The sequence below is a fragment of the Microcoleus sp. D3_18_C4 genome (assembly GCF_036702355.1).
In the GTDB taxonomy this organism is placed as follows: Bacteria; Cyanobacteriota; Cyanobacteriia; order Cyanobacteriales; family Microcoleaceae; genus Microcoleus.
The window spans coordinates 1-57,671 of sequence record NZ_JAUBTF010000035.1 but is presented as its reverse complement, the minus strand read 5'-3'; the positions used below and the strand labels follow the sequence as shown (position 1 = coordinate 57,671).

Genomic DNA, 57,671 nt, shown 5'->3' with positions numbered 1-57,671 from the left:
AGCGTCGAGGCAAACGTCGCGCTCTCCGACTTTAAAGCTATATTCAACATTAATGCTTTGCTGAGTTTTTAGAGCTTGTTGGATGGCATTTAATACTAAATCTGCTACAGGTTTAGGCAAGACTTCATGAGCGGTTGTGTTAATCATTTCGCTGGGAGGTTTCACCAAATTTGTTGATGCTGTCGGGGCAATTTTGATGCAGCGCCCTTCTGCATTTCTCACTAAAACTGTGTCAGTCATGGCGGCAAAAATCGCCCGCAATTCTGTTTCCGATTCTTGCAGAGCTTGCTCGGCGCGGACACGGGTGCGAATTTCTGCTTGCAGCACTTTATTTTGCCGATCGAGCTGCTGAATTCGGTTTTTTTCTCGTTCGATCAGTTTAGTTTGAGCGATAGCGAGCCCTACTTGAGCCGCCACAGCTTCTAATAAGTCGATTTCCTCGGAAGTCCATTCCCGGTAGCGATCGCACTGGTGCAAACAGATAGCACCGTTTGCCCTGCCTTGGTAAGAAGTGCGAATTGCCAGCATCGATTTTAACCCAACCTTCTGGCAAATCGGTTGAGCAGCTTGCAACAGAGGGTCTGAATAAACATTGTTGGAGGCGATCGCCACATCTTGTATCATCATTTGTATGACGTGAGGATTGCCCCAAATTGGAACAGGTACGTTCCGAATAGATTCACACTCCGGTTCAAGATACTCGGCCGCCAGAGGAATATCGACTTGGGGGGTAGTAACGTAAGTATGAATCAAACAGCGATTGGCGCAGAATGCCAGACCGATTTGAGTGGCAGCTATTTGAAATATTTGTTCTGGCTGCAAGCTTGAGCGAATTTCTTTAGTTATTTTTGCGATCAGCAATTCTCGCTGAACTTGCCGTTCTAAAGCAGCTTTAGCTCCAGCCATTTCTATTTCTGCGTGCTTGCGATCGGTGATATCAAAAAGTACGCCATACCAAACAATATCGCCATTATCACGCATTTCTGGCCGAGAATTAGATTGCAGCCATTTGAGTTTACCCGACGGTGTAACAATCCGCCATTCACAGGCAAAAGGTTCTAAATTTTGGGCGCTAGTAGCAATTTGTTTCACCAGATATTCTTGGTCATCTGGATGATTTTGATCGAAGCAAAACTCGGGATTTTTTAAAATTTCTTCACTCTCTAATTCGTAAATTTCTCGACAAGCATAACTAATATATTCAAACTTAAAACTTCCATCTGGCTTCTTTATGAATTGATAAAGAACTCCCGGTATATTGACCGCCAATTTCTGCAAACGCGCTTTGCTTTCCCGGAGTGATTGTTCTGTTCGCTTGCGGAATTCTACCTCTTTTTGCAGTTGGGCATTCTGCTGTTTTAATTGTTTTGATAGCTGTTGTATAGTCAGTTGACTTTCGATCCGCACTAAAACTTCTTCCACTTGAAAAGGCTTAGTAATGTAGTCAACACCGCCGACTTCAAAAGCTTTAACTTTGTGAAAAGTTTCCTCAAACACACTCAAAAAAATAACCGGAATTTCCCTCATCTTTTCGTTGGATTTAAGTCGAGCACATACTTCATATCCGTTCATTTTTGGCATAGCAATATCTAGCAAAATCAAGTCGGGGAGAACGGTTAAATTAGCATTGACCGCCATTTCTCCCGAAATCGCCCGCTGAACTTTATACCCTTCTTTCGTCAATATGTTTGATATAAAGCGCAGGTTTTGGGGCTGATCATCAATAATTAAAATGTGAATACTTTCTTTGTCAAATATCATTTTTTGTCTGGTCATGGTAATTTTTTTAGTGCTAGCAGCAGATTGATGATTTAATAAATTTTGCGATTCCTTCCGATCCTAATTATTTATTAAACCTTTTCAAACTCAGCAAATAGAAGATTAACTTTAGATAGTAGCCATCAACTAACGCACCTTCTATTTTTTAAACTTATTGGTTGCTTGTCTTAAGTTTGCTACTCAAACTAACCGTACTTAACCACATTTTATTGTCCCCAAAAATCGCCTTATTTGCTGTCCAAATTAAGTCTGCCGAAAAACCATCATCGCTTAGGCACTCCAGAGCAAAGCAACCGGATTTTTTAACTTTGTTCAATGGCTGCGACAAAGTATTTTCGTATAACCCGGTTGATGCGCTCAGGACAGTTTTTTGCTTGACTTTAGGATTAAAACTCCCAGGAGGATAACGCAAGTTTCTGGACATTCTGCTGCCACATTCAAAGGGTTTTAGCCGAGATACACACCTGGACATACCACGAGGCGAAGAAACCGTTTTTTTTACTCTTGTCGCTGCAACAAAGTATGGCTGTGAAAAACCTCGGTTTTGACCCACCCGCCCATCAGTCTTAAGATATTTATAGGTAACTAAGAGTATAGGTGCGATCCATCCAGTGGCACCCACAGCCTACCATATAAACTATTTTCTCTGTCTTTTCTATGCCAGCAATTCCTTAAGTTTAGCAATATTTTCATTGCTTAAGTAAATTTTAATTTCTAGTTCTTGGTCAGATTCCCACAGCAGCAGCAGATTATCTTCGCCCAAGGCGATTTCGGGATTGTTTAATTCAAGTGTTTGATATTTAACTTCGGGAATTCCTACGCGAATTACCAGTTCCGCTTCCAACTGAGGATAGATGTACAATTGCTGTTGCAAGTTGTCAAGTTCTAATTTGTCAACAGTGTTGTTACGTTGGACAGGAGAATCGGGTATGTACCAATAGAGAGTTTCCTCCCGAATTTCAGGATTGACTATCACAAATGTTTCGTCAAAACGCTGGGGGTGCCAGTGAATTTCGCTCAGACCGCCGATTTGCGGAATCAGTCGCTGTACCCAGCTAATTTCTTTGCCGTTCAGGTTTGCCCACCACTGACTAATATTATTGAGATTGTCAGCATTTTCGGGGTCGGTGCTGCCGGACTGCCAGACTGTTTTTAGTTGTTGCATATACAAGTTCTCCAGCGAATTTAAATTTGAGATTGCAGGCGTTCAATTGGAGATTCATTCGTTATACAATAATTTTAATGGACTTACCAATTATTTACCACGAAGATTACGTTGCACCTCTGCCACCGGCTCACCGCTTCCCGATGGCAAAGTTTCGGATGCTTTACGAGATGCTGCTCGCGGACGGGGTAGCAGATAAATCGCAATTTCACGCTCCCGAACTTCCCCCTCAAGAATGGATTGAATTAGTCCACGACCACTCCTATGTTCAAGCTTACTGCAACGGGACGCTCGATAACAAAGCGACTCGGCGAATTGGTCTGCCTTGGAGTCGGGCTCTTGCTAATCGCACTTGCACTGCGGTTGCAGGAACTGTACTAACTGCCAAGCTCGCTTTAGACTATGGTTTGGCTTGCAATACTGCGGGCGGAACTCATCACGCCTTCCCTGCTTTTGGGTCTGGTTTTTGTATTTTTAATGATTTGGCGATCGCCTCTCGCGTCTTACAAAAAAATGGTTTAGTTCGCAAAGTTTTAATTGTCGATTTAGATGTCCACCAAGGAGACGGAACCGCCGTAATTTTCCAAGATGACAGTAGCGTTTTTACTTTCTCGATGCACTGCGAAGTCAATTTTCCCGGCACCAAACAAAAAGGCGATTTAGATGTACCTTTGCCTGTAGGTATGGAGGACGACGAATATTTACAAACCTTGGATAAATTCCTACCAGATTTGCTGTCAAATGTCAAGCCAGATTTAGTTTTGTACGATGCTGGAGTAGACCCTCATCACGGTGACAAACTGGGAAAATTAGCTTTAACTGATACGGGCTTATTTCGCCGGGAAATGCAAGTTTTGATGGCGTGTTTGGCTGGTGGCTATCCCGTTGCCTGCGTGATTGGCGGGGGCTATTGCGATGACGCTAAAGGGTTAGTTTATCGGCATTCGCTGCTGCACCGAGCTGCCAGTCAAGCCTATAGGCAGTATCGACTTTGATCCAGAGCGGCGAGATTTAAAATTGACTTCAGTATTGTTTGGCGATATGATTGCGTGTTGAGGGTGTCAATTAATACTAAAAACTGGCTAAGCTGTTGTGCATTTAATTTGTATGTTGAGGGCGGGCTTTCGCGCCCAACCCTACTCCCCAAAAGAGGAAAAATTTATTTAACTATGCAATTTAAATGCGAATTAGCTTAAAGTGGTATTAAAATAGATATATCGCATTTAATCGTAGTGTATTTTATGGACTCCAACTCGTTAAATATCACAGAAGATGGGGCTAAAGAACCGACTTTGATGCCCATAGACAAGCGCTACCTGCTAGTCCTCAACATCCCATTTTTCTGCGACTCCAAAGGCAGCAGGTATCTCGATTTAATGTGGGCTAAAGACCTAACCCAACACTTCAAGTATTTGAAAAACTTCACGCTAGCATGTCCGTGCGTGCGAGAAACCCCCCCTGAAGATACAATAGAGGTGGATTCGGAAACATCATTTGCTGATGCTAAATTTATTGACCTTCCCTCCCCAAATAGCTGGGCCCAAGCAATATTGCTGCTGCCGGCAACGGTTGCCCAGCTTTGGGGCGCGATCGCATCTTCAGATCTCGTACATAGTGGTGTAGCAGGCTGGCCGATTCCGATGGCATGGTTAGTGACGCCAATAGTCCTGATACAGCGGAAACCATACGTGCTCATAGTCGAGTCCGCACCGTGGCGGCTGCTGCCGGGCACCCCTGCCAGCATTAAAGCCAAAATTCAAGCTTACATATACGAAACATTTAATCGCTGGTGTATCAACAGCGCCGACTTGACAATCTTTACACAGGCAGAATATCAGCAAAGTTTATTAAAAAAACGACACCAACAAAGTCAGATAATTCATGCTTCGTGGATAGATGAAGAAAATATTATTTCGGAAGCAGAGGCGACTAAAATATGGCACGAAAAACTGTCAGCCTCGCCCAAACAACTAAAAATTCTATTTGCGGGCAGATTGGTTCCAGAGAAAGGCCTGTTAGTTCTCCTAGAAGCAATGAAAATCTTGGAGGAGGGAAACATTCCCGTCAAGCTGGACATACTAGGTGAAGGCGAACTGTTAAGCAACTGCCAAGCAGCCAGCAAGGCAATGCAAAAATCGGTACAGATAGAAATTTTGGGAACTATTCCTTACGGCAAAGAATTCTTCGGGCGGCTGCAACAATATCATGCTGTTGTGGTTCCCAGTACCTCAGACGAACAGCCCAGAATAGTATACGATGCTTATTCCCAGGCCGTATCGGTACTGGCAAACAACACCGCCGGACTCCGCGACTGTATCGAAAACGGCATCACAGGCTTGATCGGTAATTGCAATGACCCAGTTGATTTAGCAAACTTGCTCAAACAGTCGGGAGAAAACTTGAACCTACTTCAAAATATGGGCATGGCAGGTCTGAAATATGCTCGCCGCCTGACTCACGAAGAAATGCACCGGCAGCGGTGGCAGCTTTTGTCAATTATGTTGGAGCAATCAAAAAAGTAAGTAGGTAGGCGCAAATAAACCGGGCTGTGTAACCGAATGTAAAGCTGCCAGAACCTTTGGGATTGCTTCGTTTCACGGAGTGACCCTCGCTTTTGACTACTTGTGTATTTTCCCACTCATCTACTTAGGCGATACCTGCACTCCGGGCGATCGCTCCAGCTTGCCAGATGGGTACAACTTGAGCTAAAAAGTTGTTAAACCAACAACGGTACTTATGTCGAAGGCCAGCGAGTCCAATCACCCCTATCCACTGCTGGTTGTCATTGTTAACTACCGAACCTCTAGTTTGACAATAGACTGCTTGCGCTCTCTAGTTAGCGAAGTTCAATCGCTGCCCGGTATGCGAGTTGTAGTTGGCGACAATGCTTCAGGCGATCGCTCCGTCGAAGAAATTAGTAGTGCGATCGCCTCAGAAGGCTGGAATGAATGGGCATCCTTCGTTCCCCTAAACCGCAACGGCGGATTTGCCTTCGGCAACAACGCCCTGATCCGTCCCGCCCTCCAATCCACCAATCCTCCCCCTTACTTCCTGCTGCTCAACCCAGACACCATAGTTCGCCCCGGTGCCTTAAAAGCCCTCGTCGATTTCATGGACTCCCACCCCGAAGCCGGCATCGCCGGCAGCCGCTTGGAAGACCCCGACGGCACGCCCCAAGAGTCAGCTTTTCGGTTTCACAACCTCTTTACCGAACTCGATTTTGGTTGGCGGACAGGCTTTATATCCAAGTTATTAGCCAACTGGGCCGCAGCGCCTCCCATTTCTCAAAAAACCTGTCAAACTGATTGGGTAGCTGGAGCCAGCATGATCGTCCGTCGCGAAGTATTTGAAAAGATTGGCCTGATGGATGAAGCTTATTTCATGTACTGCGAAGAAATGGACTTTTGTCTGCAAGCGAACAAAGCTGGCTGGAGTTGCTGGTACGTACCCGAAAGTCGTGTTGTCCACTTAGTCGGCCAAAGCTCAGGCGTCACTGACACCAAAAAGCCCGCCAAGCGGCTGCCCACCTATTGGTTTGATTCCCGACGTAGGTACTTTATCAAAAACTACGGCTTGGTTTACACAGCATTAACTGATATATCCTGGGCTTCCGGTTTTGCAGCGTGGAGGGTTCGCCGCGTACTTCAAGGCAAACCCGATGGCGATCCACCACAATTGTTGAGGGATTTTGTATTAAATAGTGTATTTTTTAAGGGGGGTAAGATTGAAAAATCCAAAAACTTTTAAAGGGAGTTGGTAAATCGGTAAAAGCCAACTAAACCAGGTTAACCTAGGCAAGCAAAATATTTTATGGTGCAGCCGAGAAATTAGTATTCTCGATCGATAAAACCGGATTGCTCCTTCCTCAAAAACCTGACAGACCCATTAATATCGTCGGCATCTAGCAATAGAGTAAACAAGAAATAGCGTGAATTAGAGCTTATGGTAACTGAGCAAAACTTAATCACCAGTGAAAATCAAGTAGAAAGCCCCGGCTTGGGACTGTGGCAGCAAATTAAAGAAGACTGGATTGCTCATGGTCGAGATTGGACAAAACCGGGATTTCGCGCCGTAGCAGTGCAGCGTTTTGGCGTCTGGAGAATGCAGGTAGAACCGAAATTACTGCGAGCTCCTTTGAGCATTATTTATCGAGCACTCTACCGAAAAGTCCGCAATAGTTACGGGATAGACTTGCCTTACACTGTGAAGCTCGGTCGTCGCGTGGTGATTGAACATCAAAACGCTATTATTATTCACGGATATTGTACGATCGGCGACGACTGCATTATCCGCCAAGGTGTAACCTTGGGAAACCGCTATTTGGACAAACCGCTAGAATCCCCTCAATTGGGCGATCGGGTTAACGTCGGCGCTGGTGCAAAAATCCTCGGCAAGGTTAACCTAGGAGACGACGTAAATATCGGTGCCAATGCTGTAGTTTTATCAGATATTCCAGCCGGTCAAACTGCCGTTGGTATCCCTGCCAAAATTATCAAATCCCGGCCTGCTGAAAACAATGCTTAAATCATTTTCTTCCTTATGGCTTCTGCTATAACTCTGCGGAGATTAAATAAATCTCCCTAGTCAAGTTAGAAATTACTCTTAAGGTAAACTGCACAAATAGGCACAATTGTCTACATTATCAAAAATTTGGACAAACAATGGTTGAGTCAATCGCTAAGTCAATCATTTCTGCTACAGAACCAGACTGGAGCCGCGAAAAACTTAGCAAGTGGTGGGAACCCAGTCGCCAACTGCTCAAATCTATCCGCAACTATCAAAAGTGGCAGCAGCAGGGTGGAATTGGAGGATATATTTTATGCCGTTGGAACGTGATCCAGCATCGATTTTGGAGCGTGGTCACTGCAACAGACATCCCTTTGAACTGCCAAATACAAGGAGGACTGCTGCTGACTCATCCTAATGGCGTTGTCATTCATCCCAGTGCTTCCATTGGCCCTAACTGTCTGATTCTTCAGCAGGTGACAATTGTTGCTGATGTCAAAATCGGCGGTCATGTCGATATTGGTGCAGGAGCTAAAATTATTCGCTCCGTAACGATCGGCGATCATGCTTTGATTGGTGCCAATGCTGTGGTGATTTGTGACGTGCCACCCGGTGCAACCGCAGTGGGAATACCGGCAAAAATAATCGAAAAAAAACCCAGGAAGTCTGACAAATAATTTCTAAAAGTCGCAGAAAAATCATGAAATTAGCTGGACTTTTATTAAAATATAAAAGGAACTGCTCATTAGTCGCATTCAAAAGGTAAAACTTGAAACAAATTGGATTAGTGGCGATCGGACGAAATGAAGGGCAGCGCCTCCGCCAGTGCCTAGTCTCAGCCACAGACAAAGTTGCGCGCGTCGTCTACGTCGATTCCGGCTCAACAGACGGTAGCCTAGAGTTAGCCCGATCGCTCGGAGCCGATACAGTAGAACTAGACTTATCTATACCGTTTACCGCAGCCCGCGCCAGAAATGAAGGCTTTGCCCGCTTGCTGGAAATAGCACCAGAAATCGAATTTGTCCAATTTGTGGACGGTGACTGCGAAGTAGTTGATGGATGGATCGATCGAGCCTACAGCGAACTCGCAGCCAAACCCGACTTAGCAGCAGTATGCGGGCGGAGGCGCGAACGATACCCCAAAGCAAGCATCTACAACCAATTGTGCGACATCGAGTGGGATACCCCCATTGGCGAAACCAAAGCCTGCGGTGGCGACTCCATGATGCGCGCCACAGCATTTCAGCAAGTGGAAGGTTTCAATCTCGCACTCATAGCCGGCGAAGAACCCGAACTGTGCTTGCGGCTGCGCCAAAAAGATTGGAAAATCCTTCGCTTAGACGCAGAAATGACCCTGCACGACGCGCAAATGACCAGTTTTGTTCAGTGGTGGAAGCGCGCCCAAAGAGCTGGTTACGCCTACGCCGAGGGCTCCTGGATGCACGGAAGCGAACCAGAGCGCCATTGGGTCAAAGAAACCCGCAGCACCTGGTTTTGGGGCTTAGTCTTGCCAGCCCTAGCCTTGGCAATGATATGGCCGACAAAAGGCTGGAGCTTGTTACTATTGAGTGGCTACCCCTTAGCAACCTATCGCACCTATAACTATTATCTAAAGCATCGGGCTCTCACAACTAAAGACTCAGCCATCTACGCTTTGTCTTGCGTATTAGCCAAATTTCCCCAGCTACAAGGTCAAATCCAGTTTCACCAGCGCCGATTGCTGGGGCAGCAGAGCAAGCTGATCGAATACAAAACAACCAACTCTATTCATTCAGCCAGCTAGAATTAGAGCTAACGTCCCAGAAAGTCCACCCGTGAGTAGCAAACAAATGAGCGATCAACAATTAAAAGTTTTACTAATTGTAGAGCAGTGCAATCCTGACTGGGCATCAGTACCTTTGGTGGGGTACAATTTTTTCCAAAAAATCAATAATTTAGCTGATGTAACCCTCGTCACCCATATTAGAAATAAACCAGCTCTCGAAAAACACCCAGAATACGAAAAAGTTGTCTACCTTGAAGAAGGAAAGTTAACCAAACAATATTATAAAATAGTCGAAAAACTCACCGCAAACGGGCGAGTCAATTGGCCTCTTTATAATACCTTGAGCTACCCAATTTATGAAGAATTTAATCAGCAAGTATATGAAAAATTCAAAGGAAAAATCCTCAACGGAGATTATGACATAGTTCATGCAATTACCCCGATGATGCCGCGGTATCCGTTTAAGGTAGTCAGTGTTTGCCAGCAGACTCCTTTTATTCTAGGCCCTGTGAATGGGGGCATTCCCTTTCCACCAGGTTTTCAAGAAACGGCAAAACAAGAATTTGCTCAATTCAACTTTTTGAGAGCAGTTGGTCGAGCATTAATTCCAGGTTATGTAGAAACTTACAAAAAAGCCGACAAAATTTTAGCAGGTTCAACATATACTTTAAATATGCTAAAAGATTTGTTTGCAATACCGGACCAAAAAATTGATTTGTTTTACGAAAATGGCATTTCGGACGATTTTTTAAACCAGACCAGTATCCCAATTAAAGATGTTAGCCATATCAATCTGCTTTTTGTGGGTCGATTAGTGCCTTACAAATGTGCCGATATTGTCATGGAGTCTATTGGGAAATTAGAGCAGGGAATTAAAAGTAAAATCCGCTTAACTATAGTAGGAGACGGGCCAGAAAAAAATAAGTTGGAAAACCGAGTAAAGGAGCTTAATCTAGGGGAAATAGTTAGCTTTGCCGGATGGGTGAATCAACACGAAACTCTGGATTATTACAGGAAAGCAGATATTTTTTGCTTCCCTTCAATCCGAGAGTTCGGGGGCGCAGTGGTAATGGAAGCTATGGCTTGCGGACTCCCCTGCATAGTTGCCAATAACGGCGGTATTGGTGAATACGTGAATGAAGAAACTGGTTTTAAGATCGAGCCGATTTCTAGAGAGTATCTAACACAGGAGTTGACAAGTAAAATTAAGCTGTTAGTCGAAGATGATCGGCTGCGGGAAAGTATGTCAGCTAAGGCGATCGAAAAAGCCAGAGAATTTGCCTGGGAGAACAAGGGCATAAAAATCGTCGAGATTTACGAAAAAATGCTCGGTGAGAAAGGTGTTCGTGCATCGGCATAGTAGATAAATATCCTTGAACTAAAAATTAGAAAGTAGGTAAGAAATGAAGGCAAAAATCGGATACTTTATTCCCCAATTTCCCGGACAAACACACATCTTTTTGTGGCGGGAGCGACAATTTCTTGCAGAACTTGGAATTGAAACAGATTTAGTATCAACTCAACCGCCACCCAGAGCGATCGCTTCTCACGTATGGGCAGAAGAAGCTCAAAAAAATACTGTTTATCTATTTCCCTTTGCTGCGAAAGATTTTATTAACTCATTCCTAGAGGTTCTCAAAGCAGGTCCCGCTGCATGGTGGCAGTGCCTAGCAGTTATTGCCAAAGCGAGAGATACATCGTTATTTGGAAAAGTTAAACTCTTAGCACTGGTTTTGGTTGCTGGGAAACTAGCCGGGTTAACAAAAACAAAAGGTTGGTCTCACATCCACGTTCATTCCTGTGCCAATTCCGCCAATATAGCCTTATTTAACTCAATTATTACAGGCTGTACTTACAGTATAACTCTTCACGGGCCTACTCTAGAAGTGTACGGGTCAAATCAGGAACAAAAGTGGAAAAATGCTGCTTTTGCGATCGTCATATCTCAACTGCTTCTCAATGATGTCAAAAATAAATTAGCGAACTTTCTTCCCAAACAATTAGCTGTTGCTCCCATGGGAGTTAATATTGCAGAAATTAAACGCAGCAGCCCTTACAAGCCTTGGCAAGAAGGAAGTCCGTGCAATATTTTTGCTTGCGGCCGCCTCAACCCGGTGAAAGGTCATAAATACTTGATTGAGACTGTAGAATTGCTGCGAAATCGGGGATTTGACGTGAGGCTGCAAATTGCAGGCGAGGATGAACAAGGGGGCAGCGGATATCACCAAGAGCTACAAAAAATCATTGAAGATAAATCGATGTCCGAATGCGTGGAGCTACTTGGGGCTGTTTCGGAACAGCGAATTCGCCAAGGTCTAGAAGCAGCTCACATTTTCGCTTTGGCAAGTTTGAATGAAGGAGTTCCGGTTGCTGTGATGGAAGCAATGGCGATGGAAGTGCCGTCTGTTGTTACTAATGTAGGCGGAACTTCTGAGCTAGTAGATGACGGCGTGGATGCTCTATTAGTCCAATCAGAAAAACCCCAAGAAATGGTCGATGCGATCGTCAATATACTGCAAAATCCCGAACTTGCTTTGAGCCTCAGTCAGGAATCCCGGAAAAAAATCATGGCTAAATTTAGCCACGGCCGCAGTGCAGAAACTTTAGCTCAGTGTTTGGAAAAACTTGGAAAAACTAACCCGTCTTAGTTATGCCAAAGAACAAATTTAATCTCAGATTACATAAATCCAGTTGAGTCCAAACAAGTTATGCGAATTTTAATTGTTGCTCAGAACGCTTCAACTAAATTCGGTGGCGAGTCATTGCTGCCGGTCAACTATTTCCGGATACTTCGATCGCGCCAAATAGAGACATGGTTAGTGGCGCACGCCCGCACCCAGACAGAACTCACAGGGCTGTTTCCAGAAGACTGCGATCGAATGCACTTTGTACCGGACACTTGGCTGCACCGACTGCTTCACAATTGCGGGCGATTTATCCCTGAAAGAGTGAATGAGTTTACTTTTGGGCTGCTATCTCACCTGTACACCCAAGTGCTACAGCGTCGTATTGTCCGGTGGCTGGTGAGCAAACACCAGATTGATATTGTACACGAACCGACACCAGTCTCGGCAACAGTTCCTTCATTGATGTTCGGATTGGGAGTTCCGGTAGTTATCGGGCCGATGAACACGTCGGTTAAATTTCCTCTGGCTTTTCGATCGCGCCAAAGTCCTATCATTGATATTTTAATCGAGATCGGTTACCAGTGCGTCGATTTCTTCAATCGTCTTTTTCCCGGTAAAATCAAAGCGGAGACGCTGTTAGTGGCAAACGCTCGGACGAAGCACGCACTGGCATCTGGAGTGCAGGGTAAAGTTATTGAACTTGTGGAAAACGGCGTGGATTTCTCGGTGTGGCGATCGGACTCTAGCTTATCAAGAGCAGCGACCGGGCAGGTTCATTTTATATTTTTAGGCAGGCTGATCGGCTGGAAAGCTGTAGATTTACTGCTGGAAGCCTTCGCACCCGTCGTCGCTCAAACGGATGCAGTCTTGGAAATCATCGGTGATGGGCACATCCGAGGGGAACTCGAAGCTCAAACAGTTCGTTTAGGCATCGACAGCAACGTTGTATTTAGTCGCTGGCTGTCTCAGGAAGACTGCGCTCTCAAAATGCAACAAGCTGATGCAATGGTTTTTCCCAGTTTGCGGGAATGCGGGGGGGCAGTGGTGATGGAGGCAATGGCAGTGGGCTTGCCTGTCATAGCAACGAACTGGGGTGGCCCGGCAGATTATCTGAATTCCACTTGCGGTATTTTAGTAGAACCGACTTCTAAAGAAGGATTTGTCCAGGGACTGACAGATGCGATGCTCAAGCTGGCTCATTCACCAGAATTGCGGCAGAGTATGGGTTCTGCGGGACGGGAACGAGTTCGGCAGCATTTTGATTGGGAACGCAAAGTCGATCGAATACTTGAAATTTATCAACAAACGATCGACGATTGCCCCAAGCATTAGGTAGCCGACCATTAAAGCATAAAGCAGCAGCTTTCAGGTTGAAAGCTGCTGCTTGGGGGTGCTAAAAAAGTATGTGGCGGCCTAAAGACCCCCCTCTACATCCTAGCGATCTAAAAACGGGTTAACCCGTTTGTTTGGTTAACCCGCGAGCTTGGAAATTTGCAGATCAATTAGTTTTGCACTACCAGCTTAACGTTGGCATTTTGCAAACCGCGCTGCTTGACTGCTGCCAAGGTCTTGTTAACTGCGTACTTCTGGTTGATGGAGTTGATTAACTCAGTTTGATTGTGCTTTTTGGCGACGCCCCAGAGGTCGGCAATCAGGTCAAAAGAACCATCGCTATTGCGAGACCAACCCAGGTCATATTCGCCTTCGAGAATCGCCACGATGTCGGAGCGAACGCGCTGACCGTTATAGCCACGAACATCAGCTTCTGACTTGACTGAAATGCCCAAGTCGCGCAGGGAAGCTTTCAGGATTTCGGCATCGGTGATTTTGGTACGCAGTGTGCTAAAGTGAGACATTGGATTTCCTCCTAATACAACTGAGAGAGAAACAACAACGGTCTGGATTTAACGGTGCCGCTGGGCGGCTCTTGAATCGAACTGCTAGCTGTTGCTAGCCTTTGCTCCTGTTTGGACCAGGAGAAAGCTTTTAGAATTCCATTCGCTGGTATTCAGCGACGGAAGACGCAGCGGGCCGTGCACGCTGTCTAGCCCAATCTCGAAGGGCGGTGACCTGTTCGGTCATTGTTTTAGACAGTGGCATTGTAGATTTAATGGCCGCGATGATGTCTAGCTGCGTAAACTCTCGATCTTGAGCGAAGGCTTCGTACATGGCGGCTACTAGCGCTTGCTCAATCTCTGCACCTGAAAAGCCCTCGGAAACATTAGAAAGTTGCTCTAAATCGAAGCGAGTAATTTCCCGACGGCGCTTTGACAGGTGAATCTTAAATATATCTTGGCGTTCTTCTTTGGTAGGCAGATCAACAAAGAAGAGTTCGTCAAATCGACCTTTCCTCAAGAATTCTCCCGGCAACCGCTCGATTCGGTTGGCTGTTGCCATTACGAAGACTGGGGAAGTCTTTTCTTGCATCCAAGTGAGGAATGAACCGAAAATCCGGCTGGAGGTGCCTCCGTCTGAGTCGGCCGAACCAGTGCCTCCTGCAAAGGCTTTGTCTAGTTCGTCGATGAAGAGGAGGGCTGGAGAGATGGATTCTGCTGTTTTGAGGGCATTGCGGAGGTTGGCTTCCGAGCGACCCACCATCGAGCCGTCGTAGACTCTACCCATATCTAGCCTCAGCAGGGGCAGTCCCCAGAGGCGGGAGGTGGTCTTGGCAATCAGCGATTTTCCGCATCCCGGTACGCCGAGAATTAACATCCCTTTTGGTTGGGGCAGGCCGTATTCTCTCGCCCTTTCTGTAAAGGCGTTGGAACGCTGTCTCAGCCACCGCTTCAGCTCTTCTAAACCGCCGACTGCATCCAGGGTTTCGTCTTCTTCAATAAACTCTAGAATGCCGTTGCGCCGAATTAATTGCTTTTTCTCCGAAAGAACTATGTCTACTTCTTCTTCTGTGAGGCGCCCAGTCGAAACTTGGGCTTTGCGATAAACTTTTTCAGCTTCGTCCTTAGTCAATCCCAAGGCTGCTTTTAAAAGTTTTTCTCGCGCTTCTGTGGTAATGCGTCGCGATTGCGTTTGCTCCAACTGACCAGACAATACTTGGTTTAGTTCCTTCATGTCTGGCAACGCGAAGTCTAATACCACTACTTCCTTTTCTAGCTCGATCGGAATTTGCTGCAAAGGAGACATCAGTATAATTGTCTTTTGCGTTCCTTTGAAGTTGGCGATCGCATCGCGCAACCACCTCGTTACCGGAGGAGAATCTATAAAAGGATGCAAATCTTTGAAAATGTAGATGCTAGCGTTACTGTTGGGTTCTCGCTGCCTGATCACCCATTCAATGGCTGCCTCTGGCGAGACGGTGTTGTGTTGGGTGGTGGTGCGGGGTTGACCATACTCCACAATGCCGTGAGTTACAGTCCAGATAAATACTCGTCGCTGTGGTTTGGCTTGAGCTATTGTCGAAATTGCTTGCTCACACCGCTCTTCCTCGGATGTCACGAGGTAGATCAGAGGATATTGAGCTTGGATTAGAATACTGATCTCTTCTTGCATAGTCCTCGACCCACTAGAGACGGTGCTATCTTTGCTGAATCTCAATGCTGCCCTTAGCCCTCTTACTGAAAATTTCAGTTTTAGCTTTTTGGCGAAGCAAGGCATTCTTAGCAGGGAACCAATTCTTCCTCTCCCGGTTTGGCCGTGCTGGCACTGACGCCCGACACCTGCTTTACTGGAAGATCCTGTTCAGCCAATACGCTCGGCTGACTTGTTACGGATGCCAGTTCTCCATCTCGCATTACTACTGAACCCGTGCATTCTGGACAGTTGTACACCCGATGGGTTTGTCCGTAGGAGGCTTCTACTTCGTCAACCAGTTCGGGATTTCCTAGGTAGAAGACAATTGCCCTTTCTGCAATTGATGACATCGGTTCAGTTTCGACTGCGGCTCGGATTTTGAGCTGGCGATGCAGTTCTGGTGGAAGATACAATGTAACTTTTTGCTTTTCTTGCATATGACAGTGAATTGACTTACCCGGGTATGTATATCAGATTAGCCGCTTAATTCTTTGCTGTCAAGCCTCTATGCAGCTTTAGCGTCATCTTGTAATATTTCGTTACACTTGAGGTAAATCTGGGGCAGTTAACAACGAAAAAGTTAGGGCTGTAACTGATGAGTCCGAGGTGCAGCGGCAGGTATGGGTAGCGTCAAGGACGATCGACCAACTATAAATATGAACAATAGATATATAGGAGTGGGGCCAACAAATTCTTTGAGTCGCCATCTGGGGTAAGGTGCGCCATCAGCACCCAGCCCGCTCATGAGTGCGCCGTAAGCGCCGGGGGACTCAGTACACAACGAAGTTACTAACTTTGGGCGTTTTGATTTTGAAACCAAACTCCTCCAAGCAGTTTTTATTGCTTTAAGTTTGAAAAATCCGAACGTGAAATAGCAGTTTTCGGCTTTTGATCGGGCTCAGATTTAACACCCCTGGACAGCGCTAGCGCTCAGCACCCTATGGTTAGACTTTTTGGATGACATTGTGTAAGGTGTTAGCCACTTAATTTTTTGGCCCAAATGCTCGCTACAAGGACTCTAGGCTGCAAAATCTTCAATTTAGAGGGGTGTCAGCTTATCTTTAATAGGGCAGTGCTGGGTAATATATACTTGGATGCGGACCTGCTAACCTGAAATTTTTAATTTTAGATATCAAAGAACTGACTGATGGATTTAGACCAACAGATTCAAGCATTAATCGAAAAAGCTCCGCCCGACGGTTCGACGCCACAAATCTTAAAGGCGATCGCCCCGGCCCTGGTGTTAATTGCCCAACAGCTACAGCACCTCGAATACTCGATCCTGCAAGCGGTAGACCAAAGTTGGGCGATCGTGGTTTTGAGCAATCTCAAGCAACCGGGACGGGAGAAGAAGGTGATTTATGCTTGGACAAGTATTAAAGATGCGTCGCAGGCTGCGGCTGCTGGGGGCGATCGCCTCAGACCGGTGCTTTTGCCTGTTACTCACCTTTTATTTCAGATGATAGCTCTGGAAGGTCTTGACAGCATTGTTTTTTTTGAAAGTCCCGGAAATCAGGAAGTCGGGACGGAAATCCCTCGCGAGCAAGTACAGAGTTTAATTAACGTTTACTTGCAACAGTATCGATCGGCTCCACCGCCAGATATTGCCTAAACAATTCAATTTTCTATTAATTGGTAACAGGGCATTAGGCATTGGGCATTCCCCATTACCAATTCCCCATTACCAATAAAATGTAACTTTTTAACCTCTAATAAAGTCTACTCAAAACGTATTCAGCCAAATCAATCAAAGCTTGACGGGACTCGGAATGGGGCAGCGCAGCTAAGTATTCGACGGCTTTCTGTGCGTGGTTTGTGGCTAGTTCTCGGGATCTCTCTATGCCTCTAGAATCTTCTACCAGTGCCAGGGCCTGCTCTAGATCTCCTTCTTGGGCAAATTCGCGTTCTATGAGAACTTCCAAGTAAGGTTTTTCTTCTAGGGCAAATAGTGCGGGTGCTGTCAGATTACCGCTTCTGAGATCCGAGCCTGCCGGTTTCCCCAAAGTTTCCGTTGAAGCGGTGAAATCTAATATATCATCTACTATTTGGAATGCCAAACCAATGTTCCGACCGTAGTTGTACAAATCGTCTGCTATTTCCGCTGAAACCTCGCTCAAACAGCCCGCTGCTTTGGAACTGTTGGCAATTAAAGACGCTGTTTTGTAATAACTTTTTTCGAGGTACGCTTCGATCGACAAGCTGGTGTCAAATCCATTGAGTCCCTGTTGAATTTCCCCCTCAGCTAAATCCATAATCACTTCTGAAAGCAGTTTGACTACTGGCAGGTTGTCGAGATTTGCCAAATGCCAGGAAGATTGAGCAAACAGAAAGTCTCCCGCCAATACTGCCACTCGGTTGTTAAACCGACTGTGAACCGTCGGCACTCCCCGCCGCAGATCCGACTCGTCCACCACGTCGTCGTGGACTAGACTAGCTGTGTGGATCATTTCCGTAATTTCAGCGAGGCGGCGGTGTTTTTCCGTGATTTCCCGATCGGGCATAGTCGCCTTGGCCATCAACAGAACGATCGCGGGTCTCACTCGTTTTCCCTTTGTGCCGAATAAGTATTCTGCAGCCGCGTACAAGATGGGATGACGGGCACCCACTAACTGTTTTAAGTTTTCTGTCAACAGTCGCAGGTCTTCTTCAACCGAGGAAAATAGGAGAGTGCTAGAGATCATGGATACGCCGACTCAAGCGGTAAAGTAACAAAATTTTACATATCATATCTTTATTTTAAGGTAATTCTCTGCAATAGAAAAGAAAAATCTAGGCGATCGGCAGTTATTTGTCATCTGCCGCCCGATGGGAGTCACCCGACTGCCATCGGCGAGTTGCCGACTCTCAGAGGGGTTGCCCCTATTGTATCGAATTGTTAAGGACACTGCCAAAAAATCTCTAAATCCCAAAAACCCTGTGTTATTATGGGTATTAAGGATTTAAACAATTCTATACATTAAGTACAGCCAGACTGGCAGGTAGCTTTTAGGTGCCTGTAAAAGTTTCGTAGAGCCAGCCTTGTTAGTCGATCGCAGCCAAAATTTCTGGGACAGATTTTTAGTTCCTCGCGGCTAAAAGTTATCAGAAGTTAAGAGTAGCGCATCTTATGTGCACGGTAGCTCAAAGCAGCTAAAGTGGATGGTTTTAGGCTGTTTAAGCATCTGTAAAGCAGTAAATCATTATTGATGACCGGGAACGCCTAAATGTTCCCGCAGGCTTGATATGGAAAAACAGCCTTCAGAACCAAGGCATGGTCTTGCGTGCTGACTTAATGTAGTAGGTCTTGAACTTGTCCTGCTCCTCCTCGTCCTTGACTTTTGGTTCTAATTATGATTTATCGCGATATTCCTCTAATTATTCCCATTCTGGCCGCCGGCTATGTAATGACTATTTATGTAGTGCTGATGTTGGCCGAACGCAGCGCTAAAATAACTCGATTGGGCGAGTAGTGCACTGCTGGGCAGCCGAAGTCGGCAGCAGCGTCCTCGCTTCACCCTTGAGAATTCGGAATACTCAATAATAACCCTGCCTTGAATGCTTGCGCGCAAAGGCAGGGTTATTATTTATAATTGCGGGCACCGTGATTTTTTTGGCTGCTAGTTACTGCAACACATAGCTAAAGTTATCGATGTTCAATGCCAACAGCCTCTGAGGCAGGATATGCTACTTAGTAGCAGCTTGTATCGCTCACAGCAAGTTTCATCTCAGGGAAAGTCGCCCAATGTTCCTAGAAAGCTATTAAAGTGTTCTCCAAAACGCTGAGTTTGAAGTTGTCGGTTATTGTGCCAAAACTCGCAATATTCCTATTTTTCAGGACAATAACTTACAAAAATAAAACGCGAAATTTCTGAATCGAGCATCCTGCTTGCTCAACATAAGGAATCCATAAATTTGCACTGCAATCACATATTTCATCAAAGGGTGCTTAACTTGCTGAGTCAGTCAGATAGTCTCTGCCATTTATTCACAGCTTGCCAAGAAGAGCATCTGGTACACAGAGAGCCACAAAAGTAATTTTTAGTTTCAAAAATATTCTCGATCTAACTGTATGGTAGAAAAGTAATTGCCATTATTAATGACCCATTGAAACTCGATTAAATTTTGATTAAAAAACTACAACACCGAGTAGAAATTGTCAGAGAATCTCAAGCTACACTGCCTAAATTGTTGTGTAATCCAGACGAACTCAAACAAGTTTCCCTAAATAGGATGCACAATGGTTTACAAGCGATAGAGAATTGCGGAGTTTTAAAAGTAAAGGTCAGAGCAGAAAATCCTAGCCTGCTCGTCAGTGGCAACTGAATTACCTGGGAATTTTACCACGAATATGTAATCCGTTCTTTACCACAAAACCCGCCGACGAAGGCAGCGGGTGGGGACGGGAGATTATTAAAAAAAGTGTGGAAAAACATTCGGGTAACATAGAAGTAACATCAGTTATCGGTCAAAGGACGTGTATGGTGTCAATTCCGATCGCCGCTTAGCGCGATCGCACTAAAAATTATACCAATGCGCGACTAAAAATGCACCTCTAGACCGATGTCAAACCAGGATTGCGGTTAGCCTACCGCGACTTTAAAATCGGAAATCTAAAATGGTATGAAGTGCCGGTTCGGCCTGCATCTATCCCCCTTGATTTGCCCATGTCAACAACAGTTTCTGATACCCAAAGCTTGCTAGAACAGGCGATCGACCCCAAACCGCTGGTGCTGCCTCCAGACACACCCTTGAAAGTCGCCATTGCTGCCATGACTGAGGCGAGTGCCAGTTGTATTTTAATCGCGTTTGAGCAGCAATTGCTCGGAATTTTTACAGAACGCGATGTTGTGAAAATAACTGCTAGCGGTATTTCGCTAGCAGGGGTAGCAATTTCTGAGGTGATGACTGAAAACCCGCTCGCCATTTCCGTCGATAAAGCCGGGAATATCTTCAAGGTATTGAGCATATTGCGATCGAAAAGAATCCGTCATTTACCCCTCCTAGACGAAGGTGGGAACTTACTAGGCGCTATCACCTGCGAAAGCATCCGTAAAATCCTCAAACCGGCAGACTTGCTGAAAATGTGGCGTGCCGAAGAAATTATGACTAGACAATTAATAGTTACCTCAAGCAGCGCCTCAGTTTTAGAAGTCGCAAAACAGATGAGAACCCAGCGAAAAAGCTGCATAGTCATTTGCACTGACAGCGACAACAAAAATCAGAAACCTGTGGGCATAATTACAGAACGCGACATTGTTAAATTCCAAGCTTCTGGACTAGATTTCGCAGGTACTCCCGTCACCGCCGCGATGAGTTTTCCGCTGATACCGTTGCAGGTAAAAGCCACCTTGTGGCAGGCTCACCAGTTAATGCAGCAGCACCGCATCCGGCGCTTGGTGGTGGTGGACGAGGAAGGATATTTAGCTGGAATTGTGACTGAAATTAGCCTGCTGCAGGCCTTAGATCCGGTAGAAATGCACGCAAATGTCGAGCTTTTGCAGGAAACAGTTGCCGACAAAATTCAGGAGTTGAACAAAATGAACGAAGAATTGCAAAAAGAAGCGTTGCGAAGAACAGAAATAGAAGAAAAATTGCGAATATTAAATGATAATTTGGAAGAACAAATCAAACAGCGAACTTTAGAATTAATTAATGCCAACAGTCAGTTAAAAAAGGAAATACAAGACCGCACTACCGCTGAAGCTGAAGTTCGCCGCCTGAACACCGAACTCGAACAGCGAGTTCTAGACCGCACGGTTCAACTAGCAGCCAGTAACGAAGAATTGCAGCAACAAATTAGTGGTAGAAAATTGCTAGAAGAAAAATTGCACTTTTCTGAAAGGAAAGTGCGCGCCGTTTTTGAAGCGATGACCGACATCGTTCTCGTGCTAGACATTCAGCGGAACATAGAAGTTTTGCCAACGAATGTGGCAGCGGCTTCTGAGCCAGATTGTGATATAGTCAGCTTGACCATAGAACATTTTTTTGACGACGACAACCCGGATGATTGGTGGGTGTTAGTTCAGCAAGTGTTAGAAACACAACAAACTCTCAATTTTGACTACAGCTTAACAGTTTGTGACCGCGAAATTTGGTTTTCCGCCTGCATTTCTCTGTTCTCAAAAGATGCAGTCATTTGGGTGGCCCGCAACATCAACGCCCGCAAAATAGCCGAGTCAGCGCTGTGCAAAAAAAATGCAGAGTTATCTCATACCTTAGAAGAACTGAAGCGGACTCAAAAAGAACTCATTCAATCAGAAAAAATGGCAGCCCTCGGACAGTTAATTGCCGGAGTTGCTCATGAAATAAATTCTCCTTTAGGGGCGATTCGCTCTTCTGTGCAGAACATCGCCGACTTCTGGACGGAACAATTGCAGCAGTTGCCGATATTTTTTCAACAACTATCCCCGGAACGGCGGCAGGATTTCTTGGCTTTGCTACACAAGTCCAGCCAAGAGACAGATACATTATCTAGTAAAGAAAAACGTCAGTTAAAAAAACTTTTGCAGGGGCAATTAGAATCAGAAAAGATTGACGACGCTGCCAGTCTTGCCTGTACTTTATTAGATATCGGCATCGGCAATAATGTAGAACCTTTTTTACCTTTGTTGAAAGACAGCCAAAGTCGAAATATTGTACAAACCGCCTACCAATTTGCTACGGTACAAAAAAGCACTAAAAATATTGCTACCGCCACGGATAGGGCCGCCAAAATCGTTTTTGCTTTGAAAAGCTACTCTCGTTACGACCAGTCGGGTACCAAAGTAATCGCTAATATCACCGACGGTATTGATACTGTTTTAACGCTTTACCACTACCAAATCAAACACGGTGTGGAAGTAGTCAGAAACTATGGTACTAATTTGCCCTCTGTGCTATGCTATCCTGATGAACTCAGTCAAGTTTGGACAAATTTAGTTCACAATGCTTTACAAGCGATGGGCAATAAAGGCGTGTTAAAAATTGATGTCAAACACCAAGCGAACGCAATATCAGTCAGTATTACCGACAGTGGTCCCGGCATTCCTCCAGAGATTATGCCGAGAATTTTTGAGCCGTTTTTCACAACTAAACCTCCAGGGGAAGGTAGCGGTTTGGGATTAGATATAGTTCAAAAAATTCTAGAAAAACACCAAGGTGAACTGCAAGTAGAAAGCGTGCCTGGTCAAACAAAATTTACTATATTCTTGCCCGTCGGAATCCCTTGATAGCAATAAAAAAAAGAGGGAAATACCCCAATCGTTAAAATTTAATAGAAGTAAAGTTTTATGTCTAAACCAGTAATTTTGTGTGTTGACGATGAAGTTGTAGTCTTAAATAGTTTAAAAATTCAACTTAAAAAAGAATTTGGGGATGCTTACCTCTATGAAGTAGCAGAAAATGCAGATGAAGCTCTGGAAATTATGGAGGAAATTCAAAAAGAAGATGAAAGTGATATTTTAGTCATAGTATCTGACTGGTTAATGCCAGGGATTAAAGGAGATGATTTTTTGATTATGGTTCACCAAAAATATCCTAAAATTGTGAAAGTTATGCTGACCGGGCAAGCAGACGAAGTAGCAATAGCACGGGTGAAAGAGCAAGCAAACTTGCACCGTTGTTTGTACAAGCCGTGGGAACGCAAAGAATTAGTAGAAACTATAAAATCTGGTTGGACAAAAATATGAACAATAAACCTGTGATTATTTGTGTGGATGACGAACCGATAATTCTTGAAAGTTTGAAAATTGAGTTAAAAAAAACCCTGGGGGAAGAACACTTATTAGAAACCGCTGAAGGCGGTGAAGATGCTTTAGAGTTAATCGAGGAATTACTGGCAGAGGGCTGCGAAATCGTAGCAGTGATTTCCGACTATCTGATGCCGAATATCAAAGGGGACGAATTACTGAAGCAGATTCACAGAATCTCGCCAAAAACTATCAAAATTATGCTGACAGGGCAAGCAGACTTAGAAGCAGTGGCGAATACTATTAAATATGCTAAATTGTACCGATACATATCGAAACCTTGGCAGTCAGAAGATTTGAAGTTGACGGTAAAAGAAGCGATTAATAGCTATTTTAGGGAGAAGCAATTAGCGCAACAAAATGCTCAACTCCAAAAGCTAAATCAAGAATTGGAAACTTTAGTCGAGGAGCGGACTGCACAACTGCGCTTGTCTGAGGAAAAGTTTGCTAAAGCTTTTCGTTCTTCTCCTAACCCGATTGCTATTACCAGACTTAATGACGGTCGTTATTTAGAAATTAATGAGGCTTTTTGCCAGACAATCGGTTATTCGGCGGCAGAAATTCTCGATCGCACGGCGCTTGATTTGAATCTTTGGCAAAATATACAAGCCCGCGCTGAGTTGTTTAAAATGTTAGACGAAAAAAAAATTGTTCTCAACTATGAATTTGATTTTCGCACTAAAACAGGGGGACTCAGAACCGGGCTGCTGTCAGCAGAAATCATTGACATTCATGGCGAAACCTGCGTGATTTCTGTGATTCAAGATATTAGCGATCGCAAATTAGCCGAAGAAAAACTCCGATCTGTAGCGGCTTCTTTAGCAGCAGCGCAAAGAATCGCCCGTGTGGGTAATTGGGAATGCGATTTATCGGCCAACACAACTACTTGGTCGGAAGAGTTATCTCGGATTTTTGGGATCGAGCCAACCCAACCTGCGCCAACACTAACTGAGTTTTCGCAATACGTGCATCCGGACGATCGACAAAAGTGGCAAACAACGATCGACGCTGCTATTGCTAATGGGCAATCCTACAGTTTGGAATATCGAATCCTGCGGCTGGAACCGACAATGGGTGCGGATAATTGCCAGTCACAAACAAGTGAAGCCGGCTTCATCCGCTACATCGAAGCCAGAGGAGAAGCAGTTGTCAATCAACAAGGTAAAGTGACAAAACTATTCACAACGTTGATGGACATTACCCCCCGCAAGCGGGCAGAAATAGCCCTAGCAGAGAGCGAAGAAAAATACCGTCATTTAGTTGAAACTTCCCAAGATATTATCTGGTCTTGCGATGCTGAAGGACACCTTACTTTTGTGAACCAAGCAGTTAAACAAATCTACGGTTACGAGCCTGAAGAAATGCTAGGCTGTTCTTTTAGCGATTTCTTAGCCCCAGGAGAAATAGACTGGAAATGGGAACTTCAGCAGCGCTTGCTGACCGGCAAAACTGTGTTTCAGTACGAAAACATAGTATTAGGAAAAGACGGCAGAAAGATTGATGTAAATACGAAGGCGATCGCGCGTATGGACGCTGAAGGAAATATTATCGGCACAACAGGCACTGCTAGCGACATTACTGAACGCAAACAAGCTGAAATAGTCCTGCAAAAAGCCAAAGAAGAAGCCGACAGAGCGAACAGGGCAAAAAGCGAATTTCTCTCGAATATGAGCCACGAATTGCGAACTCCCCTCAACGCAATTCTCGGTTTCAGCCAACTGCTGGCCCGCGACCCAGACCTCGGTGCCGACCAACAGCAATACTTAGGAATTATTATCCAGAGCGGGGAACATTTGCTCGTTCTAATCAACAATATTCTGCAAATGTCAAAAATTGAAGTTGGGCTGGTGACACTTAATAACAGCACCTTCAACTTGCACAAAATGCTAAAAAATACTGAAAATATGCTGAAGCTGCAAGCGGCAAAAAAAGGGTTGCAGTTAATTTTTGATTGCCCAGCAGATCTACCTCAATATATAGAAACTGACGAAAGCAAGTTGCGACAAGTATTGATAAATGTAGTCGGAAATGCTATTAAATTTACTGCGGAAGGTGGTGTTAATTTGAGACTCAAGCATGAACTGGTAAAAAATAAAATTTCCCCAGGAATTTCGCCAAGTGAGAATTGCTCTTTGCTATTTGAAGTGGAAGACACTGGTTCAGGAATTTCTGCGGAAGAAATGAACAATTTGTTTAAACCTTTCGCGCAAACAGAAAGCGGCAAAAAAGCTCAAGAAGGAACCGGTTTGGGCTTGCCAATCAGCAAACAGTTTGTGCAGTTAATGGGAGGGAAGATGACGGTAACAAGCACCCTCGGTCGCGGCAGCATTTTTAGATTTGATGTTAAAGTTTCGCTCCCTAATGCCGTGGAAATTCAGGTGGCTCAAACAGCTCGCCGAGTGGTGGGTCTGGAACCCGGACAGCCAGAATACCGGATTTTAGCTGTTGACGATCGCCTGGAAAGCCGCTTGCTGTTGGTCAGAATGCTGACATCCCTTGGCTTTGCGGTGCAGGAAGCTGAAAATGGCGTTCAAGCTGTGGAAATGTGGTCGAGTTGGGAACCTCATTTGATTTGGATGGATATGCGGATGCCGGTGATGGACGGTTACGAAGCTACTAAACAGATTAAAGCGCATTTGAAAGGTCAAGCAACGGTGATTATTGCTCTGACTGCAAGTGCTTTTGATGAGGAGCGATCGCTGATTTTGTCTGCTGGTTGCGATGATTTTGTAGCGAAGCCTTTTCGGGAGCAAGTGATTCTGGAAAAGATGGCTAAGTATCTAGGAGTCCGCTATGTTTATGATCGAGAAGCTTCGCTAAGTTCTGATGCTGCGGTGTCCGCCGAGGTTTCCACGGTAACTGAAACGGCTGATTTGGCTTTTACGCTCAATACTTCATTTTTGGAAGCTATGCCTGCTGAATGGGTTGATGAATTGTATTCTGCGGCAGATGCGGTTGATAACGAGGAGATTTTTCGGCTGTTGTTGTCGATTCCTCCTATTAATGCTAGTTTCCGCAGCGCGATCGCCGATTTGGCGAATAACTTCCGGTGCGATCGGATTATCGATTTGATTGACGAGTTTAGAAATTGTTGAAGGATGAAAGAAGAAGGTATAATAGGGGCAAATTCATGATTATTGATCGTGTAGGTCGATCGCCTATTTGTAAACTCGCCTGCGGGCGATAGACTAATTTACCTCTAGCCAAGCTCCACACCCTGCTAATCATCAGTCATTCCCAATTCTTTAATCTCACATATCAAATCTAAAATCTCAACTACGATAAGTTATGTAAATATCAAAGCAGTTGATTGAAGAGGGAGTGCTATAGTGACTATTTAACAAGTTTTTCTAATTTCAACACTTCTTAAATTAACAAAAAATAGCCAGCGATGACCAACAATCAAATAGAAGAAAATAAAGGCAACATATTAATTGTTGACGATACTCCAGAAAATTTGCAAGTTTTATCAGCAACGCTGTGCGATCGGGGCTACAAAGTCCGCGGCGTAATTAACGGCAAAATGGCAATCAGGGCCGCGCGCTCTGGTTGTCCCGATTTGATTTTGCTCGACATCAAAATGCCGGAAATGGACGGCTACGAAGTCTGCACCCAGCTCAAGGAAGATCCGAAGACATCCGAAATTCCAGTTATTTTTATCAGCGCTTTAGATGAAGTATTGGACAAACTAACCGCCTTTCAAGTGGGAGGGGTAGATTATGTCACAAAACCGTTTCATGTAGCAGAAGTTTTAGCACGAATCGAACACCAACTGACTATCCAGAGGCTGAAAAAACAATTGCTCGATCGCAATAAAGAACTGCAAGAAGAAATAATAGAACGCAAAAAAGCCGAAGAAGCAGCGGCTGCTGCATCGCTCGCAAAAAGTCAATTCGTTGCCAACATGAGCCACGAATTGCGGACTCCCCTGAACGCCATCCTTGGTTTTACCCAAGTCATGAGCCGCGACTCTTTGCTCAGCCACGAAAATCTCGAAAATCTCCGAATTATTAACCGCAGCGGTCAACATTTGCTGGAACTAATTAACGATGTTTTAGACTTGTCGAAAATAGAAGCAGGGATAATTGGCTTAGATCAACGCAGCTTTGACCTCTATCAACTCCTCGACACTCTCGAAGAAATGTTTCAAATCAAAGCTGAAACAAAAAAAATGCAACTGAGATTTTCCGTCGAGGCTAATGTTCCCCAATATATAAAAACTGACGAAAAAAAGCTGCGCGTTTGCTTAATTAACCTGCTGGCAAATGCCATGAAATTTACTGAGGACGGGGGCCGTATTTGGCTGCGCGTGAGCGTGGAAAGCAACCAGCAACAGCCGGCAGCATCTGAAAGCCATCCTAACTCTACCTCAGTGGAGCCATTGTTAATTTTGTTTGAAGTTGAAGACACTGGAATTGGCATAGCAGCAGCAGAAATTGATACTTTATTTGATGCTTTTGTGCAAACACAAGCGGGGAGAAAAGCGGCTGATGGTACGGGGTTGGGTTTGACAATTACTAAAAAATACGTGCAGATAATGGGTGGGGATATTGGGGTAAAAAGTGTTTTAGGTGAGGGAACAAGTTTTAAATTTAATATCCGAGTATTTGCCGCTATTTCGTCTGAAATAACCATGGCGACATTGCAGCGGGTGATCGCACTAGAAGCAGATCAACCAATTTATCGGATTTTAGCAGTTGACGACAATCAAGACAATCGGCTCCTGCTGGTTAAAATGTTGCAACCAATTGGTTTTGAAGTCCGAGAAGCGGAAAATGGCTACCAAGCGGTTGAAATTTGGGAAAGTTGGCAGCCTCATTTAATTTGGCTGGATACGCGAATGCCAGTAATGGACGGTTTTGAAACTGTCAGACAAATTAGAGCTAAAGAGAAACAAAGTCAGCGACGAACTGTAATTATTGCTCTGACTGCTAGCACTTTTGAGGAAAGAAAAGGCGAAATTATCGCCGCAGGTTGCGACGATTTTGTGCGGAAACCTTTTCAAGAACAAATCCTCTTTGATAAGATGGCTTACTACTTGGGAGTGCGCTATCTTTATCAAGAGTTGCCCCGGCTCCCAGTTGGGGCTTTACGGCGTTATGGCGTGAACGAAAAACCCGATTCATTTTTCGGAGAGCTGCTGGCTCAGATGCCTCAAAGCTGGGTGAAGGAACTCCATGACGCAGCTAATGATGTTAATGAAGAGCTGGCGATTCAACTTGTCGATCGCATCTGGGAAAGTCATCCAACCTTAGCTGAGGCTTTAAAAGATTTGCTTGCCGATTACCGACTCGACAAGATAATGGATTTAACTCAATCGAGTTTAAAATAAATGGATAATAGCGAAATTAAAGTATTGGTGGTTGATGACCAACCAAGCAATCTGCGGTTCTTATCCAAACTGCTAACATCCCAGGGCTATCAAGTTTACCGAGCTATTAGCGGTCAACTGGCGTTGAATGTTGCGATCGCCCATTGCCCGGATTTAATTTTGCTCGACATTAGAATGCCAGAAATGAACGGTTATGAAGTTTGTCGGAGACTGAAAGCGACACCAGAAACTGAACAAATTCCGGTAATTTTTTTAAGCGTATTAGATGAAATGAACGATAAATTACAAGCTTTTCGAGTAGGAGGTTCCGACTATATTACTAAACCATTTCAAGTTGAAGAAGTTTTAGCACGCATCGACAAGCAAGTCCGCTTGCAAAAACTGCAACAGCAATTAAAAGAACAAAATTATCAACTGCAACAGTCACAGTCGCTGCTTGCTAGCATATTAAATAGTTCCTTAGACTGTGTGGTGGCCTATTCTGCTGTCCGCAACAGTGAGGGAAATATTGTAGATTTCCAGTGGCTCTTGATCAACCCTGCCGCTGAAAAATTTTATGGTCTGCTATTACATGACATAGTTGGCAAGAATTTGTTAGCCAAAGTTTCCCAAGTTAGCAATAACGGGTTATTTGATTTGTATGTTTCTGTAGTAGAAACAGGAGAAACTCTAGACCAAGAATTTTATTACGAACAGGAGCAAGAGCCAATTGTTTGGCTGCACATTGTGGCGGTCAAATTAAACGACGGTCTGGCAGTAACATTTCGCAATATTACCGATCGCAAACGAGCAGAAATTGCCCTACGAGACAGCGAAGAACGCTTCCGCGCGATATTCGAGCAAGCTGCGGTAGGCATAGCTAAAACCGCACTTTGTGGTAAATTTATGCGGGTCAATCCTGGCTTTTGTCAAATTGTCCGCTATGCACAATCCGAATTGTTACAGCAAAATTGGGAGGCAATTACTCACCCAGATGACAGAGAAGCGGACCGAGAATACCTGCGCTCGCTGTTATCCGGGAAGATTCCAACTTTTTCTGTGGAAAAGCGTTTGGTATGCAAAGATGAAGCTGTGCGCTGGGCAAATGTTACTGTTTCGGCAATGCGCGATGTCAAGGGGACGCTGCAGTATTTGATTTGTGCGATCGAGGATATTTCCGAACGCAAGCTGGTACAAGAATTGCTGCAAGAGAGTTTAGAGACTCAAACCCGCTACGCTCAAGAATTAACTCGTTCTAATGCCGAACTAGAACAGTTTGCTTACGTGGCTTCTCACGATTTGCAAGCGCCTTTGAGCACGATTGCTGGCTACGCTCAACTATTAGAAAAACGCTCTTCCAACCAACTTGATGCCCAAGGAAATAAATTTATCCGCAATATTGTTAATTCTTGCGGGCGGATGCAGGCGCTGATTGATGACTTGCTGGAGTATTCGCGGGTCGGTCGCAGTCAGAAACCTTTTGATGTCATAGATTGCAATCGGGTTTTTGAGGATGCTTGTGCTAATTTGCAGTTGGCTATCCGCGAGAATCAAGCTTCTGTTACTAGGGGGGATTTGCCAAGGGTAACAGGTGACTGTTTTCAACTGCTGCAACTGTTTCAAAATTTAATTGGTAACGCCATTAAGTACCGCAGCAGTGAGGCGCCGGTGGTGCAGGTGGACGCTTCGCGTCAGGGGGATAGCTGGGTGTTTTCCGTGCAGGATAATGGTATTGGGATTGCCTCACAGCACCATCCGCGAATTTTTCAGATTTTTCAGCGCTTGCACACCCAAAAACAGTATTCGGGAACCGGTATCGGTTTAGCGATTTGTCAAAGAATTGTCGATCGGCATGGCGGCAACCTGTGGGTAGAATCAGAACCCAATCGAGGCTCGACTTTTTATTTTTCTATTCCTATACCAAAGTGAAGTCAGCAGTCCGCCTGAAGCAGTCAATCGATTTTATATTTTATATTTTAGATTTTAGATTTTAAGAAAGCGACCCCACGGATGAATCCGGAGGCTTGTGAGCAAATTGCTTGATGGTCAGCCGTCCTTTACTTAAGCTTTAAATATCTTTATCTGTTCTTTACAAAAATGCTTATAAAGTGTAGCATATTCACTGATGACATCGAGCTATAAATCTATCAATATAAATCTATTAGCTCTATCCTTACACAACTTATAAATCAGCGGTGCGCGCAAGACTTGTTAATTTTTTTCAAGTGTATCCAGAGCATCTTCCTTTGGGATGCAATAGTTTCCCTAGTAGTTCGCGGAGAAGGATTTGTGATGTGTTGGCAGTTTGCAGGTTCTCGGACAGACTGCCAAGTGAAACAAGCATGATTCGCAAACCTTTGCAAATAGAGAAAAACGGTAAATTACTGCAACACAATTTTAGTGTTCTCAGCCAGATTTACCGGATGATGGTAAGAGATTCTTTGCAGGTACTCAGACACGGCTCAAAGTCCCGCAACCTCACAAAAGACGTTCGTAGTGAGACAAAGCCGTGAATTATCAAAAGAAAAAATTTACTCTTTTAATAGCAAACGATGACGAGGACACGCGCTTTTTGGTAAAGGAAGCACTGCGAGAAGTTTCATTAGCAATTACGAGCGAATTTGTGGAAAATGGAGAACAAGTGCTAGACTACTTGTACCGTCGCGGTCAATATCTTGGTAGCAGCAATTGGCATCAGCCAGACTTGATACTTTTGGATCTGAATATGCCGAGGCTGGACGGGCGAGAAACACTAACTTTGATCAGAGCTGACCCCCATTTGCAACAAATTCCGGTTGTAATGCTCACAACTTCCCACCGCAGAGGAGATATCTTACTTTGCTACCGCTTGGGAGCCAATTCTTTCATATCCAAACCAGTAACTTTTGAAGGATTGCTGGAAGTCATGAAGACTTTATGTGAGTATTGGTTTGAGATCGTTTCACTCCCACCAGATATGTAAGCTTTAATGGAGCGCTAAATGCCTAGTTTGAGTGTATAGTGAATTTGATAAGCTGAAATATTTGCCGATCGCAAGTATCGCTCTCAAAACAAAAAAGTTGCCTTCGACTCGCTCCGAACGCTATAGTTGTGTTAACACGTAACCAATGTCTGAAAATTTTGTTGGTTGAGGATGACCTCGGAGATCCGACAATGATCGAAGACCTTCTAGGGTCATTCAGCGAGTCTCTCTTTCTTCTCCAAACTGTTAAGTCTCTGCAGATAGGAGTTGGGCGTCTGGAAGTAGACAAGTTTGACGCCGTACTATTAGATTTGTCACTGTCAGACAGCTTAAAGGGAAGCGAGGCGATCGCAGTTTTGAAAGGGCGATGGCCCACATTGCCAATTGTGGTGCTGACAGATATCAACGATGAAAATATTGCCCGGTCAGTATTGCGCTGGGGCGCTCAAGATTGTTTGGTAAAGGGAAGATTTCACCGAACTCTGCTGGTGCGGGCAATCCATTACGCGATCGAACGCCAGCAAATCGAAGAACAATTGCGGCAGCAGGCTCTGCGACAGCGGCTGTTGGGCAAAATGATCGAACATATTCGATCGTCAATAGATCCGGCAAGCATTCTCCAAAGTACCGTTGCAGAAGTGCGCCAATTTCTCCAAACAGACCGCGTTTTAATTTATCGCTGTCAGGATTGGGTGTCTCAATTGGACGGGGAAGAGCAAAAAGGTGCGATCATCGCAGGTGACGGTTTGCCAGAAGGTTATATTGAAAACCAAAATATTAATGCTGCTTTGGCGGTGTCATGCTTTGTTTTAGTCGAATCCCAGTCGGTACAAGCAATAGCAGATGTCAACACTGCCCCCTTGGCTGGCAGTTGCAAAGAATTGTTGACAGATTGTGAAATTGCAGCAGTTATCAGCGTGCCAATTTGGCAATCAGGTGACTGGGAAATGGCAAAAGAAACACAAGAAGCAACTGTTTGGGAAGTCGAGAACAATCAAGATGCAGCGGAAAATTATATCTGGCACCACGCGAGTGGCAAACCGCAGGCGCAGGGTAAAAATTTGCCGGATTCGATCGCAGAAAATGGCAATAGTTTGTGGGGAATGCTGACAGCATACAATTGCAGCGGTGTCAGGGAATGGCAGCAGTGGGAAATAGATTTTTTACAGCACTTGGCAAATCAAGTGGCGATCGCGATCGAACAATCTCAACTTTACCGCAAGCTAGCAATAGCCAATCAAAAATTGCAGCAACTGGCAACTACTGACGGACTGACTGGCATTGCCAATCGTCGCCAGTTCGATCGCGTTTTGAGCTTAGAGTGGCGTAGATTGGCAAGAGAGGAACTGCCGCTGTCTTTAATTATGTTTGACATCGACTTTTTTAAACTTTACAACGAGTTTTATGGGCATCTCGGCGGGGACGATTGTTTGCGCCAAGTGGCGGGGGCGATCGCCAGCGCCACCAACCGGGCTGGGGATTTGACGGCCCGCTACGGTGGCGAAGAATTTGCCCTAGTGCTGCCCAACACCAGCGCCGAAGGGGCAAACGCTGTCGCCCGGAAAATTTGCGACGGCATCGCCAGCTTAAAACTGCCCCACGCGCGATCGTCGATCGGCCCCTACGTTACCCTCAGTTGCGGCATTGCGACAGCGATTCCTTCTGCCCAGGAATCTCCCAACACCCTAATTCGCAGCGCTGACAGCGCCCTTTTTCAAGCCAAAACCGAAGGCAAAAATCGCATTTGTCACGCCAGCAGTAATTCGGAATCTTCCCCAATTTTTATGTAAAAGTTGAAGGTAATTTGTAAGATAGTGTTTAAGTTTTCACTCACAACTCATAACTCATATTGTTGACCTTGGCATCAGAATAATAATTTTCTGAGTGCACTGCCAGCGGGATGTGATCGAGTGACCTGGAGTAAGGAGAATTCTCACTTGCAGAGTATAATTCAGATATTACGGTATTTGATATTACTGAGATGTTGCAGCCTTCTCAATTACTTGTTTAGGAACAGGCTTTCCGGCCTGTTCCACAAGAAAATTCAGTCTTTGTGGAACAGGCCGGAAAGCCTGTTTTTGAGAATGGTGCAAGATGTGAAATATTACCCATTTCCCTTTCCCAATTTCTAATTACCAATTGCTAATTTATTGCCCCAAATTTGAATTTGTAGTTGTTAAATTCGGTCTGACTGGAATTTCAATCACAAACTCCGCTCCCTCTCCCGGTGTCGAAATACAGCTCAATCTGCCGCCGTGGCGATCGACTATAATCGAGTGAGAAATCGACAGTCCCAAACCCGTACCCTTGCCCACAGGTTTAGTCGTGAAAAACGGGTCAAACAGCCTCGATCGCACGGACTCCGGTATCCCTCGCCCGTTGTCCGCAATCGATACTGCTACGAAGCCCGCACCAGCCTGATAACTGCGAATAGCGATCGTGCTGGGATGTCGATCGCACTCCTCGATGGAACGCTGCTTGTCCCGTTCTTCCAAAGCATCGATCGCATTAATTAAAATATTCATAAATACCTGATTCAACTCGCCCGGAAAACATTCAATTGGTGGCAATAGTTGGTAATCTTTAAATATCTGAATTTCTCCATAACTGCTGTGAGATTTTAACCGATTTTGCAAAATCATCAAAGTGCTATCAATTCCCTCGTGAATGTTAACCGACTTCCCAGCGGACTCGTCCAATCGGGAAAAATTACGCAACGATTTCACAATCTCGACAATTCGCTCGGTTCCTACTTGCATCGAATTAAACAATTTCGGGAAATCCTCAGCAATATAATCCAAGTCTATTTCATCCATTTTCGCCAAGACTTTGGCTGGAGGATTAGGAAAGTAATGCTTGTAAAGTTTAATCAATTCCAGCAAATCTAAAGTGTAATTGCGAGCCGGATTGATATTTCCGTGAATAAAGCTAACAGGATTATTAATTTCGTGAGCAACACCAGCAACTAACTGACCCAAACTCACCATTTTTTCATTTTGAACGAGCTGAGCTTGAGTCGTTCGGAGTTTGTTAATAGCTGCTTCTAACTCTAGCGCTTTTGAACGTTCTCGCGCTTCCGATTCCTGCAAAGCTGACTCGGCTTGTTTGCGATCGGCAATTTCACTTTGTGCTTGCTCAAACAGCATTGATTGCTGGATCGCGATCGCCAACTGCACGCTAATTTGTTTGAGACACTCGACCTCAATTTCCAGCCAGTGGCGGGGGCCCGCGCACTCGTGGGCAATCAATAGCCCCCACAATTTCTCGCCTTGCAAAATCGGCACTACTAAATTAGCTCGCACCTGAAATTGACTTAATAAATTAATGTAGCACTCGGAAAGATTAGCTTGGTAAATATCATCGACAGCTACAGCACGACCGTGTTCGTAAGCAGAAGCATAGCTGTCTTCAAAGCAGGAATCGTCAATAGTTATTCCCTGAATAGCCAGCCAAGTTTTGCCCACAGACTCGACTGTTACAAAACCGCTCCAATCGGGATTAAACTGATAAATAACTGTCCGGTCTGTTTGCAAAAATTGCCGTACTTCAGCAACAGTTTTTGTCAAAATTTCTTCTAAATTGAGAGAAGAGCGAATGCGTTCCAGCATTTTTACCACCAGGCGTTCTCGCTTTAATTGCTGGCGCAAGATAGCCTCAGCAAGTTTGCGAGCGCTAATATCTTCAATCACAGCAATTACATAGCTAGGTTCCCCAAACCCATCCCGCACTAAAGATACCGTCATATTAGTCCAAACAAATGAACCGTCTTTGCGAATAAAGCGTTTCTCAATGGAATAATTAAAAATTTCCCCAGCTAACAGTCTGTCGCGCGACTCGACATCTGCTGCTACATCTTCGGGGTGAGAAATATCCCCAACATTTCGCGCTTTCAGCTCCAATTCTGAGTATCCCACAATATTACAAAAGCCTTGATTGGCATTCAAAAATTGACCGTCGCGCCACACTTTAACAATGCCAATCGCCGCTTGTTCAAATACAGCTCGAAATCGCTGTTCGCTTTCTTGTAAAGCAATTTCTGCTTTTTTGCGATGGCTAATGTCCATTGCCGTGCCACACAGCCGCACCACCTGACCCAACTCATTTTTAACAGCTTTTCCTTTAGCGTTAACGTGCCTAATTTCTCCTGATGGAAAACAGATGCGGTGGTCGATGTCGTAAGCTGTCCCTTCAGTCACTGCGTTTTGCACAACTTGTGTAAAATTTTCTTTGTCATCGGAATGAATTTGCTCTAAAAGTTCTTCCATTGTCGGCGGCTGATTCAATTCTCTACCGTAAAGTCGAAATAGTTCTTCCGACCAAGTAATAATTCCTGCCTCAATATCCAATTCCCAATTGCCGATGCGGGCAATTTTTTGTGCTTCTTGCAACTGTTCGGCAAGTTGTTGCAAAGATGCGATCAACTGAGTTTTTTCGGCTTCGGCTGCAACGCGGGTGCTGATATCTTTATGAGTGCCTGTTATCCGCAACGGCGCACCCCATTCGTCGTACTCGACCACCTTGCCCATAGCCAGAATCCACTGCCAATTGCCCGCTTTGTTGAGCATCCGAAATTCAAATTCATAGATATCAGTCTCACCTTCCAAATAGAAATTTAAACATTCCATTACCTTCGCTCGGTCTTCTGGATGCACCAAACTTTCCCAACCTTTGAGGTTATTTTCAATTTCGGATTCTGCGTAGCCTAGCATTGATTTCCAATAAAAGTCGAAATAAGTTTCGCCAGTAGCTATATTCCAATCCCACAAGCCCAAAGAGCTGCCTGAAACCGCCAACTGCAATCGCTCTTGACTGAGTTTTAATGCCGATTCAGTGCGTTTTATTTCTGTGAGATCGGCAATTATGGCTATCATTCCTATCGGCTGACTAGCGCTATCTTGAATGCAGTCAGCTCGCAAAAAAGTTTCTATAATATCGCCATTTTTACTTTTAATTTCTATTTCCCTTGCCCAGGAAAAACCTTTTCGCAGCACCCTAAATAACTTTCTCAAATCTTGAGATTTGGGGTACATTACTGCTGGGCCTCCGGCATTATTTAGTTCATCAACTGTATAGCCGTAGCGCTGAATAAATGCTTGATTGTGATAAACGGAATAACCATCCAAATCTGCGATCGCGATCGCATCACTAGCGCTGTCTACAGCTTGAGTTACCAGGCACAGAGTCATTTCGGCTTGTTTGCGATCGGTAATATCAAAAATCGCTCTGTCGAGCCACAAAACCAGCCCTTCCAGATTGTAAGTTGGCCTACCTCTTTCCGACATCCACCGCACCGCCCCGTCATCGCGAACAATGCGGTATTCTAGATTGTACGGCTGTTTCGACTCTACTGCTGCGCTGATTTGTCGATCGACCATTTCCTTGTCTGCCTCGTGGACAATGGTCGCAAAACTCAAGGGGTTGTTGCGAATAAAATCCCCAGCAGGATATCCACTAATTACCTCGATTTCATCGCTAATAAATACCATCGTCCACTCAGCATCGTACAAGCTGCGGCAGATAGCGCCTGGGATATTCTCAACGAGCGATCGAAATCTCGCTTCGCTCTCCCGCAAAGCGGCTTCTGCCTGTTTTAAATCAGTAATATCCAGCACCATGCCTTCCCAAACTATATCCCCTTCCTGTCCTATTTCCGTCGGACGATCAACTCGTTCCGGTCTCGAAACCCCTTGCATCCACTTAAGTTTTCCCGACGGTACAATCGCACGCCATTCCTGCTGCCAGGGCTGCATACTAGCCGCAGAAACAGCAATAGATTCTTCAAATTTTTGACGATCATCTGGATGAACAAAATCAAAAAGGAGTTGAGGATTCTGCTGAATATTTTCTGGTTCCAATTCAAATAAATAGTTGCTGCCCGACGAAATATAAGGAAAACTTTTTTTGCCGTCGGTTGAGAGACGAAATTGATAAATTATTCCCGGTAAATTGGCAGCAAGTTGCCGCAGTCTAGCTTCGCTTTCTTGCTGCGCTAATTGTTTGCGCCTATCCTCAGTGATATCTCGAATTATCCCGACGAGAATTTTACTGCCATCACTATTTTCAAAGACAGTTTTTTTAGTAGACAGAATATGTTTTGCACCGTTGGCGTCCGTAAATATTTCCTCACTCTCGTTTTCTTTGCCCGTCTTAAACACTTGTTGGTCACTATGCCAAAAAATCTCAGCTTCTTGTTTGGGGAAAAAGTCATAATCTGATTTGCCCAGTAGTTCCTCGCGCTGCTTCCCGATCAGCTTGCAAAAAGCATCATTTAACAGTATCCAGCGGTGCTGTTCATCCTTGACAAAAAGTGGGTCTGCAACTGCGTCGATTGTATAATTCAAAAACTTTTTACTAGCTTCTAGTTTGGAAAGTGCTAAAATTTTATCTGTAATATCATTGATAGTTCCTGTCGTCCCCTGCGCCTCGCCGTTCCCGCCAAAAATAAAAAATTCTTGCACTTCCACCCACCGAATTTCCCCATTTTTGGTAACATATCGACTTTGATAACAACAGGATATTTGTTGATTTGGTCTCCGACCTCTAAACGAATTTAAATATTGGTGTTGATCCTCAGAATGAATGTAACTCAAACAGGAAGTTCCTAAGCTTTCATCAACGGTAAATCCGGTAATTTCCGTCCAAGCCGGATTGAGAAAAGTCCAATTGCCAGCAGTATTTGTTTCAAAAACGACTTCTTTGATATTGCCAACAACCTGCTGGTATTTTTCTTGACTTTTTTGCCATTCTGCTTGCCGTTTCTGGCGGGCGATCGCGCACCTAAGCGTCCGTACCAGCAGCCGGCTGTCTACCTGTCTTTTCACCAGATAATCTTGGGCCCCGGCGGCAATTAACTCCACAGCCAGTTCTTCGTCATCGGCCGCTGTCAGAATGACGATCGGAGTAGTGAGACCGCAATCTTGAAGTCGGAAAAAAGTATTAAATTTTGGGCTGTCAGGAAGTGAAAGATCTAATAAAATTACATCAAAAATTTTGTCGCTTAAAATTTCTATCGCTTGCCGGAGGCGAACTACATTGGTGAGATCAATTGATTGTCTTAGTTGGGGTTCAGACAGCAGTTCTTGAATGAATTCTGCATCTTCTGCACAATCTTCTACTAAAAGAATTTTTAAACCAGGCGTTAAAGTTGACTCAAAAACAGATGTCATACCATTTTATATTTTATATTTTTGATTTGAGATTTGGAATGACTGATGACTATCGCAGTTGGGTTCTTGCGTACAGTAGCATTTTTTTACTGCTATCCTTTTGCTATTTTTTAGTAATTATAAAATCTCAGCAACGGATGCAGCTACCTGGCTGATGATTGGGGAACTTGAAGCACACGCTTTAGAGTGCGCTGTGTGCTTGCAGACCACCCAGATTTATTTGTAGAATTGAGTTGTTCGCTGCAAGTTTTCCGCCTGGCCCCAAACCTAGTGGCCCAAAATTATCATAGTCTTACAAATATTGCAACTCAACTCTATTTTAATTTACAACCTTTGGCAGGGGAATAGCAAGAGGCAAGTCAAAAGAACGCGGAGTAATCAGGATTGGCATTGCTGATGGCCTTTGAAATTTTAGATTTTAAATAGCCGCTTAAAGCTTGCCTAAAGTTAAATTATTACTTTTTAAAATGGTATTACTAAGCTACGAGAATTACCGTTGATTTACAAAATACGCTCTGAGATTGTGTCCGGTTAATTGCCTGCAATTAGCGCTTGTTTGTATTGAGCAATGCAAGTCCCCTCTTGATCGAGTAACCAATACTTGCATTCCTTGCTACAAATTTAATTACAAACTTAATTATGGTTGTCTAACCCGACATAATTTAACTCAGTTGAGTCGCTCAATTTGTCTGCGGTTTGGGCAGCACAACTGTAAACACGCTGCCTTGACCGACATTGCTGCTAATAGCAATCTCACCGTTAAAAGGTTTTAAAAGTTCAATACAAGTATAAAGTCCTAGACCAGTTCCTGTCGGTTCGCCTGCGTTTTTTTCCTCGCCTTTAGGCGGCTTGGATGTGTAAAAAGGGTCAAAAACTTTTGGCAAATCTTCAGATGATATGCCGCATCCCGTATCTGCAATATCCATGTATATGTTCAAGTCGTCTTGCCGAGTCACGATAGTTATTTCTCTGCTTTTCTTTTCCCACATAGCATCCATTGCATTATTGATTAAATTATAAAATACTTGAGAAATATAGGAATAAATTAAGGGAATACTAGCAATTTCTTCGTCATAAAAGTATTTTTTTCTAATCTTATTTTTAAAATACAGGTTGCCTTCCAATAGCTGAATTTCTCGCTGCACTAAATCATTGATATTCACCGGGTGCATATCTTGCTTTTGCTCGTTTCGGCTTTTCATCATCAGAGTATCCATGATCTGATTGATTTTTGTGACTGCTTGAAAAATATACTTAGTATAGTTAAACAGAGAGTCTTCTTGAATTTGTGTGGCTTTTGTTTCAATCAAATCGACGCTAGTCTGGATCACTTGCAGGGGACTTTTGAGGTTGTGAACCATGCCCTGAGTCAAACGTCCGATGATGGCTGTTTTTTCCTGGTTTATTAATTGCTTGGTTTTTTGTTCAACAAGTTTTTCCAGGTTTTGGTTGAGGTGGGCAAGTTCGAGGTTTTTTTCTTCAAGTTTTTTTTGCAAGCTGCGGATTGTCAAGTGGGTTTGAATGCGGCTCAAAACTTCTTCGTGCTGGAAAGGCTTAGTGATGTAGTCAACTGCTCCTGTCTGAAAGCCTTTTACTTTATCAGGCGTATCGGAAAGGGCGCTCATGAAGATGATGGGAATATCTTGCGTTGACGGGTCTGCTTTCAAACGTCGGCAAGTTTCAAAACCGTCAATTCCTGGCATCATGATATCCAAAAGAATCAAGTCGGGATGGATGTAGTCAATTTGCTCGATCGCACTTTCGCCGTCTAGAGCCACTAATACTTTAAACCCGTAATTCCTTAACAACTCGAAAAGTACGTCAAGATTTGTTTGGTTGTCATCGACAATTAGTATGATGCTTCTTTCTGAATTCTTATCGTTCATATTCAAGGGAAATATTCAAATTTTTGAGTTTTGAGTTGTAGTTTGCGAGTTTAAATCGGGTTCAAGTGATTTTCTGCGGCTCTAGAAATCCGGTTGCTTCCTAGATGCCTTTATTTGCAATCACTCTTTTCTTTTGTAAGCGGGTTCTCCTGCCCACCCCACAAGAAATTCAGTCTCTGTGGAACAAGCCGGAAAGCCTGTTGCTGACAATGGTGCAAGATCAGAGATTTAACTGATTTTGAGTTGTCTGTTAGCTACCGTCAATTTTAGGACAAATGTTGCTTCAAAAAATCTCGAATTTGCTTGAGCTGAAATCCTTTAGCAAGTTGGCGCAGGTGATGAACGAAAGGCACTAATTTCGGATCGGAATTTTCTAGTTGAGCAGTTTCTTCTAGAATAGCTTCAATATCCCCCATTGCAGCAAATCTTAACATTGCCAGCACTGACTCTGAGGCAGGAGAAACCATCGTTGAGTCAGCAGCAGCAATCTCAGAGGATGCTTTTGCAGTTTGAGCTTTCCGCTTTTTGGTTTTTGATCTTTCTTCGTAAACCCATTCTAGTCTCAAATGCAGGCGCAATAATTCTAAAAGCTCGTTAGTTTGAATCGGCTTGGTGAGAAAATTATCGCAACCTGCAAGTATGCTCTCTTTCTTGGTAGTCTCGTAAACGTTAGCAGACAAAGCAAGGATAACCGTATTTTTTAATTCCGGCAACTGTCGCAGCCGCCTGGTAGCTTCCCAACCGTTCATGACGGGCATCAGCAAATCCATTAAAATTATATCCGGTAGAAATTCCTGTGCTTTGTGCAAGCAGTCTTCGCCGTCTGTAGCTTCTGCAATTTCAAAGCCTAAATGAAAAAGTAGCCTGTGCAACATGGCGCGATTTACTTCGTGATCGTCCACGATTAGCACTTTCCGCTGGGGGCCGGTAAAACCGATAAGCCGCCTTTTTTCTTGCCGGGAGGGGAGTTCAGAAGACTGGGCGACTGCGGGCAAGTCTAGATCCACCCAAAATATACTGCCTTTGCCGGAGGTACTTTGGACGCGAATTTGGCTGCCCATCATTTTGGCTAATTTTTGGCTGATGGAAAGTCCCAGTCCCGTACCTTCAACGAAATTGTTATGATCGCCCACTTGATGAAAAGGCAAAAATATTTCTTCTAATTTATTCTGCCCGATGCCAATGCCGGTATCTTCGATTTGAAAGCGAATTTTAGGGGTAGGGGTACGGCCGATATTTTCTGCTGTTATCACCTCGCGCGCTTCTGTTGTGCCTAGCGACGGGTTCGACATTTGCTGCGCGTCTATATTCCCGGTCAAATTTATCGTTTGAGTCGCAATCTCCGCTGTCAAACTAGAATTTTCGCAGGTAGTTTGAGGATAATTATCGGGGAAATTTTCTGCATAACCGACTTTGAATGTAACGCTGCCGCTGTTCGTAAACTTAACGGCATTGCTGAGCAAATTAATCAAAACTTGACGCAACCTTTTTTCGTCTGCCAAAATGCCGTCTGGCAGCGCTGACATCTGCTCGTAATTAAAGGCAATTCCTTTTTGAGCAGAGCGCATCTGGAACAAATCAATAATACTTTTCACAAAACTGGAAAAATGCACGTTTGTCAGCGACAGATCCATTTTACTAGCTTCGATTTTTGAGAGGTCTAAAACATCATTAATCAGCATCAGCAGGTGGTTGCCGCACTGGTGAATGTTGTTAAGACTTTCCTGCTGATCGGCGGTAAAGTTTTTATCGACTTTGAGCAGTTGGATGTATCCCAAAATCCCGTTCAAAGGCGTCCGCAATTCGTGGCTCATGTTGGCGAGAAAGTCGCTTTTAGCGCGGTTGGCGGATTCGGCGGCTTCTTTAGCTAATTGCAGGGCGGCTTCTGCAAGTTTGCGATCGGCAATTTCGGTTTGTGCTTGTTCAAATAGCATCGATTGCTGAATGGCGATCGCCAACTGCACCCCCAATTGTTTTAGGCACTCTCCCTCCAATTGTTGCCAGGGACGCGGGCCCGTGCAGTGGTGGGCAATTAACAGCCCCCACAAGTTTTCGCCTTGCAAAATCGGCACTACCATATTCGCTCTCACATCGAGCCGAGTCAACAAAGCCAAGTGGCAGTCGGCCAGGCCGGCATTGTGAACATCTTCTATGGCTTTAATTCTGCCGTCTTGGTAAAGAGGAACGTAGGCTGCCCCAAAACAGGGGTCATAAATTTCCATTCCTACAATTGGTCGGCAATTTTCGGCAACTGACTCGACAGCGATAAACCCGCTCCAATCCGGATTGAATTGGTAAATAACAGTGCGGTCTACTTGCAAAAAATGCCGCACTTCTTCGACACTTTTGGTAAGAATTTCTTCGAGATTTAGAGAAGATCTAATGCGTTCCAGCATGGCTACTGCCAACTGTTCGCGCTTTAACTTTTGGCGCAAAATTAGTTCTGATTCTTTGCGTTTTGTGATGTCGGTAATTACTGCAATTAAGCCGATGTAATTTCCATTAATATCTTGAATACTGTCGGCTCGCACCAGAGCAGTTACTGCTTCGCCGCTCTTAGTTTGCAGTGCAACTTCGCCACACCAAGAGCGACCTTTGCGAAGGCTTTTATAGATTTGTTTGTAATTTTTATGCCGGACATAAAGCGCAGTCATATCGCCAATATCATTGAGTTCTTCCACCGTGTAGCCGTAGCGCTGAATGAAGGCTTGATTGTGGTAAATAGACCGCCCTTTTAAGTCGGCGATCACGATCGCGTCGCTGGTACTTTCGACGGCTTGAGTGACCTGCAGTAAAGCTAATTCTGCTGCTTTGCGATCGCTAATATCCGTCATCGAACCCACCATCCGCAGAGGGTTTCCGGCTTCGTCCCACACTGCTTGAGCGCGGGCGAGCACCCACTTATAGCTACCGTCTTTGCACTGCAAGCGGTATTCGGCGGCGTAATAGGGGGTTTGGCGATCGAGATAACCTTGAATCGCTGCTTGCACTCGTGAGCGATCGTCTGGATGGATGCGCTCGATCCATGCGCTGTTGGTGCTGTCGATTTCGCCGTCTGTGTAACCAATAATTTCTTGCCAGCGGGCCGATCGAAAAGCTTCATTTGTTTGAAGATTCAGATCCCAAATTCCGTCTTGATTGCCTTTGAGAACTAACTGCCAGCGTTCTTCACTTTTACGCAATTCTTCTTCGGCTTGTTTGCGCTGAATATGATCGCCCAACTGAGTCGCTACAGCCTTGACCAACTCTACAATACGCGGTTCCATAATCGAGCGGTCGCGCTTGCAGAATACTAACACTGCCAACACCTCTGAGCTAGTGTGAATTGGCACTCCGAAACAACCTTTCAATCCGACTGATGCCGCCATTTGCGATCGGGCAAAAAGATGATTTTTGGCTAGAGAAATATCTTCAATCCATTCTACATTTCTGGTTGACCAAATCCGTCCAGGTACTGCCACACCGGCGGCGAATCTAATTTTTTTACTTTCGCGGCCGAACCTATCTAAATCGCGATCGCTAGCGTACCAAGTTTCGCTGTGTTCCAAATAAGTACCGTTAGCACTCGGTATCCAAGCTTCCGCAAAATTCCAGCCAATCGCATTGCACAGCAACCGCAGGATATCTGGAAGGGCGCTGTGAAAATCGGCCGACTGACTAATGGCTTGAGTTGCTGCCAGCAACAGCTTTATTTCATCTTCTGCTTGCTTGCTTTCTGTAATATCAGTTCCCGTACCGAGAATTTGTTTTAACTTACCGTCTGCTGTTTTCGCAAATACAGTATCTCGGCTAACCATCCAGTGCCAAGAACCATCCTTGTGCCTAATTCTGTATTCAATTTCAAAGATATCCCCTTCGCTGCCTGTTTCAACTTGCTGTAAATAATCAGGCATTTTTATTGAATCTTCGGGGTGGATTAAAGTTGACATCATCCACGGCCCCATTCCCTGAATCTCCTCTACTGTATAGCCAAGAATGTGGTATATAGAAGCGTTAGCATAGATATTTTTTTTTTCAATTAAGTCACAAACATACAAAATATTAGGACTGGCCCCAGCAATTTGCTGAGCGAACCGCTGGCTTTCCCGCAGTGCTGCTTCTGTTTTTTTTCTTTGGGAAATATCGCGAACAATGCAAATGATTTCCCCGTCGGGCAGCATTGTCAGCGATACATCTAGAGGAACCTTCGATCCGTCGCGGCGGCATCCTACTGCTTCAGTCATGTACCAACCTTTCTGCACTAAATTAGGCACAACTTCTTGCTCAAACCTCTGCTGTTCTGCACCTTCGTAGAATATTTTCCAATTTTTGCCTAACAGTTCTTCGAGAGAGTCGTAACCGTAGATTTTTAGTCGGGCTGCGTTGCAATAAATCAACAGTCCGTCGCTATCGATTATGGCTATACCTTCGGAAGCGGCAGCCATTGCCGCTGTTTGTCGGTGGAGTTTTGACTCGAAACGTTTGCGATTGGTGATGTCGCGGACGATCGCGATAATTTCGTCATCCGTGCAGAAAACAATTCTCGCTTCAAAATCGTACAGTTCATCATTAACGGGCATTTGATATTCTACAACTTGAATCTCGCCAGTGGCGATCGCTTGTTGATGGCCAGACAAGATTTTGTCAGCAAAAGCAGTCGGCAATATGTCTTGTGCTTTTTTGCCGATTAGTGCTTTTTGTGGGAGGATATTCTCGAAATCTTTGGCAGGCTTGAAGTCTACAAAAGTGCCGTCTGCCCGACAGCGAAATATCATGTCTGGTATCGCATTTAAAAGAGCGCGGTTAGTGGCTTCGCTCTTACGCAATTCAGCTTCAGCTTGCTTGCTAAATGTAACGTCGCGAGCCACTGCATAAATCAAACCTTCTTCTGCAAACGGCGATGCTGTCCACGACAGCCATTTATAAGTGCCATCTTGACAAAGATAGCGGTTTTCTAAGCTAATAACGGGGTGGCTTTTTTTAAGTTTTTCTAATTCCGCTACAGTAATTTCTAGGTCTTCTGGATGGACGAATTCTATCAAAGGTTTGGCTAAGATTTCATCACTGCTATAACCTAATACATTTGACCAAGCGGGGTTTAAGCGTTTGAAATAGCCATCAAAACCTGCAATGCAAAGTAAATCCAGCGAGAGATTAAAAAATCGATCGCGGTCTTGCTGGGTTTGTTTCAATTCCGTAACATCCATCACCAAACCGTCCCAAACTATATCGCCGTTGGCTTGCTTTTCTGGCTTTGACGCGCCTTGCAGCCATTTCACTCGATCTCCCATAACTTGCCGCCACTGGTGTTGCCAAGCTTGCTGAGTCGCCGCTGAAGTTGCGATCGATCGCTGCAAGTCTGAGATGTCGTCGGGGTGAACTGTTGCAAAAGCCAACGTGGCATTTTCTTCTATTTGTTCTGGCTTTAAATTGTATAGCTGCCAACTGCCCGAGGAAACGTAAGTAAAAGATGTTTTACCATTTCCATAAAGCCGATATTGATAAATCATTCCCGGCACGTTGTCCGTCATTATTTGAAATCGAGCTTCGCTTTCCTGCAACGCTATTTGCTGGCGTTTGTAGTCAGTCACATCTCGCATTGTTCCGACCAACATTTTAGTCCCGTCGGCTTTTTTAAATACTGTTTTTTTAGTAGATATAATGCGTTCTTGACCGCCGCCATCGGTAAACAATTCTTCTGTTTCCTCAGCAAGACTTCTTTGCAATACTTGCTGGTCTCGTTGCCCAAAAAAAGCCGCTTGTGCTGGGGGTAAAAAATCGTATCCTGACTTGCCAATCAGTTCCGATCGCCTTTGGCCTATTAAATTGCAAAAAGCATCGTTTAATACGATCCATCTGTGCTGCTCATCTTTGACAAAAATCGGGTCAGGAGTAGAATTAATCGTGTGATTTAAAAACTCTTCTGATGCTTTTAATTGAGCTTCGTAACGGTAGCGATCGCTCACGTCCAAGACTACTTTAATCAGGTGGTCGATCGAGCCGTCTAGGGCGCGAATACAGCGCAGGGAAACTCTAGTATAAACTATTTTTCCGTCTTTTCTGCGCCACCTTTGGTCTAAAACATAGCCTTCACTCTCCCCTGCCAAAATTTTATTTAACTGCTCTAAACTTGCCTGCAAGTCTTCAGGAAAACCCCACATCTCGCAATTCTCGTGCAAAAAGTCTTGGCGATCGTATCCCAGCAAATCGCACAAAGCATCGTTTACTTCTAACCACTCGTATTTTTCTGGGGCTGAGGGGGAATTCGGAGGAGCAAGAATCGCAATTCCGACGAGAGAATTCTCGACTACCGAGCGATATTTTTCTTCACTTTTTCGCAAAGCTTCTTGGTTGTGCTGTCTCTCGACTGCGTAACGCAGCGATCTAATTAACACTTCGCTGTCGATTTTTCGCTTCACTAGATAATCTTGAGCTCCGGCTTGGATTGACTGCACGGCAAGCTCTTCATCGTTGCGGGCAGTCAGTACGACAATCGGAGTATTTAGGCTATATTCTTGTATTTTGACAATTGTATTTAAGTCTTGGCTATCGGGCAGCGAAAGATCTAGTAAAATCACATCAAAATGTTCGCTGACCAAAAGTTGCTGCGCTTTGCTGAGACGGTCTGTACAACTTACTGATAGCCTTTGGGGTTCGGCTCTACTGACATTTGTTTCTAATAATAATTCTTCGATCAGATCGGCTTCTGCTTGATTGTCTTCGACCAGAAGAACTTTAAAGCCGTTTCGCTTTGCGGGTGGGCTCAAAACTGATATCATATACCTTATTTTTTGTCAGAAGGCAGTGTAGCCAACTATTATAGCATATAAAGAATTGTCTAGCCACAAATCCTGCCGTTACCAGTTAAAAAATCTTTGGTTCAACAATTACAATGCACTTGATCTCAGATGTTGAACGGTTATCAACAACTGGCTTTCTGGCCCATTTCACCAAGAGTCAATTTTCTTAGGAGGGGCTCTTCTGACCAGCCATTAAAAGGCTTATTGAAAATGGTACAATATCTGATATCTATGCGATTGTGTTTTTCCTCTAAGTAGGCTAACGCAATCAGAGAGAAAATTTTTATGGTTTTTAGAAGCTGGGTTTCAGGAGGAAACTCAGCGGCGTAGTATTTTTCTGGGCGATCGCCCCTGTGACACGATGTTAGATTTTAGATTTAGTCCACAGATGAATCGGGGATGTGGAACTAGAATCTCCAATTTTCGGCGACTCAGGACTCTTGTCGGAAAATAAGTATCGGTTTTTGGGCGGGTTCAGCCGATCGCGCGATCGAATCCCACCCTTTGTTGCCCTTGGATTCCGCTACCAACACAATCCAAGCTATATCCCCACACCCATGAGCGCTCAACGCCAAAAAAGCCGTGGGAACTATCTTCGCTATTCATATTTTTACCACTTCTTTTATAATACCTTACATAAACTCATTACTGGAATTTCTTTACTTTTTGCAATCAAATAAAACATCTCCACAGGCCTTGCTATTTAGCCAAAAAGTGATAGTCTTGAAATAGAGGCAATCGAAAATTCGGTTGATACAGCCTAGGAAAAAAATTGAGAATTTTTGTAACAAAATTACAATTCCCAATAAACTGTCTTTTGTTTACTGTCCTTTGACCGAAATGAGCTGAAGTTGAGAGGAAAAAAGCAATGCTCGACAATTTAGCAATTGAACAAAAACCCGGTTTAATTCCCAAAGAAAAAGCCTTAGTATTGTTGTTTGATGAAGTCGGTATCGCCGACATCCCATTAGTAGGGGGAAAAAATGCTTCTTTGGGCGAAATGATTCAACAGTTAAGCCCCCAAGGAGTTAGAGTTCCCAACGGATTTGCAACTACAGCATACGCTTACCGGTACTTCATCCAGTCAGCGGGTTTAGAAGCTAAATTGCGCGAAATTTTTGCCGATTTAGACGTAGAAGATCTGCAGAACCTGCGACAAAAAGGCAAGCAAGCGCGGGCACTGATTCTCGACACACCATTTCCGCGAGAACTCCAAGCGGCGATCGCGGATGCTTACGAAAAATTGTGCGATCGCTACGGCGACAGTACAGACGTAGCAGTGCGTTCCTCCGCCACCGCCGAAGACTTACCCGACGCCAGTTTCGCCGGACAGCAAGAAACCTACCTCAACGTCCAAGCTTGCGCTGGCGTCCTCGAATGCTGTCACAAATGCTTTGCTTCCATATTCACAGATCGCGCAATTTCCTACCGCCAACAGCGGGGTTTCGACCACTTTGAAGTCGCCCTATCAGTCGGCGTCCAAAAAATGGTGCGATCGGACTTAGCATCCTCCGGCGTCATGTTCAGCATCGACACCGAAACCGGATTCAAAAACGCCGTATTAGTCACCGCCGCCTACGGATTAGGCGAAAATGTCGTCCAAGGAACCGTCAACCCCGACGAATACTTCGTCTTTAAACCAACATTAAAACAAGGTTTTCGCCCGATTTTAGACAAACGCCTCGGCAGCAAAACCCTCAAAATGGTGTACGATATCGGCGGTTCTAAATACACCAAAAACGTCTCCGTGATCGCCGCTGAAAAAAACAAATTTGCCATCCAAGATGATGAAATTCTGCAACTAGCCAAATGGGCCGTAGTCATCGAAGATCACTACTCTAAAGTGCGCGGGACGTACACTCCGATGGACATTGAGTGGGCAAAAGACGGCAATACCGGCGAATTGTTTATTGTCCAAGCGCGACCCGAAACAGTACAATCTCAAAAGTCTGCTAAAGTTTTGCGAAACTACAAATTGCAAGGTAGCAGTGCAATTTTAGCAAAAGGACGCGCCGTTGGCGAATCAATCGGACAAGGAAAAGCCCGCGTGATTTTAGATGTTCACAAAATCGCTGAATTTCAATCAGGAGAAGTTTTAGTTACCAACAAAACAGACCCGGATTGGGAACCGATTATGAAAAAAGCAAGTGCGATCGTCACCAATTCCGGTGGCCGCACTTGTCACGCCGCCATCATCGCCAGAGAAATGGGAATTCCCGCCATTGTCGGCACCGGCGACGCCACCCAAATCTTGAAAAACGGGCAAGAAATCACTGTTTCTTGTTCCGAAGGAGACGAAGGCAAAGTTTATGCCGGTTTGCTTCCTTTTGAAATTCAAGAAACTGCGATCGAGAATTTACCCCGCACCCGCACTCAAATTTTAATGAATGTCGGGAACCCAGAAGAAGCCTTTGGTTTATCAGCCATTCCTTGCGACGGCGTAGGCTTAGCGCGGTTGGAATTCATCATTGCCAATCACATTAAAGCACACCCGCTGGCACTGATTCACTTTGACGAATTGGTGGATGAATCTGTCAAGGAAGAAATCGCAAACCTGACAGCACTTTACCAACACAAACCCGATTTCTTCACCGACAAACTCGCCCACGGAATTGCCACAATTGCCGCCGCATTTTATCCAAATCCAGTTATCGTGCGGATGAGCGATTTCAAGAGCAACGAATATGCTAATCTTTTGGGAGGGCGGCAGTTTGAACCCAAGGAAGAAAACCCGATGATCGGGTGGCGTGGCGCCTCTCGCTATTACGACCCAAATTACCGCGAAGCTTACGCTTTAGAATGCAAAGCATTAAAGCGAGTTCGCGACGAAATGGGCTTGACAAATGTGATTCCGATGATTCCATTTTGTCGCACCCCGGATGAAGGGCGAAAAGTGTTAGCCGAGATGGCAAAACACGGTTTAGTTAAGGGCGAGAACGGCTTGCAAGTGTATGTGATGTGCGAATTGCCGAGCAATGTCATATTTGCTGACGAATTTGCCCAAGTTTTTGACGGATTCTCGATCGGCTCTAACGATTTAACTCAGCTAACATTAGGATTAGACCGGGATTCTGCTTTAGTCGCCCACATCTTTGACGAACGGAATGAAGCTGTCAAGCGCATGGTAGCAATTGCCATTAAAGCCGCCAAAAAGTACGATCGCAAGATTGGGATTTGCGGTCAAGCGCCCAGCGATTATCCTGAGTTTGCTCGTTTCTTGGTTGAGTTGGGAATTGATTCGATTAGTTTGAATCCCGATTCGGTTTTGAAGACTTTGTTGGATGTTGCTAAGGTGGAAGGCGCGGGTTCGTTGATGGATTTAGCGGGGGATGTTGCTAAGATTTAACCGTTTTGGTTTTGGAGAGCAACCGGGTTTCTCAAAAAGTTTGTGGGATGGGCGTCCCGCCCGTCCCACAATAACAATTAAAATTGTAAGTTATTTAATTCGCCTTCCTCAGTCGCCAGCTAACGGTTAACACAGGGGTGGCCTAGTTTGAGACTTGCTCGGGAACTTTTCTTATTTAAAACCGTCTTGTCGAGGAGGATTTTTTGTTGCCGATCGCCTAAATTAAAACAAATATTCTCCACATAAGCTCTGAAAAAGTGCTAACTGCTCTCCTGATTATTTTCATAGGTTTAGCTCCCTCGCTGCTGTCTTTGTGGGTGATGCGCTCTGCCCAGAGCCAAGCCCGCGATAGAATTGCTGCGGCCAGACTGGCGGTAGCGAATAGATCCATGCGAACTCAACTACAAACTGCCGATCGCACTTACATACAAAGCCTCGGTTATTCGATCGGCGATATCACTTGCGAGTATAACGCCCGCTCTAATTACATTCGCTGCGCGGTCAATCCTTCTGGGCCCTGTCAAGATTGTCGGTACTACCAAGCCAGAACTCTTGACGCTCGCGGTGAAAAGATATAGCTTATATTCGTGCTTGTATCTACGCCTATTTGCGGATGTAATAATCAATGAGTTAATATGTACTTACGTGTAAGGATTATGGTTGAAGCTTCTTTTGGACGACCCACGCCCAAACTCAGCAGTTAAAACCTAATCGAGCATTATTGCTTGGTTACAGTTGGTGGTTAAAATTGCCATAACAGGGGAATTGCGATCGGTGTTTTTTTAGTTGAGGATTTACGATCAGAAACGAAGTTTAGATGATAAATTTTGGTTGGGTGGCGAGAAATCTAGAAATAAATTGGGTTTCTAGTCTCCTGGGCGTAACTCCTGCAGTTAAGAAAATTGGCCAACAAAGATCGTAAGTAGCTGAGGGGCCAATCTCCAAATCAGTTTCTCCAAAACATCATGAAAAATTTTGCACGAAACATTGTCCCGAGCTTTTATCTTAAACAGAAACCAGCTCGAAGACTAGCTTGTTGATAGTTTGAGAAGTTGCTTCTGGGCGGCACTAATCTGTTTTTGCGATCGTAGCGAAACAGTCTCAAACCTAGATTGCTATCTCCAGACTGCAAGTCATGAATTTTTAAGACGCTTCGTCGATACAGGGTATGCCGATTTCAATTGAATCTCATATGTTGCACCATTTTCAAGAATAGGCTTTCAGGCCTGTTCCACAAGTGAATTTTCTTATGGGCTGGGCAGGAGAACCCCCCCATAGAAGGGTTATTGAGAATGGTAAAAGATCTCAGTTGAATGACACTTCGGGCACGGTCGCCATAATTATGTGACGGCTATCACTCCCTAATTAATGTCTGGTGGCTATTGTGAACAGGGCTTGTACACCAAAACCAAAGAAACCGAGTTGTTTACCGGGAGCGAGGGCTGCAAAGAAGTCTTTTCGTCCCTCAAACCAGGTTTATACGTCTAGAAATAGTGAATTTTCTCGGGAAATAAAGTGCATTAGACGATGTACAGAAAACCTCATTAAGTAAATTTTTGAGAACTGGTGTTATTATCTACTGCGCGATGTAAGAGATAAGCGTGTAACAGATACACTCGCTAACAGAAAAGAAAAAAGTCGAAGGCAAAATATCCCCGATAGAGAAATTATTGCGATTTAAACCCCAAATCCTCAGCGCTTCTGCCAGCGATATTTGCAAGGCTATCAAATATCAATATAATAGGACTGCTTTGTGCTGAGTAAAATTCGCTTTTTGCTCTAAATTCAAGTCAAGCAGCAGAGCCTCTTACTCGGCAATTAATTTATTTCAATAGGTGATAATGATCATCTGGAAATGGGTACATCATCTACAATCCGTGAGACAGTTTTACCATGCAAAGCATCTGCAACAAACCAATTTTTATCACCCCTAAAATAGGTGACTCTACCGCAAGGATTGCGGACACAAAATCCCGAACAAGAGCAACTTATCATCATAAAAAACCAATAAAACAAGTAAAAACAGAGGAGTGTTTCCTGTCCCAGAAACTTCCTGGCGGCACGAGAATTGGGCATCCCCACAGAGAATTTTTTCGAGCAACAGTAAGGGAAAACCCCCCGTGGTTGCCTCCTCGGAATATAAAAAATGTACTGTTTCTCGATGCCAGAGTAGAGAACAGGGACAGCTTGGCAAGAGGAGCAACAGCCGATACAGAGGTATTTGTTCTGGACTCGACGCGGGATGGAGTCGAGCAAATTACTAGAATTTTGGCGGTTTGCAGCGATTTAGACAGCCTTCAGATAGTTTCTCACGGTCGAGAAGCTCTGGTGCAGCTAGGGTCGATCGAACTCTGCAACGACAACTTACAAACCTACAGCCATTTGTTACAGCAGTGGGGAAAAGCCCTCAGCGAGAGAGGAGATATCTTGTTATTCGGGTGCAGCGTCGCAGCGGGGGAAAGCGGCGAGGCCTTCGTGCGGCGGCTCAGCTTGATTGCCGGTGCAGATATTGCAGCTTCCGACAACTTGACGGGGAGTGCGGCACTCGGCGGCGACTGGCAATTAAAATTTGCGACCGGGGAAATAAAAGCGAGAATCGCCATTGAAAAAGAAGTGCTCGCAGCCTACCCTTACGCCCTCGGCACATTAGTTAACGAAACTTTCAAAAACTCCACAGTTAGGGGGCCTTGGATTTACGGGGGAAACGACGGGGCTCTGTTTGATCCCAGCAGCGGGGTTCCAGCAGCCGAGCAACTTATCCCCGGCATTACCGGAGGCACTGTATCCGGCGTACTTCCGGCTTTGGGCGGGGCAAGTCCCGGCGATGGCGCTCTGCTATTAACTCCAGCAGTAAACCTTCGGGAAGCCTTCGTCATCTACAACAACCCCATTCCTTCAACCGACGGTCTCAGAGTCCAGTTTGATTTTTATTCTTACGGTTCAAACCAGCAATTTCCGTCTCCGCAACCCTCTATTAGCCCTCAGCCCGGGGACGGGCTGGGTTTCTTCTTGATTGACGGCACTGTTAGCCCAACCAGGACTGGGGGTTTTGGCGGTTCTCTGGCTTACGCTCCACGAACGGGTATACCCGGTATTGAGGGAGGTTATTTAGGCATTGGGCTTGACGAGTTTGGCAATTTTTCAACATCCACAGAAGGGCGCTCTGGCCCTGAGCCGCCTCCGATTCTCGGCTCCTCTATTGGTTCTTTCAGACCAGATTCAGTAACTGTTAGAGGAAATCAAGCAAAGGGTTATCAGTTTTTAACAAATGCCTTCGTTCCCTTCGGCATCGATAACATTCCTACGACCATTGACTTTAGTGGCCCTCAACCAGGCAGCAGTTTTAACTTCAGCAATACGTTCACGAGCGATCGCAATTTAGCCAAAAGAGCCGTTCAAATTACGCTGAATCCATCTAATGATCCGGTGAATCCCTCTCGCCTCACCGTTGCCTTCGATGAAAAATTCGACGGCATCTACGAAACTACATTGATCGACATCCCCAACTTGGCAACCGAAAACGGCCCAGTACCGCCAATTTTCAAATTTGGTTTTGGCAGTTCCACAGGAGGCGCCAACAACATTCACGAACTTCAAAACGTGGTAGTTGAAACTATCAATCCTCCCAGTATCGCCGCTGAGGTTGCCACTATCAAGACCGGCCCGCAGTTCGTCAAGTCCGAAGGCAGCATTACCTACACGATTACTACTGTAAACAGGGGGCCAGCGCCTGCTACAAATGTTCTGATTCAAGACGAAATACCTCTAGAACTGCTGTTTTCGGGCGGATTGCCGCCTGATCTGATTGCCTCCAACAACGGCACTTACGTGAACCAAACGAAAGCTGTCACCTGGCCGTTAATTCCGGTTCTCAATGCGGGTGAGACTGTGACTTACACCCTGACTATTGATTTGCCGCCCGGTTTAACCAGCGGTAGCAGTTTTGCCAACGTTGCATTCAGCACTAGCTCGACTTTCGACCCCGACCTCAGCAACAACAGCGGTATACTCGCGCCAGGGCAAATCGAGGGGCCTGGTGTAGTCTCTACCACAGTTGTTGATACAGTCGCGGATTTAGTTACTACCAAAAGTGGCCCTGTGACTACCTCGGCCGGGTCAAGCGTCACCTACACGCTGACTACGACTAACATCGGCCCAGACCCCGCTGCCGATGTGACCATCACTGACAGCATTATTCCGGGTTTAACAGAAGTCAGCGTATCGGACGGGGGGAGTTACGACCGTGTTTCGGGCATTGTCACCTTTCCAGCACTGACAGCGCTGGCAAATGCGGCTACTGCGACCCGCACTGTCAGTTTCAGTGCCCCAGCCACCGTTACTGCCATCAGCAACACGGCCCGGAGCAGTTCGGCGACTTTCGATCCGATCGTCACTAACAACAACGGTTCGACAACCAACAAAGACGGCACTCCCACTAACTCTACGGTTACGACAAGTATTGCGCCCAACGCCGACCTCGCAACCACAAAAACGGGCTCTACGAGTGCTACTGCTGGTAGTTCGGTCAGCTATACGATCGCCACAGTCAACTTAGGGCCGAGTCCTGCAGAAGCTGTAACCATCACGGACAGCATAGTTCCTGGGTTAACCGGAGTCACGGCATCGAACGGCGGCGTTTACGATCCACTAACCGGCATTGTCACCTTCGCGCCCGTGGCAATCGCCAACGCGGAGACTGTCACCCGGACGATCGAGTTCACAGTACCGCCCACCCTAACTTCCATCAGCAACACGGCCAGAAGTACCTCCATCACTCCCGACTCCACTCCGGCCAACAACAACGGTACAAACCCCAACGCCACCGTCACCACATCGATCGATCCTGTGGCCGATGTTGTCACCCAAAAAACGGCTCTGGCCAGCATCAAGGTAGGCGACACGCTACTTTATACAATTACTACTACCAACAACGGGCCGAGTCCTGCGACCAACGTAGTCATCACCGACAGCCTGATTCCCGGCTTAAGTAATGTCAGCGTATTCGATGGCGGAACCTACAACCCAACCACAGGGGCGATCGAGTTTCCAGCGATCGCGACTTTAGCCAGCGGCAGCAGTGTCACCCGCCGCCTAATTTTTGTACCCCCGCCTACCCTGACGAGCATCACCAACATTGTATTAAGTCGATCGGACACTTTTGACCCGGACTTAACAAACAACAACGGCTCGACAGTCGCAGTGCCCGGTGAAGCGGGGGGTCAAGTCATTACCTCGATCGATCCTGTGGCCGACCTGGTTACGTCCAAGAGCGGTCTCACATCTGCTCCTGCTGGTAGTTCCGTGACTTATACTATAACTACCGCCAACAATGGGCCCAATGCTGCTGAAAACGTAGTGATTACAGACAGCATCATTCCCGGTTTAACGGGAGTCAGCGCATCCGATAACGGCACTTACGACCCGGTGACAGGGGTTGTCACCTTCCCAACAATTCCCAGTTTGACTAGCGGCAGCAACATCAACCGCGAGGTAACATTAGTCGTTCCAGCGACGGGCACTATTAGCAATACTTCCCAGAGTCGATCGACCACTTTTGACCCCAAACCCAGCAATAACAACGGTTCCGAGTCCAGAGCCACTGTCACCACCGCCATTTTACTCGCCCAGCCCACACCCAACAAACTTCCATCAGCCAACAGCAGCAACGCTGCGCTAGCGCCCAACAGCATTGTCCAAATTAGCGGGCTCGGAGGCAGAGACTCAGACGGTACAGTGGTTACATTCACCATCAGCACCCTGCCGCCGGCAAATCAAGGCGTCCTGTTCTTGGGCGCCCCCGCAACGGGGGGAGTCGCCGTCACGGCTGGTCAAACCCTGACAGCCGAGCAAATGACGCAGTTATTCTTCCAGTCTGCCGGCAATTTCACAGGAGCTAATTTTACCTACAGCAGCAAGGACAATCTCGGTGCCAGCAGTCCTGCCGCCACAGTTTCTCTGGTCTCCCTGGCGTTCAACTACCCGCCAGTACCCACAAACTTCAGCAAGACATTGGCGCCAAACAGCACCGTCAACCTCACAGGGCTGACGGCCAAAGACCCTGACGACTCGATCGAATTCTTCACTATCAACACCCTGCCGGCAGCAAATCAAGGCGTCCTGTTCTTGGGCAACCCCAGCCAGGGAATCCGGGTCACTGCAGGCCAAAGACTGAGCACAACTCAAATCAGCCAGTTATTCTTCCAAGCAACCAGCGAATTCGCAGCCACCAACTTTACCTACAGCGCCACAGACCGCCGCGGCGCTATTAGTCCAGCCCCCGCTACAGCCTCCCTGCTAGCCCTATTACCTCCCACCGACCAGCCACCCGTCGCCAACAACTCCAGCCTCGCTGTGTTGCTGGGAACAACCGTGAACATCCCCGGACTCGGAGGAACCGACCCAGACGGGACGGTGGTTTCCTTTACCGTAAACACCTTGCCGCCAGCGAATGAAGGCACGCTGTTCTTAGGCGAACCCAGCCAAGGAGTGCGGGTCACGGCAGGTCAAACCCTTACAGCCGAGCAAATTACCCAGTTGTTCTTCCAGGCATCGGACAATTTCATAGGGGCTAACTTCACCTACAGCGCTATAGATAACCTCGGCGCCACCAGTGCGGCAGTCGCCACTGTCTCTCTCATTCCCCTTAAGGGACCGATACCGACGCCGACACCCGTGCCGACACCACCAACACCGGCACCCGCGCCGATACCCGCGCCGATACCCGTGCCGACACCACCAACACCCACACCAGCGCCGGAACCAACGGCGGAACCAACACCCACACCAGCGGCGGAACCAACACCCACACCAGCGGCGGAACCAACACCCACACCAGCGGCGGAACCAATACCCACACCCGCAGTGGAACCAACACCCACACCAACACCCACACCAACACCCACACCAACACCCACACCAACGGCGGAACCAACACCCACACCAACGACGGAACCAACACCCACACCAACACCCACACCAACACCCACACCAACGGCGGAACCAACACCCACACCAACACCAACACCAGCGCCAGAACCAACCCCCATCTTCAACCCAGTACCCGAACCGGATACCAGTTGCGGTTGCGACCCCTTGCCCTTGCTGCCCCCAATCACATTTATCCAACCCCAGCCAGAGCCCATACT

Annotated in this window: 31 protein-coding genes (1 of these 31 running past the window's edge); 21 read left to right on the top strand and 10 right to left on the bottom strand. The window is 45.5% G+C overall.

Annotation, left to right across the window (positions count from 1 at the left end; translation table 11 throughout):
- Together QUA90_RS17950 and QUA90_RS17945 are read right to left on the bottom strand one after the other, a co-directional pair.
- Nucleotides 1-1,776: the 5' end (the start) of a response regulator gene (locus QUA90_RS17950; RefSeq protein WP_333446876.1), read on the bottom strand. 2,943 nt of this gene lie to the left of the window's left edge; only the first 1,776 of its 4,719 coding nucleotides appear in the window; its start codon is at nt 1,774-1,776; its stop codon lies off the left edge, out of view.
- Between the two features lie 658 nt (nt 1,777-2,434).
- Nucleotides 2,435-2,944, bottom strand: coding sequence for a hypothetical protein (locus QUA90_RS17945; protein WP_333329058.1), 510 nt, complete (start codon nt 2,942-2,944; stop codon nt 2,435-2,437).
- A gap of 77 nt (nt 2,945-3,021) precedes the next feature.
- On the opposite strand from QUA90_RS17945, the gene QUA90_RS17940 reads away from it, so the two are divergent.
- The 9 genes from QUA90_RS17940 to QUA90_RS17900 all read left to right on the top strand — a co-directional run bounded on the left by QUA90_RS17940 (nt 3,022) and on the right by QUA90_RS17900 (nt 13,174).
- The gene (locus QUA90_RS17940; RefSeq protein WP_333446874.1) at nt 3,022-3,939 is read left to right on the top strand and encodes a histone deacetylase; all 918 of its coding nucleotides are present in this window, start codon (nt 3,022-3,024) and stop codon (nt 3,937-3,939) included.
- Between the two features lie 246 nt (nt 3,940-4,185).
- Nucleotides 4,186-5,466 carry a glycosyltransferase gene (locus QUA90_RS17935; protein WP_333446872.1) on the top strand — a complete coding sequence of 427 codons (1,281 nt, stop codon included), beginning with the start codon at nt 4,186-4,188 and terminating at the stop codon, nt 5,464-5,466.
- 214 nt (nt 5,467-5,680) lie between these two features.
- The gene (locus QUA90_RS17930) at nt 5,681-6,691 is read left to right on the top strand and encodes a glycosyltransferase family 2 protein (RefSeq protein WP_333388808.1); all 1,011 of its coding nucleotides are present in this window, start codon (nt 5,681-5,683) and stop codon (nt 6,689-6,691) included.
- A gap of 195 nt (nt 6,692-6,886) precedes the next feature.
- Nucleotides 6,887-7,468 carry a serine acetyltransferase gene (locus QUA90_RS17925; RefSeq protein WP_333209838.1) on the top strand — a complete coding sequence of 194 codons (582 nt, stop codon included), beginning with the start codon at nt 6,887-6,889 and terminating at the stop codon, nt 7,466-7,468.
- Nucleotides 7,469-7,605: 137 nt separating this feature from the next.
- Nucleotides 7,606-8,127 (top strand): serine acetyltransferase, encoded by a 522-nt coding sequence (locus tag QUA90_RS17920; protein ID WP_333446870.1) that lies wholly within the window; start codon nt 7,606-7,608, stop codon nt 8,125-8,127.
- A 92-nt stretch (nt 8,128-8,219) separates the two neighbouring features.
- Nucleotides 8,220-9,233, top strand: a complete 1,014-nt coding sequence (locus QUA90_RS17915) for a glycosyltransferase (protein WP_333081976.1) — start codon at nt 8,220-8,222, stop codon at nt 9,231-9,233.
- 46 nt (nt 9,234-9,279) lie between these two features.
- Entirely contained in the window at nt 9,280-10,575 is a 1,296-nt protein-coding gene (locus tag QUA90_RS17910) for a glycosyltransferase family 4 protein (RefSeq protein WP_333446868.1), read from the top strand.
- A gap of 43 nt (nt 10,576-10,618) precedes the next feature.
- On the top strand, nt 10,619-11,863 hold the full coding sequence (epsE, locus tag QUA90_RS17905) for an exopolysaccharide biosynthesis GT4 family glycosyltransferase EpsE (protein ID WP_333446866.1): 1,245 nt from the start codon (nt 10,619-10,621) through the stop codon (nt 11,861-11,863).
- Nucleotides 11,864-11,923: 60 nt separating this feature from the next.
- Entirely contained in the window at nt 11,924-13,174 is a 1,251-nt protein-coding gene (locus QUA90_RS17900) for a glycosyltransferase family 4 protein (protein WP_333446864.1), read from the top strand.
- A gap of 170 nt (nt 13,175-13,344) precedes the next feature.
- On the opposite strand, the gene QUA90_RS17895 is transcribed toward QUA90_RS17900, so the two are convergent.
- The 3 genes from QUA90_RS17895 to QUA90_RS17885 form a co-directional block, all read right to left on the bottom strand.
- Nucleotides 13,345-13,698, bottom strand: a complete 354-nt coding sequence (locus QUA90_RS17895) for a DUF1257 domain-containing protein (protein WP_006635781.1) — start codon at nt 13,696-13,698, stop codon at nt 13,345-13,347.
- A gap of 130 nt (nt 13,699-13,828) precedes the next feature.
- Complete coding sequence (gene ycf46 / locus QUA90_RS17890) at nt 13,829-15,349, bottom strand: stress-responsive protein Ycf46 (protein WP_333209848.1); 1,521 nt, start codon at nt 15,347-15,349, stop codon at nt 13,829-13,831.
- Between the two features lie 107 nt (nt 15,350-15,456).
- Nucleotides 15,457-15,807, bottom strand: coding sequence for a hypothetical protein (locus QUA90_RS17885; protein ID WP_006635783.1), 351 nt, complete (start codon nt 15,805-15,807; stop codon nt 15,457-15,459).
- A gap of 710 nt (nt 15,808-16,517) precedes the next feature.
- On the opposite strand from QUA90_RS17885, the gene QUA90_RS17880 reads away from it, so the two are divergent.
- Complete coding sequence (locus QUA90_RS17880; protein WP_333081970.1) at nt 16,518-16,982, top strand: hypothetical protein; 465 nt, start codon at nt 16,518-16,520, stop codon at nt 16,980-16,982.
- 97 nt (nt 16,983-17,079) lie between these two features.
- On the opposite strand, the gene sds is transcribed toward QUA90_RS17880, so the two are convergent.
- Complete coding sequence (gene sds, locus QUA90_RS17875) at nt 17,080-18,051, bottom strand: solanesyl diphosphate synthase (protein WP_333056988.1); 972 nt, start codon at nt 18,049-18,051, stop codon at nt 17,080-17,082.
- A 1,962-nt stretch (nt 18,052-20,013) separates the two neighbouring features.
- On the opposite strand from sds, the gene QUA90_RS17870 reads away from it, so the two are divergent.
- The 8 genes from QUA90_RS17870 to QUA90_RS17835 all read left to right on the top strand — a co-directional run bounded on the left by QUA90_RS17870 (nt 20,014) and on the right by QUA90_RS17835 (nt 33,139).
- A complete protein-coding gene (locus QUA90_RS17870; RefSeq protein WP_333446862.1) occupies nt 20,014-22,557 on the top strand; it encodes a CBS domain-containing protein in 2,544 nt (847 codons plus the stop codon).
- Nucleotides 22,558-22,617: 60 nt separating this feature from the next.
- Nucleotides 22,618-23,016, top strand: coding sequence for a response regulator (locus QUA90_RS17865; protein ID WP_333446860.1), 399 nt, complete (start codon nt 22,618-22,620; stop codon nt 23,014-23,016).
- Complete coding sequence (locus QUA90_RS17860) at nt 23,013-26,171, top strand: PAS domain S-box protein (RefSeq protein WP_333446858.1); 3,159 nt, start codon at nt 23,013-23,015, stop codon at nt 26,169-26,171. Before QUA90_RS17865 ends, QUA90_RS17860 begins: the two co-directional genes overlap by 4 nt.
- 296 nt (nt 26,172-26,467) lie before the next feature.
- Nucleotides 26,468-28,408, top strand: a complete 1,941-nt coding sequence (locus QUA90_RS17855; protein ID WP_333446856.1) for a response regulator — start codon at nt 26,468-26,470, stop codon at nt 28,406-28,408.
- Nucleotides 28,409-30,316, top strand: a complete 1,908-nt coding sequence (locus tag QUA90_RS17850) for a PAS domain S-box protein (protein WP_333388791.1) — start codon at nt 28,409-28,411, stop codon at nt 30,314-30,316. It abuts the gene before it with no gap.
- A 413-nt stretch (nt 30,317-30,729) separates the two neighbouring features.
- Nucleotides 30,730-30,900 (top strand): hypothetical protein, encoded by a 171-nt coding sequence (locus QUA90_RS17845; protein ID WP_333209868.1) that lies wholly within the window; start codon nt 30,730-30,732, stop codon nt 30,898-30,900.
- Nucleotides 30,897-31,349 carry a response regulator gene (locus tag QUA90_RS17840; RefSeq protein ID WP_333446854.1) on the top strand — a complete coding sequence of 151 codons (453 nt, stop codon included), beginning with the start codon at nt 30,897-30,899 and terminating at the stop codon, nt 31,347-31,349. The genes QUA90_RS17845 and QUA90_RS17840 overlap by 4 nt, the downstream gene beginning before the upstream one ends.
- Nucleotides 31,350-31,477: 128 nt before the next feature.
- Nucleotides 31,478-33,139 carry a diguanylate cyclase domain-containing protein gene (locus QUA90_RS17835; protein WP_333446853.1) on the top strand — a complete coding sequence of 554 codons (1,662 nt, stop codon included), beginning with the start codon at nt 31,478-31,480 and terminating at the stop codon, nt 33,137-33,139.
- 357 nt (nt 33,140-33,496) lie between these two features.
- On the opposite strand, the gene QUA90_RS17830 is transcribed toward QUA90_RS17835, so the two are convergent.
- The 4 genes from QUA90_RS17830 to QUA90_RS17815 form a co-directional block, all read right to left on the bottom strand.
- Complete coding sequence (locus tag QUA90_RS17830; RefSeq protein ID WP_333446851.1) at nt 33,497-38,515, bottom strand: PAS domain S-box protein; 5,019 nt, start codon at nt 38,513-38,515, stop codon at nt 33,497-33,499.
- 680 nt (nt 38,516-39,195) lie between these two features.
- Nucleotides 39,196-40,401: a hybrid sensor histidine kinase/response regulator gene (locus QUA90_RS17825; RefSeq protein ID WP_333446849.1), complete on the bottom strand. Its 1,206-nt coding sequence runs from the start codon at nt 40,399-40,401 to the stop codon at nt 39,196-39,198.
- Nucleotides 40,402-40,667: 266 nt separating this feature from the next.
- Nucleotides 40,668-47,159 (bottom strand): PAS domain S-box protein, encoded by a 6,492-nt coding sequence (locus tag QUA90_RS17820; RefSeq protein ID WP_333446847.1) that lies wholly within the window; start codon nt 47,157-47,159, stop codon nt 40,668-40,670.
- Between the two features lie 495 nt (nt 47,160-47,654).
- Complete coding sequence (locus QUA90_RS17815; protein WP_333328999.1) at nt 47,655-47,786, bottom strand: hypothetical protein; 132 nt, start codon at nt 47,784-47,786, stop codon at nt 47,655-47,657.
- 262 nt (nt 47,787-48,048) lie between these two features.
- On the opposite strand from QUA90_RS17815, the gene ppsA reads away from it, so the two are divergent.
- The 3 genes from ppsA to QUA90_RS17800 all read left to right on the top strand — a co-directional run.
- Nucleotides 48,049-50,526 (top strand): phosphoenolpyruvate synthase, encoded by a 2,478-nt coding sequence (gene ppsA / locus QUA90_RS17810; protein ID WP_333446845.1) that lies wholly within the window; start codon nt 48,049-48,051, stop codon nt 50,524-50,526.
- Nucleotides 50,527-50,783: 257 nt separating this feature from the next.
- Nucleotides 50,784-51,104 (top strand): DUF6464 family protein, encoded by a 321-nt coding sequence (locus QUA90_RS17805; protein WP_333328996.1) that lies wholly within the window; start codon nt 50,784-50,786, stop codon nt 51,102-51,104.
- Between the two features lie 1,609 nt (nt 51,105-52,713).
- Nucleotides 52,714-57,671: DUF4347 domain-containing protein (locus QUA90_RS17800; RefSeq protein ID WP_333446843.1), on the top strand; the 4,958-nt coding region annotated here is incomplete at its 3' end.

Coding starts and splice junctions, on each gene's coding strand:
- QUA90_RS17945 (WP_333329058.1), bottom strand. CDS start 2,944: ATGCAACAACTAAAAACAGTCTGGCAGTCCGGCAGCACCGACCCCGAA.
- QUA90_RS17940 (WP_333446874.1), top strand. CDS start 3,022: ATGGACTTACCAATTATTTACCACGAAGATTACGTTGCACCTCTGCCA.
- QUA90_RS17935 (WP_333446872.1), top strand. CDS start 4,186: ATGGACTCCAACTCGTTAAATATCACAGAAGATGGGGCTAAAGAACCG.
- QUA90_RS17930 (WP_333388808.1), top strand. CDS start 5,681: ATGTCGAAGGCCAGCGAGTCCAATCACCCCTATCCACTGCTGGTTGTC.
- QUA90_RS17925 (WP_333209838.1), top strand. CDS start 6,887: ATGGTAACTGAGCAAAACTTAATCACCAGTGAAAATCAAGTAGAAAGC.
- QUA90_RS17920 (WP_333446870.1), top strand. CDS start 7,606: ATGGTTGAGTCAATCGCTAAGTCAATCATTTCTGCTACAGAACCAGAC.
- QUA90_RS17910 (WP_333446868.1), top strand. CDS start 9,280: ATGAGCGATCAACAATTAAAAGTTTTACTAATTGTAGAGCAGTGCAAT.
- epsE (WP_333446866.1), top strand. CDS start 10,619: ATGAAGGCAAAAATCGGATACTTTATTCCCCAATTTCCCGGACAAACA.
- QUA90_RS17900 (WP_333446864.1), top strand. CDS start 11,924: ATGCGAATTTTAATTGTTGCTCAGAACGCTTCAACTAAATTCGGTGGC.
- QUA90_RS17895 (WP_006635781.1), bottom strand. CDS start 13,698: ATGTCTCACTTTAGCACACTGCGTACCAAAATCACCGATGCCGAAATC.
- ycf46 (WP_333209848.1), bottom strand. CDS start 15,349: ATGCAAGAAGAGATCAGTATTCTAATCCAAGCTCAATATCCTCTGATC.
- QUA90_RS17885 (WP_006635783.1), bottom strand. CDS start 15,807: ATGCAAGAAAAGCAAAAAGTTACATTGTATCTTCCACCAGAACTGCAT.
- QUA90_RS17880 (WP_333081970.1), top strand. CDS start 16,518: ATGGATTTAGACCAACAGATTCAAGCATTAATCGAAAAAGCTCCGCCC.
- sds (WP_333056988.1), bottom strand. CDS start 18,051: ATGATCTCTAGCACTCTCCTATTTTCCTCGGTTGAAGAAGACCTGCGA.
- QUA90_RS17870 (WP_333446862.1), top strand. CDS start 20,014: ATGTCAACAACAGTTTCTGATACCCAAAGCTTGCTAGAACAGGCGATC.
- QUA90_RS17865 (WP_333446860.1), top strand. CDS start 22,618: ATGTCTAAACCAGTAATTTTGTGTGTTGACGATGAAGTTGTAGTCTTA.
- QUA90_RS17860 (WP_333446858.1), top strand. CDS start 23,013: ATGAACAATAAACCTGTGATTATTTGTGTGGATGACGAACCGATAATT.
- QUA90_RS17855 (WP_333446856.1), top strand. CDS start 26,468: ATGACCAACAATCAAATAGAAGAAAATAAAGGCAACATATTAATTGTT.
- QUA90_RS17850 (WP_333388791.1), top strand. CDS start 28,409: ATGGATAATAGCGAAATTAAAGTATTGGTGGTTGATGACCAACCAAGC.
- QUA90_RS17845 (WP_333209868.1), top strand. CDS start 30,730: ATGATTCGCAAACCTTTGCAAATAGAGAAAAACGGTAAATTACTGCAA.
- QUA90_RS17830 (WP_333446851.1), bottom strand. CDS start 38,515: ATGACATCTGTTTTTGAGTCAACTTTAACGCCTGGTTTAAAAATTCTT.
- QUA90_RS17825 (WP_333446849.1), bottom strand. CDS start 40,401: ATGAACGATAAGAATTCAGAAAGAAGCATCATACTAATTGTCGATGAC.
- QUA90_RS17820 (WP_333446847.1), bottom strand. CDS start 47,159: ATGATATCAGTTTTGAGCCCACCCGCAAAGCGAAACGGCTTTAAAGTT.
- QUA90_RS17815 (WP_333328999.1), bottom strand. CDS start 47,786: ATGAATAGCGAAGATAGTTCCCACGGCTTTTTTGGCGTTGAGCGCTCA.
- ppsA (WP_333446845.1), top strand. CDS start 48,049: ATGCTCGACAATTTAGCAATTGAACAAAAACCCGGTTTAATTCCCAAA.